We start from the raw sequence: 57,671 nt of genomic DNA, 5'->3' as shown, positions 1-57,671 counted from the left end.
GGTCGCGGCCGCCACCGTCTCGGCGCTCCCCGCGGCACCCGCCCTGGCCGAACCCCTCCCCGACTACTGCGCGCCCGAGGGGTGCCACGACATCCTCCCGCCGGGCCAGAACGGCAGCGCGACCCTCGTCGAGATCCTCGGGCACCAGGCCTTCGGGACCCGGCCCCGGTTCTCCTCCAGCCAGCTGGACATGTACGACGACCTCGTCCACTACTACGACGGCCTCACCGAGGAGAGCCTGGACGACTTCTTCCTCGACGCCACCTTCGGTGTGGCCGAGGGCGACGTGGGCCGCAGGTACCAGCCGCGGTCCGACGTCACGATCACCCGCGACCGGCACCACGGCATCCCCCACATCGAGGGGAGCACCCGTGAGGGCACGATGTTCGGCGCCGGGTACGCGGCCGCCGAGGACCGGCTCTTCCTCATGGACGTGCTGCGCCGCGTCGGCCGCGGCGAGCTCACCTCCTTCGCCGGCGGCGCCGAGGGCAACCGCGGCCTGGAACAGGACCTGTGGCGCAACGCCCCCTACACCGAGGAGGACAAGCAGGCCCAGGTCGACCGGGTCGCCGCCAGCGGTGAGCACGGGGAGCAGGCCCTGGCCGACGTCGGGGACTACCTCGACGGCGTCAACACCTACATCGAGCAGGCCGACGAGGGCCGCTACTTCCCCGGCGAGTACGTGCTGACCGGGCACAAGAACGCCATCACCAACGCCGGCGAGATCGAGCCCTTCACCGTCACCGACGTCGTCGGCATCGCCTCCATGGTCGGCGGCATCTTCGGCGGCGGCGGTGGCGGCGAGGTCCAGGCCGCCATCGTCCTGGCCAACTTCCAGGACCGCTACGGCGCCGAGGAGGGCCTGGCCCTGTGGCAGGACTGGCGCATGGAGAACGATCCCGAGGCCGTGGTCAGCGTCCCGGGCGAGTTCCCCTACAGCGGGACCCCGGAGGACCCCGTCGGCGAGGTCCGGCCCGACCCGGGCTCGGTGGAGTACTACGACATCGTCCACGACGAGCACGGCTCCGCGGCCTCCGGGCAGGCGGCGGAGTCCGCCGAACCCCTCGCCGCGGCCACGGAGGCGCCCGACGGGGGCGAGGAGGTCACCGTCGAGGACCTCAGCGAGGAGCAGCAGGACGAGCTCGACGCCATGGTGGAGGAGGGCGACCTCTCCGCCGCCGAGGGCGTGTTCAACGAGGGCGTGCTGCCCGAGGGCCTGCTCGACCCGCACGGCATGTCCAACGCCCTGCTGGTCTCCGGCGAGCACACCGAGAGCGGCAACCCGGTGGCCGTCATGGGTCCGCAGACCGCCTATTTCTCGCCCCAGCTGCTCCTGCTTCAGGAACTCCAGGGGCCGGGGATCAGCGCCCGCGGCGCCTCCTTCGCCGGGGTGAGCTTCTACGTCCAGATGGGCCGCGGCGTCGACTACGCCTGGAGCGCCACCTCGGCCGGCCAGGACCTCACCGACACCTTCGCCGTCCACCTGTGCGAGACCGACGGCTCCGAGCCCACCAAGGCCTCGCGCGCCTACATCGACTCCTCCGGGGACTGCACCCCCTTCGAGGAGCTGAGCGTCACCAACGAGTGGGCCCCCACCGTGGCCGACGGCACCCCGGCGGGCGGCTACACGCTCACCTCGCTGCGGTCCGAGTACGGGCTGGTGCAGTCGTTCGCGACGGTGGACGGCACCCCGGTCGCGTTCACCTCGCTGCGCTCCACCTACATGCACGAGGTGGACTCCATCATCGGGTTCCAGCGCTTCAACGACCCCGACGAGATCACCTCGGCGGAGACGTTCATCGACGCCGCAGAGGACATCGGATACGCCTTCAACTGGCACTACGTGGACGACGAGGACATCGCGTTCGTCAACTCCGGCGCCAACCCGGAACGGAACCCGGGCACCAACCCCAACCTGCCCATCGACGCCTACTCGGACGCGGGCTGGTCCGGCTGGGACCCGGACGGCAACACCGCCTCCTACATCCCCAAGAGCGAGCACCCGCAGGCGGTCGACCCCGACTACATCGTCAACTGGAACAACAAGCCCGCGCACGGGTACACCTCGGGCTGGGCCACCGGCTCGGTGCACCGCGGCGACCTGCTCGACACCCGCGTCTCCTCGCTGATCGACGGCGGGCACAGGTTCACCACCGCGAGCCTGACGCAGGTGATGATGGAGGCCGGCACCACCGACCTGCGCGCCCAGGAGGTGCTGCCGCTGCTGCTGGAGGTCATCGGCTCCGAGGAGGTCGACGACCCCGCCCTGGCGTCGGCGGTCGAGGGCCTGCGGCAGTGGAACGAGGCGGGGTCCCAGCGCCGCGAGCCCTTCCGGGACGCGGGCTACTACTCCTACGCCGACTCCATCCGGATCCTGGACGCCTGGTGGCCGCTCCTGGTCCGGGCCCAGTTCGAGCCCGAGCTGGGCGAGGACCTGTACACCGAGCTGACCAGGGCGGCGCAGATCGACGAGTCGCCCTCGGGCAACATCGGCGGCGGCACCCCCGGCAGCGTCAACCAGGGCCAGCCCCACCGCGGCTCCGCCTTCCAGTACGGGTGGTGGTCGTACGTGGACAAGGACCTGCGCACCGTGCTGGGCCAGGACGTCGAGGGACCGCTCGGCGACGGGGCCTACTGCGGCGACGGGGACCTGGCCGAGTGCCGCACGGTCCTGCTCGACACCCTCGCGGAGGCCGTGGCCACCCCGGCGGGCGAGGTCTACCCGGGTGACGGCCACTGCGCGGTCGGCGCCCAGGTGTGCGCGGACACGGTGATCCACCAGTCGGTGGGCGGCATCAACATGTGGCCGATCGCCTGGCAGAACCGGCCCACCTACCAGCTCGTCTACCAGTTCTCCGGCGGACGGTAGCGACGGGCGGCACGGCCCCCGGCGGCCCTGAGCGGGTGCCTCCGGGGGCCGTGCCGTGCCCGGGTGCACCTTGTACCCGAGCGGCGGACCGGTGCGCGGAAGGCCTCGCCGGGCCCCGCCGGGCTCCCGACCGGAACCCCGGCCGAAAGCCCCGCCGCCGGACCCCGGACACGGGGCGCCCGCCCCGGCGAGGGGCCCGCGGGACCCTCGCCGCGGGCCCCGCCGCCGGGACCGCCCGGTGCGGACCGGGGCCGCCCGGGGCCGACCGGAATCAGAGGACGAAATCCCCGTACTCGTAAGCGAATCGTGTGGTTCGTCGGCTCTGGGTGGGTAGCAAAGGAATACCCGGAACAAGAACGGGAGGGTGGTACATGGACGCCTGGTTGGTCTGGCTGGTCCTCGCCGTCGTCCTGGGGATCATCGAGATCGTCACCCTCACCTTCGTCCTGGGACTCCTCGGCGCGGCGGCCCTGGTCGCCGCCCTGCTCGGCGCCGTCGGACTCCCGGTCCCGGTGCAGATCATCGGGTTCGTCGGAGCCTCGGCCGCCGGGATCTACCTGCTGCGGCCGATCATGCGCCGCCAGCTCGCCCGCGGGCCCGTGGTGCGCTCGGGCGTCGAGGGGCTGGTGGGGCGCAGCGCCGTGGTGCTTCAGCCCGTGGACCGTGACAAGGGACTGATCAAGCTCTCCGGAGAAGAGTGGTCGGCGCGCAGCATCGACGAGGACCTGGTGATCCCCGTGGGAGCGCACGTCGACGTGATGGAGATCGACGGCGCCACCGCCGTGGTCTACCCGCGCGAGGCCCTTCCCTGAGCCGGCCGCCCGGCCGCCGGGGAGGGCGGGCGGGCCGGGGCCGCGCGCACCGCCGCAGACACGAACCGAAGTCAGGTGCCGAACATGTTGGATGCCCTACCGCTCATCATCCTCGCCGTCCTCTGCGTCGCCCTCGCCATGTCGGCGATCCGCATCGTTCCCCAGGCCAGGGCGTACAACATCGAACGCTTCGGCCGCTACACCAGGACGCTCGGGCCCGGCCTGAACTTCCTCATCCCGGGGGTCGACCGCGTCAACACCAGGTTCGACCTGCGCGAGCACGTGTTCACCTCGCGCCCCCAGCCGGTCATCACCGAGGACAACCTGGTCGTCAACATCGACACCGTCCTCTACTACCAGATCACCGAACCCAAGGCCGCCGCCTACGAGGTCGCCAACTACATCCAGGCCATCGACCAGCTCACGGTCACGACCCTGCGCAACGTGATCGGCTCGATGGACCTGGAGCGCACGCTCACCTCCCGCGAGGAGATCAACACCCGCCTGCGCGGCGTCCTGGACGACACCACCGGCAAGTGGGGCATCCGCGTCAACCGGGTGGAGATCAAGGCCATCGACCCGCCGCCCACCATCAAGGAGGCGATGGAGAAGCAGATGCGGGCCGACCGCGACAAGCGCGCGGCCATCCTGCACGCCGAAGGCGAGCGCCAGGCCCGCATCCTCAAGGCGGAGGGCGCCCGCCAGCAGGCGATCCTGGAGGCGCAGGGCGACCAGCAGGCGGCGATCCTGCGGGCCGACGGCGAGGCGCAGGCGGTGGAGCGGGTCTTCCAGGCGGTGCACGCCAACAACGCCGACGCCAAGCTGCTCGCCTACAAGTACCTGGAGACCCTGCCGCAGCTGGCCAACGGGGAGGGGAACACGTTCTGGGTCATCCCGGGCGAGTTCACCGAGGCGGTCAAGAACGTCAGCCACGCCTTCGCGGGGGAGGCGGTCCGCTCGCGCCCCTCCACGGAGAAGGACGAGGACGCCGGGGCGAACGGGCCGGCCCGGATCGCCGGGCCCGAGCCGAGCCAGCCGTCCGCGTCGGAGCGGGCCGCCGTGGACGCCGCGGAGGCGGCCAGGCAGGCGGTGGAGGACGCCCGCGACGACGTGCGCCGCGCCGGGGTGGCCGGTGTGCGCGGTCCCGAGGCGGCTCCGCGCCCGCGCGAGGAGGGGTAGCCCGGACGGGCCGGAACGGCCGCGGTCCCGTTCCCGGGACCGCGGCCGCGCCGCGCGGCCCGTCCGGGGCCGACCGGGGTCAGACCAGGACGAGCTTGCCGGTCGTCCGGCGCGAGGCCAGGTCGGCCTGGGCCCTGCCCGCGTCGGCCAGCGGGTACCGGCCGCCGATCCGCACGTCCAGGCGGCCCGCGCCCACCAGGGAGAACAGGTCCCCGGACCGCCACAGCAGCTCCGCGCGGTCGGCCACGAAGTGCGCCAGCGAGGGCCGGGTCAGGTACACCGAGCCGGCGGCGTTGAGCCGCTGCGGGTCCACCGGGTCCACCGCTCCCGAGGACTGCCCGAACAGCGCCAGCACACCGCGCGGGCGCAGCGACGCCAGGCTCGCGTCGAAGGTGTCGCGGCCCACGCCGTCGTAGACGGCCGCCACGCCCGCTCCGCCGGTGAGGTCGCGCACCGCCTCGGCCACCGGGACCTCGGTGTAGCGGACGACCTCGTCGGCGCCGGCCGCGCGGGCGATGCGCTCCTTCTCCTCGGAGGAGACGGTGCCGATCACGCGGGCGCCCCGCTCCTTGGCCAGCTGGGTGACGAGCAGGCCGGTGCCGCCCGCCGCGGCGTGCACCAGGACGGTCTCGTCCCCGGCCACCGGGTGCACCGAGTTCACCAGGTAATGGGCGGTCATGCCCTGGAGCAGCAGGGCCGCCGCCTGCTCCGGGGACACCTCCTCGGGCACCGGCACCACGAGGGACGCCTTGACCACGGCGCGGTCGGCGTAGGCGCCCGGCGCCATCGCCCACCCCACCCGCTGCCCGACGGACAGGTCCCCGACGCCCTCGCCGACGGCGGCCACCGTGCCGGCGGCCTCCATGCCCGGGACGAAGGGCAGCGGGACGTCGTACTGGCCGCTGCGCTGGTAGATGTCGATGAAGTTGACCCCGCGGGCCTCCACGTCGATGAGGACCTCACCGGGGCCGGGTACGGGGTCGACGACCTCGGAGACGCGCAGGACCTCGGGTCCGCCGGTCTCCTCCAGGACGATGGCGCGCATGCTTCCACTCCTTGCCGAATGCGAATGCCCGGCATCATGCCAGGCCGTCCGGGGCGGCGCCACGGCGGCACCCGCCCCGGGGCGCGCTCACTCCTGCGCGAGGATCTCGTGCACCGAGAAATCGGTGTAGAGCACCGCCATCGGCTGGTGGCCGGGGCCCGACCGGGTCATCATCCCGATCCGCCGGCGGTCCTCGACATCCTCGGCCTCCGCGGGCAGCGGGTCGGAGTCGACGGCGCTCACCGCGTGCTCGCCGTTCACCCACAGGGCCAGCTCCATGCGCGCCTCGCCGCCCTCGTCCTCGACGTACTCGCAGGCGAAGGCGAGCGTGTTGACCACGACCTCGTCCCGGTCGAACTCGTACGGGGACCCGGGGTCGTACCCGTCCGTCCTGGCGCTCTCCTCGAACAGCGGGTAGGGCTCGAACCCCTGGACCTCGTTGGTGCGTTCGAGGACCTGGTCGCCCTCCTCCTCGCTCATCCGCCGGATCTCGGCCTGCTGCCCGTCGTAGCGCACCGCGGCCTCGTACTGGGTGCGGTACTCCTCACCGGAGGTGTCCCAGCAGCGGACGCCGAAGGTCGCCTGCTCGGGCCCCTCGATCACGTAGGCACTGGCGGTGACCAGCACCCGGTCGGGCATGTCGTCCTCGCGGTCCAACGGCACGACCAGGCCCCGGCTCGGGTCGTCGCCCGAGGGCTCGGGGTGCCGGAGGAGCATGCCGCGGCGCTCCTCCCAGTACAGGGCGCCGTCCTCGACCTCCTCGGCGTCGTAGAAATAGGTGTTCCACGCGGGGTTGAAGGCGAAGTCGGTGTTGTAGATCGAGACGATCTCGTTGTCCTCCTCCGAGGGGGGCCGGGGCTCCAGGTTGGACAGGACCACCGGGCCGATCCCGGCGATCAGCACGAGAGCGCCCGCACCCGCCCCGAGGGCGAGCAGCAGTCGGCGCCTGCGCCGTGCGCCGTCGCCCGCGCCGCCGCCGTCGGCCCCGCCGTTCACACCGGCGTTCGGCGGCACCGGGGCGCCGGGGCCGCCCGGACCCGACGGGAAGCCCTGGGCGGGCTGCCCGTGCGGCGGCGGGGCGTATCCGGCGGGCATCCGGTGGGTGGCGGGGGGCTGGGGCCCGGAGGGCCCGTGGTGCGCCCGCTCGTGGAGGGTGGGCGGCACCTGGCCGCCGGGGCCCTGGTGGGCGGTGGAGGGGGGCAGTTCGCGGCCCGGGTGGTAGGGCAGGGTCGGGTTCGCGCCGGTGCCGCCCCCGTAGTGGACCTGCCCCTGCGGGAAGGGGGTGGTGGCCCCCTCGGGCGGGGTCTGCCCGTGCGGCGGGGTGGCCGGTGCGGGCGGGGCCCCCGGGACGGGGGCGCCGGTCGGCACCTCCCAGGAGTCGCTGATGCTGCGCCGCACCTCGGCCTCGGCCGGTGCGTCCTGGCCGGTCAGGCGGGCCAGGATCTGCTGTGAGGTGGGCCGCCGGGACGGGTCCTTGTCCAGGGCGGCGGCCACCAGGTCGTACAGGCCCGGGTCCAGGCCCTCCAGCCGGGGCGGGGCCGACGTGATGTTGTGCAGCACGGCGGGCACGGAGACGGCGTCGAACGGCGCCTCCCCGATCCCCGCGAAGGCCACCAGGCAGCCCCAGGCGAAGATGTCGGCCGCGGCCGTGGGCCGCTCGCCCATCAGCAGTTCCGGGGCCATGTACGAGGGGGTGCCCATCAGCTGGCTGGACCGGGTGACCCCGCCGGAGTCCTCCAGGGCGCGGGCGATCCCGAAGTCGATCACCTTGGGGCCCACCGGGGACAGCAGCACGTTGCCGGGCTTGAGATCGCGGTGGATCACCCCCGACCCGTGGATGGCGGTGAGCGCGGCGGCCACGCCCATGGCCAGGCCGTCCAGGGTGCCCCCGGTCATCGGGCCGCCCTGGCGGACCGCCTCGTCCAGGTTCGGTCCCGGGACGTACTCGGAGACGATGAACAGGGTGTCTCCCTCCAGGCGGGCGTCGATGACCCCCGCCGTGGAGAACCGGGCCACCCGGCGGGCCGACTCCACCTCTCGGGCGAACCGCAGCCTGAACGACTCGTCGTCGGCGAGGTCGGGGTGGATGAGCTTGACGGCGACGGGCCGGCCGGAGGCGTCCTCCGCCAGGTAGACGGTGCCCATGCCGCCACGGCCCAGGCGCGCGGTGATCCGGTAGCCACCGAGTTCACGGGGGTCGCCCGCGCGCAGGGGTTTGCCGCTCTGGTGGCCGTTCGACGTCACGTGGAGGGTCCTCGCATGGATCGGGGATGGGGTGGTGCAAGCGTATCGACGGCGACACGCCGTGCGGTTCCGAACGGGGGGAGCCCGCGTCCGGACGCGCACGCCGGAGGGGGTGCCGCACACCGGTCACATGAGGTGATGCCGACCTTCGCGAAACAGTTCCACGGGTCCGCCGATTTCGCTACTGTGGGAACACTTGTTCGAACATCTGTCCGTATCTTCCCCGCGGGCGGGCGCATCCGGGGCCGGAGGGGTCGATGCCGAGGGGAAGTGTCGTGGGAAGGTACTACGGGACAGAGGTGACGGTCGTGGAGGACGCGGGCCGGCCGGCCCGGTTCACCTGGAACGGCAGGGTCTACGGCGTGCGCCGGATCATGGAGCACTGGGTCACGCCCCAGGACGGGTGGCGGGCCTCGCGCGGCCCTCTGACGCCCCGGAGCGAGCACTGGCGGCTGGAGGCCGGCGCCGCCGGATCCGAGGGGGTGTACGAACTGCGCCACGACACCGCCACCGGGACCTGGTCGCTGTCCCGGGTGTGGGGGTGAGGCGGGGCGTGCGCCGTGCCGGGGCTCAGGGTGCCGGGGGCCGGTCCCGGAGGTCGGCGGGGAGCAGCCCGTACACGACCAGGTCGGCGCGGCGGCCCCCGTGCAGGGGCATGGCGCCGCGCTCCACGCCCTCCAGGGTGAACCCGGCCTTCTCGGCCACCCGGCGCGAGGCGGTGTTCCGTGTCGCCGCCTTGATCTCCAGCCGCTGGAACCCCTGGTCCAGGGCCCAGCGGGACACCGCCACCACCGCCTCGGTGATGTGGCCCCGGCCGCGCTCGCCGGGGGCCGCCCAGTAGCCGATCTCGCTGTTCATCGCCTGCCACATCACGCGGACCAGCCCCACCGCGCCCACCAGCCGGCCGCCGTCCCTCAGCGTGACCGCCCACTGCTGGCCCTCGCCGCCGGTGCGCATCCCCGGGGCGATCTCCCGGCACCACTGCTCGGCGTCCGCGCGCGTGTAGGGGGCGTCGGGGCGGGGGAGCGGGAGCCATGCCTGCAGGCCCGGGTCGCTGCAGGAGGCGTACACGTCGTCGATGTCGTCCTCGATGAAGGCGCGCAGGCGCAGGCGCTCGGTCTCCAGGACGACGGAGGGCAGGACCGGGCGCGGTGGGCGCAGGGCGGTCATGGGGAACTCCCGGGTTCGCAGGACTCGGTCCCACAAGCGTAGACACGCCTCGCGACCGGCCCCGCCGACCCCGACGGACCCGTGCGGTCGGCGCCGGAGCGCCGACCGCGGCGGATCAGACCGGGCCGCGTGCGACGCGGTCGCGGATCGCGGTGTCGAACACCTCGGCGAAGGCGTTGCCCGGGCACTCGGTGGACAGCCAGTCGCGGTGCCGGCCCAGTGCCGGGCCGGGGGTGACGGCCCCGGTGGCGGGGTTGGTGTAGTCGATCCGGGCGCGGGGGTCCACCCCGGTCACCGCGCACAGCAGGCGCAGTACGCGGACCAGCGAGTCCTGGGCGGCCGGGGTGGGCAGGGCGTCGGTGAAGTCCCCGAGCAGGCACACGCCGATGTTGCCGTGGTTGACGCCGAAGGCGTGCCCGGCGGTGACCGAACGCGCCCGGCCGGGCAGCGGGAGACCGGAGAAGACGGGGACGCCGTCCTCGCCGGAGTGGCGCCCCTCGTACACCCCGCCCTCGGGGTCGATGAGCAGGTGGTAGCCGATGTCGCCCCAGGCCTGCTCCACCGCGTGCAGGTAGTACACGGCGCGCACGTCGGCGGAGTGGTCGCCGGTGGTCGCCATGGCGGTGTGGTGCACGGTGATCGCCTGCACCGGGTGGAAGACCGCGGGCCACAGGTCGTTCCCCTCGCCGTCGAACCTCCAGGACTCGTCGGCGCCCCACCCGGCGCGCGTGCGCAGGCGCAGGGCGGGCGGGCCCGCGGGTCGGCCGTCCCCGGCGGACAGGGTGGTCCGCTCGGGCCCGCCGACGCGCAGGCCCTCGCCGTCGAACAGGTTCACGGCGGCGGTGTCCCCCTCGATGTCGGCCTCGTACCCGGTGGCGCCCTCGGGGGCGCGGACCAGGGCCGAGCCGACCGGGGCGTCGTCGTCGCGCCCCTCGGCGTGCAGGTGGAGGGGCTCCCAGGCGCCGGTGCCGGAGGGGGTGTGGAAGCGGATGGCGCCGCGGGCGCCGGGGCGGCCGGTCACCGTGACCACGTCGAACGGCCGCCCGGTGCGGACGGGGGTGCCCGCGGGGGCGGTCTCGGCCAGGACGCGGGGGACGGTACCGTCCCCGGCGGCCAGAGCGGCTCGCGGTGCCGCGACACCGCCCAGCGCGGCCAGTCCGGCCGCGGCGGTGGCACCGGTGAGGAACGTGCGTCGTCGCATACGGGTCGTCTCCTTGGGGTGAGCGATGGGGACCCGGGGGCAGGGAGCCCTGACACTCTCGCACATGACCGACCACGGTGGGTGACGGACGGCGGACGGAGGCGGGGGAGCCTGGCCGGATCCGGCCGCGCCGCTCCGCGGCTCCGGGCGCCGGCGGCCGGCCCCGCGTTCCGCCGATCCGGCCCCGGCCGGTCGCGCGCCCCCTTCCGGAACCCGCCTCCACCTGGGAGGACAGGGGGATATGCGGACACCGTCCGCGCGCCTTCAGGGTGACTCTGGCACAGTTGACGGTGATGTGCGGGGCTTGGGGAGAGGGGGTCGAGAGGCGATCCGCCCAAGGCCCGGGGGACCCGTGCGAGCGGTACGCCGCCGCAGACTACGCTTACCGGTCGAACACCGGGACGAGCAGTGGGAACGGGCAGTCGACACACCTTCACGGGGGGCGATCATGACCGAGGACGACCGAGAGGACTCCCGCCGCGGCGGCGCGGGCGGCGAGGACCCCCGCGGCCGGACCGCCGGGGCGCCCGGCTTCGGGCCGCTCGGCGGCCTGCTCGACGGCCTGCCCGAGAGCGGCCGCGGCACCAGGCCCCGGCGGCCGGCGGCGGCCAACCCGTTCCGGCGGCCCGACCCGGCTCCCGCCGCCCGCCCCGAGCGGTCCCCGGCGGCCCCACCGCCCCCGGCCCCCGCCGCGCCGCCGCCCGAGCCGGAGGACCGGGCCGAGCCCGCCGCCCGGGCACCCGAACCCGAACCGCCCGCCGACCCCGCCCCGACCCCGCCGGCCCGGCCCAACGTGATCCCCTTCCGGAACACGCCCGAGCCCGACCCCCGGGCCGAGCACCCGCCACAGGACCGGACCGGGGCCGCCGCGCCGCCGGAACGCGCCGACCACCCGGCGGCCACCGCCGCCGGGACACCAGCGGACACCACCCCCGCGACCACCGAAGCAGAACAGAGCATGCACGCACACGAAGCGGCCGCCCCCCACGCCGAGCCGCACCCGGCACAGCCGCCGCGCCCCGCCGCGGTCCGACCCGCACCGGCGCCGGCCTCCCCGGCACCGGCCCCCGCGGAGCCGGCCGCCCCGGCGGAACGCACCGACCACGCCTACGACGAGGCCGCGCGCGCCGCCGTCTACCGGGCCATCCACGACCGGCGCGACGTGCGCACCGGGTTCCTCCCCGACCCCGTCGACCACGAGGTGCTCACCCGCGTCCTGGAGGCCGCCCACCGGGCGCCCAGCATCGGCCACTCCCAGCCCTGGGACTTCGTGGTCATCGAGGACCCCGGCCTGCGCGGCCGCGTCCTGGACCTGGCCCGGCGCGAACGCGACGAGTACGCCCACGCCCTTCCCAGCACCCGCGCCCGCGCCTTCTCCGGGCTCAAGGTCGAGGCCGTGGCCGAGGCCCCGCTCAACATCGCGGTCACCGTCGACCCCGCCCGCGGCCTGCGGCACACCCCCGGCCGCCACGCCCGGCCCATGAGCGCCTCCTACGCCGCCGCCCTGGCCGTGGAGAACCTGTGGCTGGCCGCCCGCGCCGAAGGCCTCGGCGTGGGCTGGGTCGGCTTCGCCGACGAACGCGACGTCGCCCGCGCCCTCGACCTCCCCTCCCACCTCGAAGTCGTCGCCTACCTCTGCCTGGGCCACGTCGAGGAGTTCCCCACCGAACCCGAGCTCGGCCTCTCCGGCTGGGCGAAGGGACGCCCCCTGTCCTGGGCGGTGCACCACGACCGCTACGGTCGCCGCGGTCTGCCCGGCCAGGAGCCCACGACCCTGCTGGAGGAGACCATCGCCGCCATCGGAGTCCTGAACACCCGCGCGGTGGAGGAGGCCCGGGACCGGCAGGACAGGATGACCAAGCCGCCGGGCTCCCTCGGGATCCTGGAAGAGGTGTCCGTCCGCCTGGCCGGGCTCGCCGGGGAGTGCCCCCCGCCCATCCCCGAGCCCGCGGCCGTCGCCGTGTTCGCCGGGGACCACGGCGTCCACGCCCAGGGGGTGACCGCCTGGCCGCAGGAGGTCACCGAGCAGATGGTGCACAACTTCCTCAACGGCGGGGCCGTCGTCAACGCGTTCGCCGCACAGGTCGGGGCGGAGGTCACCGTGGTCGACGTCGGCGTGGTCGGCGACCTGCCGCACGCCGCCGGGCTGCTGTCGCGCAAGGTCGCCCGCGGCACCGCCGACATCACCCAGGGCCCCGCCATGACCCGCGACCAGGCCATGCAGGCCCTGGAGAGCGGCATCGAGGTGGCCCGCGACCTGGTCACCGCGGGCAACCGCTGCCTGGTCACCGGCGACATGGGCATCGCCAACACCACCCCCTCGGCCGCCCTCATCTGCGCCTTCACCGGCGCCGCCGCGGAGGAGGCCACCGGCCGCGGCACCGGGGTGGACGACGCGATGTTCGAGAACAAGGTCGACGTGGTCCGCCGCGCCCTGGCGGCCAACCCCGTGGACCCGGCCGACCCCATCGGCACCCTGGCCGCCCTGGGCGGGTTCGAGCACGCGGCGCTGGCCGGGTTCATCCTCGGCGGCGCGGCCATGCGCGTCCCGGTGCTGCTCGACGGCGTCATCGCCGGATCGGCCGCCCTGGCCGCCGCGGCGATCTCCGGCGACTCCACCGGCGCGTACTTCGCCGGCCACCGCTCCAGCGAGCCCGGCCACGCCCTGGTGCTGGAGCACCTGGGGCTGCGCCCGCTGGTTGACCTGGAGATGCGCCTGGGCGAGGGGTCGGGCGCGCTGCTGGCCCTGCCGCTCCTCCAGGGGGCGGCCCGGGCCCTGCGCGACGTCGCCACCTTCGACGACGCCGGGGTCTCCTCCGCGCACTGACCCGCCGCGCGCCGCGCGCCGAGCCCTCCCGGCCGCCACGGCCGCCCGCACCCTTTCCGGGTGCGGGCGGTCTCACATTCTCCACAGGGCCTGCTTCATCTCCCTGTAATACCGTTTTGACAAGGTAATTTGGAGCAATCGCCGACCATACCCGGCGGGCGCCCGGGCCCCGTGCCCGGTGACGGCCCCCGCCGGTGCCCCGCCGCCGTCGCCGGGGTCCGCCGGAACCGACGACCGAAGGGGTGCGCCCCGTGACCTATCTCCTCGGCCTGCGCCTGCACGACCGTGACGTCCTCGTCATCGGCGGCGGCCGCGTCGCCCAACGCCGTGTCCCCGTCCTGCTCCAGGCGGGCGCCCGGGTCACCGTGGTGTCCCCGGCCGTCTCCGCCGCGCTGGAGGACCTCGCCGCCGCCGGGCGCATCACCTGGACCGCCCGCGCCTACGAGCCCGGCGACGTCGCCGGGCCCGGCGCGCCCGCCCACTGGCTGGTCCACGCCGCCACCGACGACCCGCGGGTCAACGCCGCGGTCGCGGCCGAGGCCGAGGCCGCCCGCATCTGGTGCGTGCGCGCCGACGACCGGCACGCCTCCGCGGCCTGGACCCCGGCCAGCGGCCAGGAGGGCGGCATCACCGTCGGCGTCGTCGCCTCCGGCGACCCGCGGCGCTCCGCCGGACTGCGCGACGCCATCGTCGACGGCCTGGCCGACGGGACCCTGGACGCCCGCCGCGGGCGCGAGCGCCTCACCGGCGTCGCCCTGGTCGGCGGCGGTCCCGGTGATCCCGGTCTGATCACGGTTCGGGGCCGGCAGCTGCTCTCCCAGGCCGACGTCGTGGTGGTGGACCGGCTCGCCCCCACCTCGCTGCTGGACCGGCTCCCCGCCGACGTGGAGATCGTCGACGCCGCCAAGATCCCCTACGGCCGCTCCATGCTCCAGGAGGAGATCAACCGGATCCTCGTCGACCGCGCCCGGCAGGGGAAGTTCGTGGTCCGCCTCAAGGGCGGCGACTCCTTCCTCTTCGGCCGCGGGGGAGAGGAGGCCGCGGCCTGCGCCGCCGCCGGGATCCCCGTCATCGCCGTCCCCGGCGTCACGAGCGCGCTCGCCGCCCCCGCCGCCGCCGGGATCCCCGCCACCCACCGCGGCGTCTCCCAGGACCTCCACATCGTCTCCGCCCACGTCGCCCCCGGCGACCCCCGGTCCACCGTGGACTGGGCCGCGCTGGCGCGCTCGACCGGTACCGTCGTCGCCCTCATGGGGGTGGAGCGCCTGGCCGCGATCACCGACGCGCTCGTCTCCCACGGGCGCTCCCCGCACACACCGGCCGCCGTCGTCCAGGAGGCGACCCTGCCCGGGCAGAGGACGGTCACGGGTACGCTGGCCACCATCGCCGATTCGGCCGCCAGGGCCGGAGTGCGGCCCCCCGCGGTGGTGATCATCGGGGAAGTGGTCCAAACAGCGCGGGAACTTGACATACTGCACACGGGGAACCAGTTCGAGACCCATCGACTGGCGGCCGGGCGCGATCTCCCATGACACCCCCCGATGGCGTCGCCCGCCCGGTGGGACGCCAGCACCGTTGAGGAGGGCATACCGATCATGACCCGGCCGTCGGCCGCGCCGGACACCACCGGTTCCGGTCCCGCGGGCCGGTTCGGTACCGGACCGGCCGCCACCTCCGACCAGCCCGCCCAGGGCTCCGGACCGCTGCCCGGGGAGGACCCCCGGGCCATCAACGAGGCCCGGCGGGGGCCCACCGTCCCCGTTGCGGCCGGACCCGCCAAACACCGAGCCCCCGTCCCGGAGGACGACCGCTTCGAACAGGTCCTGGAGTCCCTGCGCAGGCAGATCCGGGACCTGAGGTTCGCCGACGACCTCCCCGGGGCCGAGGAGGGGCGCGTCCTGCAGGCCGACGTGCTCGCCCAGCTCTCCGACTACGTGCTGCCCCGGGTGCGCCGCCCCGACATCCCGCTGCTCATCGCGGTCGCGGGATCCACCGGCGCGGGCAAGTCCACCCTGGTCAACAGCCTGGTCGGCGAGCAGGTCACCACCACCGGCGTACGCAGGCCCACCACCAACAGCCCGGTCCTGGCGTGCAACCCCGCCGACGTGGACTGGTTCAGCGAGGCCTCCTTCATCCCGTCCCTGCCGCGCGTGCGCCAGCAGGGCCTGGCGATGCCCGGCAAGGACGGCATGCTCGTCCTGGCCGCCACCGAGGCCATGCCCCCCGGTGTGGCCCTGCTCGACACCCCCGACGTCGACTCCGCGGTGGCCGCTCACCACGAGTTCGCGGCCAAGTTCCTCGACGCCGCCGACCTGTGGGTGTTCGTCACCACCAGCAGCCGCTACGCCGACGCCCGCGTGTGGGAGTTCCTCCAGGTCGCCCGCGACCGCGACACCTCCATGGCGGTCGTGCTGTCCCGGGTGCCGCGCAAGGGGCGCCGCAGGCTCCTGGACCACTTCGGCGCCATGCTGGAGGCCAACGGGCTGGGCTCGGCGGCCCGGTTCGCCATCCCCGAGACCGACCAGATCCGGGGCGAGCGCTTCACCTCCAACGTCGCCGACCACATCCGCGACTTCCTCGCCGACGTGGCGGGCGAGGCCGAGCAGCGCGACCGCGTGTCCCGGCGCACCTTCATCGGGGTCATCGACAGCTTCCGCACCCGGGTGCCCGAGCTGGCCCGCCAGGTGGAGACCCAGATCGAGGCCGGCCGTGTCATGGCCACCGCCGTGGACACCGCCTACGCCGACTCCCGGGCGCGCATCGGCAGCGGGCTCGGCGACGGCTCCCTGCTGCGCGGCTCGCTGATCGCCCGCTGGCAGGAGGTCGCCGCCAGCGGCGAGCTCGCCCGCAGCCTGCGCCCGCGCGGCCGGCGCACCCGCAGGGCGGGCCGGGCCGAGCAGGCCGAGCGCGGACAGCGGGTGGCCGCCCTGGAGCGCGCCGTCCGCGACGCCGTCGAGGCCCTCGTCGTGTCCTCCTGCGAACGCGCCTCCGAGGAGGTCGAAAGCGTCTGGCGGGGGGTCCCCGGCGGCGCCGACCTGGCCGCCCGGGCCCTCGACCAGCCCGGCACCGGCCTGCTGGTCCAGCAGATCCGCCACGAGATCGGCGAGTGGCAGCGCGACATCGCCGAGATGACGGGGGAGGCCGGGGCCACCAAGCGCTCCGTCGCCCGCCTGGTCACCTTCGACCGGGACATCGTCACCCTGATCCTCATCATCGACCTGCTCGGCTACGAGCGGTCCAGCTCCGGGGGCGGCGCGCACGCCGCGGAACCCCCCGGCCCGTCACCGCAACGCCTGCTCAAGGGGTTGTTCGGCGCGCAGTCGCTGCGCAGCATCGGCGCGAAGGCGCGGGAGAACCTCATCGCCCGCATCAACGGCCTGCTCGACCGCGAACGGGTCCCGTTCGACACCGCACTGGCGTCGGCGGGGATCCCCTCCGAGGACGCCGCCGTCCAGCTCTACCAGGCCACGTACAACCTTGAGATAGCACGATGACGACTCAGTGGAACCCCGCGCAGGCGCACGGGGACACCGACGCCGCCCCCGACGGGGACGCACCGGCACCCGCGGACAACGGGCCCTGGCGCGGCTACACCGTGCCGGTACCCGAGCACCCGGACCACGCCCGCCACGGAGGGGAGGCGGAGGAGCCCGCGCACGACGGGATCTCCGCCTACCCCGACGACGTGCCGGCCGCCCCGGGCGAGCCCGCCGGAGAGGCGCCCCGGGCCCCCGGGGACGCCGGTGACACCGCGCCGGGGGGCGAGGGGGCACGGACCCAGCGCCGCAGCGGCCGCCACGCGCGCCACGCGGCCCCGCGCCCCGAGGCCGACCGGCCGGAGAAGGCCGACGACACGGGTCGCGGGCCGCAGGCGCAGGCCGCCGACGAGGACCCCGACGGCCTGGCCGGATGGGTCGGCAGCCTCGCCGAGGCCGCCGACGACACGCGCATCGCCGGACGCAGCGCCGGCACCGGGGCCTTCGCCGCCGTTCCCGCCACGGGCCGCCGCGCCCGGGTGGAACGCGCCGCCCGGGGCGCTTCGGAGGAGGACGCGACCGGGGACGGGGGGACCGCCCCCGAGGCGGCCCCGGACCGGGCCGCCCCGCGGACGGGTCCCGCCGCACCGGCCGCCGACGACGGCCCCTGGGTGCCCGAACCCTCCGCCCGCCCGGACCGGGACGCGGAACCCGCCGCGGCCGGTGCCGGCGACGAGGAGCCGGAGCCGCTGCCCCGCCGCGTGCCCGGGCCCTCCGCGGTCTCCGGGTCCTTCCGGGCCGTGGACCCCGACGCGGCCGAGCCCGTGGGCGCCGACCCCGACGAGGAGTACCGGCCCACCACCCACGACTCCTGGCAGCACACCAGGAACACCACCCGCGCCGAGCTGGTCGAGCGGCTCGACGCCCTGTCCACCCTCGCCGAACTCGGCCAGGGCGACCTCCCGCAGGAGATCACCGCCCGCTCCGCGCAGCTGCTCGACCACGCCGGGGCCCGCCTGCGGCTGTCCGCCGAGCACACCGTCGTCGCCCTCGCGGGCGGCACCGGGAGCGGAAAGTCGTCCCTGTTCAACGCCCTGTGCGGGCTGGAGCTGTCGCAGACCGGCATCACCCGGCCCACCACCTCGCAGGCGCACGCCTGCGTGTGGGGCCACGAGGGCGCCGACGCACTGCTGAGCTGGCTCGGGGTGCCCACGCGCCTGCGCCACTCGCGCAGCAGCGTCCTGGACTCGGGCAGCTCCGAGCTGACCGGGCTGGTCCTGCTCGACCTGCCCGACCACGACTCGGTGCGCAGCATGCACACCGCCGAGGCCGACCGGCTCATCGGCTCCGTCGACCTGCTCGTGTGGGTGCTCGACCCGCAGAAGTACGCCGACGCCGCCGTCCACCACCGCTACCTGGCCAAGATGGCCGGGCACGGCGCGGTCACCGTCGCGGTGCTCAACCAGGTGGACAAGGTCGAACCCGACGAGCTCAAGGAGCTCCTCACCGACCTGCGCCGCCTGCTGGAGTCGGAGTCCGGCGTGCACCCCCGGGTGCTGACCACCTCCACCCTCACCGGGCAGGGGATCCGGGACCTGCGCGAGTTCCTCGCCGAGACGGTGCGCGAGCGGCGCGCCCTCGTCGACCGGCTCGTCGCCGACCTGGACCAGGTCGTGGCCCCCTACGCCGAGTACATCGGCGAGGCGGAGGTCCCCGAGAACGTCCCCGCCGAGGTGCGCTCGCGCGTCCAGGAGGGGCTGGCCCGGGCGGCCGCCGTCACGGCCGTCGCCGACGCGGTCGAGGCCAACGACGTCCGCCGCGGGCGGCGCCGGGTGGGCTGGCCGGTCGCCCGCAGGGCGGCCCGCCTGCGCAAGGACCCGCTGGCCGCGGTCCAGCTCGACTTCCTGCGCAAGGACGGCGGCCAGGTGCTGGGCGGCCCGGTGGACGCCCATGAGGCCGAACTGGAGACGGTCCTCTCCGACGCGGCCGACACCGTCTCCGAGGACATGCCCGCGCCGTGGCGGCGCCGGATGCGCGCCGCCGCCCGGTCGGCGGTGACCGAGCTGTCCGCCGAGCTGGGCGGGGCCGTGGCGTCAGCCGTGGGCGACCCCGACCAGAGCCCGTCGTGGTGGCGGATGGCGCGGTCGGTGCAGTTCGCGCTGCTGGCCGTGGCCGGGGTCGGGCTCGCCTGGGCGCTCGTGGCGCTGGTGAGCCGGCTGGGCGGAGGGCTCACCGGGATCGCGATGTTCGACGACGTGGTGTTCGTGGCCTACGCGTCGGCCCTGGTCGTCGCCGCCCTCGCGGTGGGGTGGCTGACCGGCGTCGGCTGCGGGAACCTCGTGGAGGTGGCCGCGGTGCAGCGCCGGGAGGACGTGGAACGGGCGGCCCAGGCCAGGGTGCGGGAGATCGCCGCGGCGCGTGTGGTGGAGCCGATGGAGGCCGAACTCGCGCGCTACCGGGCGTTCCGCGCCGCGTACGAGGTCGCGGCACCGGCCGAGGAGTGAGAACGGCGGCGGCCTCCCCGGGAGGCCGCCGCCGCAGGCGGTGAGGCCCGGACGCGGATGAATCTGACACCATCCGCGCCCGGGCCTCGTGCTGGGAAGTTCAGACCCAGGAGTAGCCACTGTCGGCCATTTGTCCTAACTCCTTCTGCGTGGGCTCACGCGCATGCCCGAGGCGGTAGAGCATCGAGTGCGTGGCTCTCTCGAATCCGGGACGGTCTTCGGATCCTAGAGCAGAATGCCCTATTTTTCGTGTTCTATCCACCCTCTCTGGTACTCGATCTCAGTGGCCCGCGCGCGAGAGATCACGTACACTGAGCAATTAATTTATTACTCAAAGTAATGTAAAGTGTTGGGGTGCCGACTTGTGCGGGGCGGAGGGTCACCACTTGGGAACACATCTATCCAGAAGTGGTGGCCGGGTGGCACGGTAGGGGAACGCCGCGTGAGGTTCCACCGTCCTACGAGGGTCCCCGGGAGTCGACGGGGCGTAATGGACGCCGTGATGAAAGGGGTGGCCGTGGTCAGGGGCGAGGGGAGGACACAGGAGTGAACGTCTCGGAGAGGCGCAAGGTGCCGCCCGGCCGTCCCGTTCCGTACCAGGCGCGTTGGCCGTTCCTCCAAGAACCCGTCGGGCTCATCGTCTACATGTCCCTGGTGATGCTGGCCGCGCTCTTCCTGTGCGGACTGGCCTTCGCGGTGACCGTCTTCTCCGTATCCGACCTCATCGTCCTCGTCGTCTTCGCGATCGGCGCGGCCGTCTGCGTCGAAGGCAGTAGAAGGCTGGAGACACAGCAGCACGCGGGGGGCAACCGCGACCTGCTGGGCGCGTGGTGGTTCCCCATCGTGCTGCTGCTGCCCCCCGTCTACTCGTTCCTCATCCCGATCCCGATCTACCTCCTGGTCCAGAGGCGCATACGGCAGACGCTGATGTACCGGCGGATCTTCAACATGGTGACCGTTGGCCTGTTCGGTTTCCTCGTCTCGGTCGCGTGGCACTGGCTGGTCAGCGGCGACCTGATGGAAGGGCTGCGCGGCTCCGGTGACGTGTCCCGGTGGCTGGCGACCGTTCCCGGTCTCGCGGCGGCCCTGGTGGGCTGTGCCATGTTCACGGTCCTCAACACGCTGATCGTCGCCCTGGCCATCCGGATCAGCATGCGGGGCAAGAGGAAACTGCCGCCCCTGTGGGACCGGGAGGCGGTCATGATCGACGCCGTCGAGATCAGCATGGGCATCGTCGTCGCGATCCTGTGCAACATCTCCCTGTTCCTGGTGCCCATCGCGCTGCCGCCGATCCTGCTGCTCCAGCGGAGCCTGCTCTACCAGCAGTTGCAGAACGCGGCGCGGACCGACCCCAAGACCGGGCTGCTCAACGCGCCCACCTGGGAGCAGGAGGCCTCGATCGAGATTGCCAGGGCCCGTGCCGCCCGCCACCGGTCGGCGGTCCTGATCATCGACATCGACCACTTCAAGCGGGTCAACGACACCCACGGGCACCTCTTCGGGGACCAGGTGCTCATGGGGGTGGCGACCACGATCTCCCACCACCTGCGCCAGTCCGACCTGCTCGGGCGGTTCGGCGGCGAGGAGTTCGTGGTGCTCCTTCCGGGCTCCGACGTCAACGAGGCCTGGCACGCCGCCGAACGGCTGCGCGTGGAGGTGGGCTGCATGGAGATCGAGGTGGACAAGGTCAAGGTCGCCGTCACCGTGTCGGTCGGCCTGGCCGTGGTCGGGGAGCACGGGAACGACCTGGTGGAGCTGCTCACCGCCGCCGACCTGGCGCTGTACCGGGCCAAGGAGACCGGGCGCAACCGGGTGTGCCTGCCGGACGGCCGGGAGGACGGCCGGGGCCCCGAGCCGCACGGGGGCGTCGGGACACAGGCGGTCCCGGAGAGCCCGCAGGGCATCGCGGACGCCTGACGGGCGGCGGGCTCCCGCGCGGTCGGGGTTTTCCACAGGCGGCCGAAGGCCATTGCGCGCGGCCTCCCGGTCACGCACCGTGAATATATGCACTTCGACCAGGATCGTTCCGCCCAGCACCCCGCGTCCGACGACCCCCGGCCCCCGCTGCCGCGCCGCCGCATCCCCGATCCCCGACCGCCCGCCGACGACCTCCCGACCGCGTCCGCCCCGAATCCCGGGCACGAGGGTCTTTTCCCGCCCGCATTCCCGCCCGCGCCGAAACCGTCCCGCCCCGGCCTGGCCGCTGATGGCTCGGCTTTGAACCCGTGGCGTGATGACCTTTTCCCGCCTGCACGGAAGCAGCCTCGCCCGGGTCTGTCCGCCGATGGCTCCGCTCTGAACCCGCGTCGCGAAGGTCTCCTCCCGCCTGTACGGAAGCAGCCCCGCCCCGGCCTGTCCGCCGATGGCTCGGCTCTGAGCCCGTGGCCCGAAGGTCTCTTTCCGTTCGGGCCGAAAGCGTTCCCTGCCGTGCCCGGTGACGCATCGCCTCCGGCCTCGGATGTGTGGCGGGACGGCCCCTTCCCGTTCGGGGCGAAGCCGCCGCGCTCCGGGCCGGACGCCGGCCGCGGGGCGGGGACGCGGCCCGGCGGCGCCGACCGGCCGACCGGGCCGGAGCGCGGCGGCGACCGCCCGCCGCCGTCCGTCCGGCAGGGCGACGCGGATCCGCCGGGGGAGGAACGGGAGGACGGGGCCCCGGGGGATCCCCCGCCCCCGGATCCCGAGGGCGGCCCGCCCCCGAACCCGGGCGCGCGGGGGGAGCGGCCGCCGGGCGCCGTCCGGCGGGGGAGCGCGGTGGAGGGGGTGCCGGTGGGCGGGCGCTTGGCGTTGCGCAACCCCCTGGACATCATCGCCGGGATGCCCTACCTGGTGGGGGAGCCGCCCGACCCCGGGATCGTGGTGCTGGCGGCCAAGGGGGTCGGCGTGTACGCCGCGTTCTGCGGGGCGCTGGACGGGGCGCACGGGCACCTGTCGCCCATGGAGCGGGCGAGGCCGCCGGTCGACCTGGCCCTCGCCGAGGGCTGCAGCGGGCTGCTCATCGTGGCCTACGGCGCGGCCGAGAGGGTCACGCCCTACGTCGACGCCCTGATGCTCACGGCGCGTGAACGCGGGGTGAACATCATCGACGCCCTGCGCGTCACCGGCGGGCGCTACTGGTCCTACACCTGCGCGTCCCCCACCTGCTGTCCGCCCGAGGGCATCGTCGTCGACGTCGACGGCTCGCCGGTGCCCGCCGGGGCCGTCCTGCGCGGCATCGCCCCCGTCCGGCCGCCCCGCGTCCCGCCCGCCGAGCTCCGGCGCGTCCGTGCCCTGCTGGCCCCCGTCGGCGGGCCCGAACGGGCGGCGGTGGGAGCCGCCGCGGAGGCGTTCGCCCTCCGGGTGCGGGCGCTGCCGGAGGACACCCGGATCGCCCGGGGCACGGCGGCGGTCCGGGCGGCCGCCGACGCAGAGGGGCTCCCCGGACGCGAGGACACCGCCCGGCTGGGCGTCCACCTCGGGCACCTCCGGGTCCGGGACCGGGCCTGGTCGGCCATCACCGCGGACACCGCCCCGCGCCACCGCGACCTGTGGGCCCACCTGGTCCGGCACCTGCCCGACCGGTGGCGGGCCGCCCCCGCCGCGCTCACCGCGGTCGCCGCCTGGCAGCAGGGGGACGACGTGCTCGCCATGGCCGCCGTGGAGACCGCACTGGCGGCCGACCCCGGCTACTCCATGGCGGTGCTCATGGGGCGGGCCCTGGCCTGGGGGCTCCCGGTGGAGCGGTGGCGCGATTCCACGGGGGAGTGACGACCGCTCGGACGGCCCCCGCGATGGCGGGGGCACGACCCGCGACGCCCTAGGCTTGGAGGCATGCCGGAGTACATCTACACCATGAACAACGTGCGCAAGGCGCACGGCGACAAGGTCGTCCTGGACAACGTTTCGGGGTCGTTCCTGCCCGGAGCCAAGATCGGCGTCGTGGGCCCCAACGGTGCGGGTAAGTCGACGCTTCTGAAGATCATGGCCGGCATCGAGCAGCCGTCCAACGGCGAGGCGCGCCTCATGCCCGGGTTCACGGTCGGCCTGCTCGCCCAGGAGCCCCACCTCGACGCGAGCAAGACCGTCCTGGAGAACGTCGAGGACGGCGTCGCCGAGACCAAGGCGATGCTGACCCGCTTCAACGAGATCGCCGAGCAGATGGCGACGGACTACTCCGACGACCTGCTCGAAGAGATGGGCAAGCTGCAGGAGCAGCTCGACCACCGCAACGCCTGGGACCTGGACAGCCAGCTGGCCCAGGCGATGGACGCGCTGCGCTGCCCGCCCGGGGACGCCGACGTCAGCCGGCTCTCCGGTGGCGAGAAGCGCCGCGTCGCCCTGTGCAAGCTGCTGCTCGAGCAGCCCGACCTGCTGCTCCTCGACGAGCCCACCAACCACCTCGACGCCGAGAGCGTGAACTGGCTGGAGCAGCACCTGGCCAAGTACCCGGGCACGATCATCGCGATCACCCACGACCGGTACTTCCTCGACCACGTGGCCACCTGGATCCTGGAGCTGGACCGCGGCCAGTTCTACCCCTACGAGGGCAACTACTCCACCTACCTGGAGACCAAGCAGAGCCGCCTGAAGGTCGAGGGCCAGAAGGACGCCAAGCGCGCCAAGCGCCTCAAGGACGAGCTGGAGTGGGTCCGCTCCAACGCCAAGGCCCGCCAGACCAAGAGCAAGGCCCGCCTCCAGCGCTACGAGGAGATGGCGGCCGAGGCGGACAAGACCCGCAAGCTGGACTTCGAGGAGATCCAGATCCCGCCGGGTCCGCGCCTGGGCACCACCGTGGTCGAGGTCAAGAACCTCACCAAGGGCTTCGGCGACCGCGTCCTCATCGAGGACCTCAGCTTCTCGCTGCCGCCCAACGGCATCGTCGGTGTCATCGGTCCCAACGGTGTCGGCAAGACCACCCTGTTCAAGATGATCGTCGGTGAGGAGACCCCGGACCAGGGCTCCATCAACGTCGGCGACACCGTCGAGATCTCCTACGTCGACCAGTACCGGGGCCGCATCGACGACTCCAAGAACGTCTGGGAGACCATCTCCGACGGGGAGACCTTCATCCAGGTCGGCAAGGTCGAGATCCCCAGCCGCGCGTACGTCGCCGCGTTCGGCTTCAAGGGCTCCGACCAGCAGAAGAAGTCCGGCGTCCTGTCCGGCGGTGAGCGCAACCGCGTCAACCTGGCGCTCACCCTCAAGCAGGGCGGCAACCTGCTGCTCCTGGACGAGCCCACCAACGACCTCGACGTCGAGACCCTCGGCTCGCTGGAGAACGCCCTCCTGGACTTCCCCGGCTGCGCCGTGATCACCTCCCACGACCGCTGGTTCCTGGACCGCGTCGCCACGCACATCCTGGCCTGGGAGGGCGACGCGAACTGGTTCTGGTTCGAGGGCAACTTCGAGTCCTACGAGAAGAACAAGATCGAGCGCCTGGGCCCGGACGCCGCGCGTCCGCACGCGGTCACCCACCGCAAGCTCACCCGCGACTAGCCCGCGGGCGGAGCCCTCGAGCCGGGGTCGCCGGACCGGTGACGGTCCGGCGGCCCCGGCCTTTATTCCGGGGCCGTACGGCCCTCGGAACGGGGGCGGAACGTGGCATACCCTAGGGGCGATGACTTCCGCGCGCGATGACCACAGGAGCCCGGGCGAGGAGCCCGTGCACATGACGTTCTACGAGGCCGTGGGCGGTGAGGAGACCTTCACCCGCCTGGTCCGCCGCTTCTACGAGGGCGTGGCCGACGACCCCGTCCTGCGGCCCATGTACCCCGAGGAGGACCTGGGGCCCGCCGAGGAGCGGCTGCGGCTGTTCCTCATCCAGTACTGGGGCGGCCCGCGCACCTACAACGAGCAGCGCGGCCACCCGCGGCTGCGCATGCGCCACGTCCCCTTCCGGATCGGGGCAGCCGAACGCGACCTGTGGCTCCGGCACATGCGTGCCGCCGTCGACTCCCTGGACCTGCACGAGGTGCTGGAGCGGCAGCTGTGGGAGTACATGGTCATGGCGGCGCACAGCATGGTGAACGTTCCGGAGGAGGCGCCCCGCCCGGCGGTCGCCGACCCCACCCGGGTCTCCGTGTCCTCCGAGGGCGGCGACGAGGACGACGACGGCGAGACCGTCACCATCTCCCTGAAGTAGCACCGGGGGCCCCGGGGCGCCACCGGCCGATTCCGGACACCGCCCGCGCGGACGCCCGGCGGCCGGTCTATCTTCTGGGGATGCACAACGACTCCTCCGGACGTCCGCCCGCGGGCGGGCCCCCCATCACCGGCGCCCCCGGGGCGGGCGGGCCGCCCCGTCCCGGCGCGGCCCCCGTCCGCCCCGTGCCGCCGTACCCCCCGCGGCGCTCCCGGGTCGGTTTGATCCTGCTCGCGATCGGCGGGGTGCTGCTGCTCCTGGTGGCGGGCGGCGGCGTGGGCGCCGCCTACGCCCTGGGGTGGCTCGCACCCGAGCCCCCCTACACGTCCGCGCCGCAGGCCTGCGAACTGGTCGACCCCGGCGTCCAGGAGCGGATCGCCCCGGGCCGGGGGCTGGAGCAGCAGGACGACGACCTCTTCACGATGCCCACCAGCCACTGCCTGGTGGCGGACACGGCCGCGGGGGACGGTTCCCTCGACTTCACCCTGGCCGCGCAGGTGTTCACCAACGACCCCGACGGCCTGGTCCGCGACACCGGACAGGAGCGCGCGGCCGAGGAGTTCGGGATCAACTACGTCGACCGGCTGGGCCTGGTCCCGACCACCGACGGCAACGGCCTCCCGGCGTACACCGTCTTCCAGGAGGACGCGTACGGCCGGACGGCGCACGCGGCCGCGCACGTGGAGAACCTGATCGTCCACGTCACCGTGTTCGGCGGCGACCCCGAGGACGCGTCGGCGGACCACGAGGCGCTGGCCCTGGAACTGCTCACCCGCGCCCTCGAACAGGCGGGTCCGCCCGCAGCCTGACCGCGTCCCCGCGGGGGCGCGGACGGCGGCCGGACGCCCCGGTCAGATGTACCGGGCCAGGAAGGCGCGCTCGACGCCGTTGAGGCGTCGGGCGCGCTGCGTGGGCACGTCGAAGCCCACGAGCACGGTCCGGGCGCGCAGGTACACGCGCTCGTCGTCGAGGATCTCGTAGGCCAGCGAGAAGCTGGCGTTGCGCACCTCGGTCACCCACAGCTCCACCCGCACCGGCTCCGAGCGCGGCAGCAGCGGCGCCACGTAGTCGGCCTCCTGGCGGGCCACCACCATGGCGCCGAACACCTCCTCGCCCTCGACCGCTCCGCTGAAGCGCAGGAACGAGATGCGGGCGTCCTCCAGGTAGGTCAGCATCCGGACGTTGTTGACGTGGTGCTGCGGGTCGAGGTCGGCGTAGCGGACCTGCGCCAGGTGTACGTGGCGGCGCGGCCCGGTCTCCGTTCCGGTGCCCGCGGCCTCCTCGGTCTGTGTCACGTCCGTGTCCTCTCGTGGCTCTGCGCGGGTGGGCCCGGTACCGATTCTCCCAGCAGGGGGCGCGCGGGCACACGGCCGGGCGCCCGGGAGGCCTGTGTCCTTGCTCTCCCGACGACGAGAGCGGTCCCACCCCGGAGCACGGCCGGGCGGCGTGCCCCGCGGCCGGGCCGCGGGGCACGCCGGGCCGGGGTCAGCCCGCGTCCAGGCCCAGGTGGTGGGCGAGGAACCCCAGCTGGTCGGCGTTCAGCTCCACGCTGCGGCTCACCGAGCGGGTGCTGTGCCCCACCTCCGCCTCCCGGCGCAGCAGCACCGGGCGCTCGTCGACCGGGGCCGAGGTCGCCCACTGCAGCTGCGCGCACAGCTTGCGGGCGTGCAGCGGGTCCACCCGCGTGTCGTTGTCGAACACCGTGAAGAGGACGGCCGGGTACCGGGTGCCCTCCCGCACGTTGTGGTACGGGGAGTAGCCCAGCAGCCACCCCAGCTGCTCGGGGTCGTCGGCGCTGCCGTACTCCACGCTCCACAGCCGGCCCAGCCCGAACCGCTCGTAGCGGACCATGTCCAGCAGCGGGGCCGAGCACACCGCGGCCGCGAACAGGTCCGGCCGCTGGGTGACCATCGCCCCGACCAGCAGGCCGCCGTTGCTGCCGCCCATGACCGCCAGGTGGTCGGTGTCGGTGACCCCGGTGGCGATGAGGTGCTCGGCCGCGGCGGCGCAGTCGTCGAACACGTTCTGCTTGTCGGCGAGCATGCCGCCGCGGTGCCACTCCTCGCCCTCCTCCAGGCCGCCGCGCAGCCCGGCCACGGCGTACACGCCGCCGGCGCGCACCCAGGACAGGGCGGTGGCCGAGTAGCCGGGGGTGAGGGAGATCCGGAAGCCGCCGTACCCGTACAGGATGGTCGGCCGCGGGCCCTCGGCCGGGGCGGCGGGCGCCATCACCAGCATCCGGACGGTCGTGCCGTCCTTCGAGGTGTAGGCGACCTGCTCCACCCGCACGTCGGGCACGGTGACGGTGCCGGGGGCGCTCTCCCACAGGTCCACCGCGCCGGTGCCGGCGTCGTAGCGGTACACCGCGGACGGGGTGGTGCTGTCGGTGTAGCCGAACCAGGCCTCGTGGCCGCCCTCGGGGCGTTCCAGCAGGCCGCCGATGCTCCCCAGCCCGGGCAGCGGTAGCGCGCCCAGCAGCTCGCCGGTGGCCAGGTCGTGCCGGGTCACCTCGCCGACCGCGTGCCGGGACCAGGAGACCAGCAGCTCGGGGCGCTCCAGCCCGGGGCCGTCCAGGATCGCGTAGTCCTCCAGCACGGCGTCGTCGGCCTCGGCCACGAGCGTGCGCCAGTTCTCGTACCCGGGCGCCCCGGGGTCGGCCACGCACAGGCGCCCGCGCGGGGCGTCCCGGTCGGTGAACAGGTACAGCAGGCCGTCCCGGCCCACTCGCGCGGACAGCGACGCGGCGGCGTCCTCCTGGACGCTCACCCAGGCGGGCGCCTCGTGCGGGCTCCGGGTCAGGTCGGCCAGCCACAGGTCGGTGTGCGAGGAGGTGCCCTTGGCGGCGTCGAGCACCAGCCAGCGGCCGTCCCGGCTCACCCATACGCCGAAGTACTCGGTCTTGTCGCGGCCCTCGCCGAAGATCAGCACGTCCTCGTCGGCGGGGGTGCCCAGCCGGTGCAGGTAGACGCGCCGGTGGTAGTCCTGCTCCCCGTCGGGGACCTGCTCGGGGGGCAGCTTGCGCACGTAGTAGAAGGCCGACGAGTCCGGCAGCCACGCGACGGGCGTGTACCGGGCCCGGTCGATGGGCCCGTCGACGATCTCGCCGGTGTCCACGTCCATGACCCGCAGGACGGACTCCTCGTTCCCGCCCTCGGACAGCTGGTAGGCGAGCAGCCGCCCGGACGGGTCCGCCTTCCACGCGTCCAGCGTGGTCAGACCGGTGGGGTCGAGCGCACCGGGGTCCAGCAGGACCCGCTCGGGGCCGTCGCCGTCCCGCACGTACAGGACGGGGTGCTCCTGGTCGGCGGTCCGGCGCCCGGAGAAGCGGCGCTCCCCGCGCCACACAGGGGCGCCCACACTGCCGGCGCCCATCAGTTCGCGGACGTGCGCGGCGAACAGGTCCCGGCCGGGCAGGTGCGCGCCGAGTTCGGAGAACAGGGTGTCCTGGGCGGCCGCCCATTCCTTGGCCGGGGCGGATTCGGGGTCTTCGAGCCACCGGTAGGGATCGGCGACGGGACGGCCGTGCAGGGTTTCGACGAGGTCGAGGCGCTCGGCCGTGGGATAGCGGTGTTCAGGCATGCTTCGCACTCTATCCACCGCTATCTCACTCGCGATCGGTATGGGAAGGGAACATGGAACGTGGTTTCGGTGACTCGCATTATGACCAGGAATAGCGATAACAGCGGGTTCACGACTCGGGCGGGGGAAATTGGGGTGGCGCCGGAGCCTCCCCACCACGCACACTGAATGCGGGACGCAACTCGGCGGGACCACCGGGAGGTCCGTGTGGCAAGGCGTACAGAGCCACCGATCACGGGATCGGTGCACAGGGAGGTCTCCTGGCTGGCCGAACGGCTGGCCGGGGAAGAGACACGGTCGTCGCACGCGACGGCCGAGGTGTCGCGATGAGCGGCGCGCGCAGCAGGGAGGGCGGTCCAACCGCCCGCCGGCACGTGCTGCTTCTCAACGCGAGTTTCGAACCACTCACGACATTGCCGCTGCGCAGGGCGATCCTGCTCGTGCTGCGGGAGAAGGCGGAGGTCGTCCACCGCGACGACGCAGGGGCGGTGCTCCACTCGGCGACGCACTCGTACGAGGTGCCGTCGGTGATCCGGCTCAGGCGCTACATCAGCGTCCCCTACAGCCGCAGGGTCCCCCTCACCCGGGTGGCGCTGATGCGCCGCGACCGGCACACCTGCGGCTACTGCGGCAAGAAGGCGGAGACCATCGACCACGTCATCCCGCGCAGCCGCGGCGGCGCGCACGTGTGGGAGAACGTGGTGGCGGCCTGCAAGCCGTGCAACCACCGCAAGGCCGACAAGTTCCTGGACGAACTCGGCTGGGAGCTGCACGTCACCCCCAAGGTGCCCAAGGGTCCGCACTGGCGGCTGATCAACGGGGACCTGCACGGCGACCCGCAGTGGGAGCCCTACATGGCTCACCTGGCCGCCTGACGGCCCTGAACGCCCCGGCCGCGGGGACAGCGCGTCCCGCCCCCGCGCCGCACCGCCGCCCCCGGCGCGCCCTCCACGGGCCGCCGGGGGCGGCTCTTCGCGCCCGCCCCGTCCCGGCGGGGCGCCGGCCGTATTCTGGGGGCATGCCCAGATACGACTTCCGGTGCCGCGAGTGCGGCGACACCTTCGAACTCTCCCGTCCGATGGCCGAGTCCGGGGACCCGGCCGCCTGCCCGCAGGGGCACGGGGACACGGTGCGGCTGCTGTCCACGGTGGCCGTCGGCGGGCTGGCCCCGGCGCCCGCCTCCAACGGCGGCGGTGGCTGCTGCGGGGGCGGCTGCTGCGGCTGACCGCGTGCGGTCCACGACCGGAGGGGCGGCCCGCCAGGGCCGCCCCTCCGGCCGTTCCGGGAGCGGGCCGGGCCGGTGTCGACGGCCGGAAACCGCCGGTCCGGGAGGTACGGACTCTGCTGCAATGGGGCCCGCATCCCAGTGGACCCCTAGCGGACGGAACCCGTGTCGATGACGACCCCTCTCGCCCCCGGCCCTCCCGCGGCGCCGGAGCGCCCGCCCCTGCTCTCCTGGCTCGCCGTGCTCTCGGTGACGCTGGGGATCTTCGCGATCGTCACCACCGAGATCCTGCCGATCGGGCTGCTGACCTCGATCGGCGCGGACTTCACCGTCTCCGACGGGGTGGCCGGGCTGATGATGACCATGCCCGGCCTGCTGGCCGCGGTCTCGGCGCCCCTGGTCACCACGCTCACCGGGGGCGTGGACCGCCGGGCCATGCTGGCGGTGTTCGTCCTCCTGCTGGCGGCGGCCAACATCATGACCGCGCTCGCGTCGAGTTACTGGCCGGTGCTGCTCGCGCGGGTGATGGTCGGCGTCACCATCGGCGGCTTCTGGTCCATCGGGGCGGGGCTGGCCGGCCGCCTGGTCCCCGCCGCCCGGACGGCCCGGGCGACCGCGGTGATCTTCTCGGCGGTGCCCCTGGGGTCCGTGCTCGGGGTCCCCCTGGGGACCCTGGTCGGCGACGCGGCGGGGTGGCGGACCGCTTTCGCGGCCCTGGCGGTCCTGAGCCTGGGGGTCCTCGTCCTGCTGCTCGCGGTGGTCCCGCCGCTGCCGGCCGAGGAGCCGACCCGCGCGGGGGCGCTGGCCGACGCGCTCGGCGGGAGCGGCACCCGGGCCGCCCTGGTGCTGACGTTCCTCGTGGTCTTCGCCCACTTCGCCGCCTACACCTACATCACGCCGTTCCTGGAGCAGGTGACCGGGGCGGGGCCCGGGCTCGTCACGGTCCACCTGCTCGCCTACGGTGCGGCGGGGGTCGCCGGGAACTTCCTGGGCGGCGCGGCCGCGGCGCGGCGCCCCGGTGCCGCCTTCGCGGGGGCGGCCCTGCTGATCGCCGCCGCCACCCTCCTGCTCCCGGTCCTGGGCGGGGGCGCGGCGGGCTCGCTGGCCCTGCTGGTGCTGTGGGGCGCCGCCTACGGAGCCGTGCCGGTCTGCTCCCAGACCCTCTTCGCCCGGGCCGTGCCCGGCTCGCCCGAGGTCTCCGCGGTACTCTTCACCGCCTCGTTCCAGGCGACGCTCTCCCTGGGCGCGCTGGCCGGGGGAGCGGTGGTGGACCGGTCCTCGCCCCCGGCGGTCATGGTGCTCGCCGGCGCGGTCGCGCTCCTGGCGGTGGCGGCCGTCCTCCTGGGCCGCCTCGGGCGGGCCGGGAGGACGTGAGCGCGGCGAGGGGCCGGACCCGCACCGGGTCCGGCCCCTCGCTCCGCGGTCAGCGCTCGATCTGGGACACGTCGCGGGCCGCGCCGGTGGAGGCCGAGGTGGCCATCGCGGCGTAGGCGCGCAGGGCGGCGGTCACCGGCCGCTGCCGGTCGCGGGGCTGGAACCGGCCCAGCTCCTTGAGCAGGCGCTCGCGGCGGGTGTTCAGCTCCTCCTCGGACACCTCCAGCACGAGGCCCCGGTTGGGGATGTCGATGCTGATGATGTCGCCGTCCTCGACCAGGGCGATGTCACCGCCCGCGGCCGCCTCCGGGGAGGCGTGGCCGATGGACAGCCCCGAGGTGCCGCCGGAGAAGCGCCCGTCGGTGATGAGCGCGCAGGCCTTGCCCAGGCCGCGCCCCTTGAGGAAGCTCGTCGGGTACAGCATCTCCTGCATGCCCGGGCCGCCCTTGGGGCCCTCGTAGCGGATGACCACCACGTCGCCCGGCTCGACCCGCTTGCCGAGGATGCCGTCCACGGCGTCCTCCTGCGACTCGAACACCTTGGCCGGGCCGGAGAAGGTCCACAGCTCCTCCTCCACGCCCGCGGTCTTGACGATCGCGCCGTCCGGGGCGAGGTTGCCGAACAGCACGGCCAGGCCGCCGTCCTTGGTGTAGGCGTGCTCCACGGAGCGGATGCAGCCCTTCTCCCGGTCGGTGTCCAGGCTGTCCCAGCGGGTGCTCTGCGAGTACGCCCGGGTGCTGCGCACCCCGCCGGGGGCGGCGTGGAACAGCTCCACGGCCTCGGGCAGGACGCCGTCGGAGGTGATGTCCCACTCGGCGAGGTACTCGCCGACGGTCTTGCCGTGCACGGTGGGCAGCGAGGTGTCCAGCAGCCCGCCGCGGGCCAGCTCGCCCAGGATGGCGGGGATGCCGCCCGCCCGGTGGACGTCCTCGATGTGGTACTTCTCGGTGTTCGGCGCGACCTTGCACAGGCACGGAACCCGGCGCGAGACCGCGTCGATGTCGGTGAGGCCGAAGTCCACGCCCGCCTCGGTGGCGGCGGCCAGCAGGTGCAGGATCGTGTTGGTGGACCCGCCCATGGCCACGTCCAGGGCCATGGCGTTGCCGAACGCGGCCGGGGTGGCGATGGACAGCGGCAGCACCGAGTCGTCGTCCTGCTCGTAGTACCGCCGGGCGGCCTCCACGACCAGGCGGCCGGCGTCCTCGTACAGGGCCCGGCGCGCGGTGTGGGTGGCCAGGACGGTGCCGTTGCCGGGCAGCGCCAGGCCGATGGCCTCGGTGAGGCAGTTCATCGAGTTGGCGGTGAACATGCCCGAGCACGAACCGCAGGTCGGGCAGGCGTTCTCCTCCAGCTCGTCCAGCTCGGCCTGGGACACGCTCTCGTCGGCCGCGGCGATCATGGGGTTGATCAGGTCGAGCTTCTTGACGGTGGTGGCGGTGCCGTTCACCACGGTCACCTTGCCCGCCTCCATCGGCCCGCCGGAGACGAACACGGTGGGGATGTTCAGGCGCAGCGCGGCCAGCAGCATGCCCGGGGTGATCTTGTCGCAGTTGGACACGCACACCAGGGCGTCGGCGCAGTGCGCGTTGACCATGTACTCCACGGCGTCGGCGATCAGCTCGCGGCTGGGCAGCGAGTACAGCATCCCGCCGTGGCCCATGGCGATGCCGTCGTCGACGGCGATGGTGTTGAACTCGCGGGGGACGCCGCCGGCGGCGCGCACGGAGTCGGCGACGACGTCGGCGACCTCGCGCAGGTGCACGTGCCCGGGGACGAACTGGGTGAAGCTGTTGGCCACGGCCACGATGGGCTTGCCGAAGTCCTCGCTCTGTACGCCGGTGGCGCGCATGAGGGCGCGCGCTCCCGCCATGTTCCGGCCGTGGGTGACGGTGCGTGAGCGTAGGGGTGGCATGGCGCGGACTCCCATCGATACGGGTGTTTCCCCACGATGGTAGTCCCCTTTCGGCGCGCTCGCGGTCTCAGGGGGAAAGACGTGCGGTCCGCATGCCGAGACGGGCGGTGGATCGCCCCTGTTCCCGTCCGGGGCTCCGGCCGGCCCCGGGCGTACGTGAGGCCCGGCGACCACGGCGTTGTGGTCCGGCCGGGCCTGTGGGTCCGTACGTCACGGGCGCGGCGGCAGAGCCCGCTCGGCCGCCCTGTAGATGTCCTCGATCTCCTGCTCGGTCAGGCGGTCCCGGCCGGTGCGCAGCCACTTGCGGACCTTGGTGCCGGAGATGATGTCCACGCCCCGCAGCCGGTGGCTGTCCCAGGGCATGCCGGGCCCGTAGATGGCCAGGGAGGCGCGCACCTTGATCTCGCGGCCGAGCTCCTTGCTGATGAGCTCCTCCGCGCGCTTGGCCTCCTCCAGCGCCTCGTCGATGCGCTGGTTCTTGTTGAAGCGCCCGTGGTAGAGCTGTTCGAGCTTGTTGCGCAGCGGCAACCGCTTGTCCCAGGACTCGGAGTCGATGGCGAACGCACCGCGCCGGCCCACGATGAAGTGGTCGATCTGGCCGTTGCCGCCGGGCACCGAGCGGGCGTGCAGGACCTTGTACCCGAGCTGCTTCATGACCTTGAGCTGGACCTCGGTCTTGCGCTGCGCGGCCGAGGGCTTGCGCCAGCGGGGGATCTCGGACTCGCGCCGGGACTGGTACAGCGAGATGCCGACCATGGCGCCGATCCCCAGAGTCGCGCCGATGCGCCAGTCGGAGGTGATGAGACCGCAGGCGATCCCGACGACGACGGCCACGGCTCCGCGCACGGCCCATTTGCGGGCCGCGCCCTTCTCGCGAAGGGCGCTGTAAAGCACCCTTGTGGTCGAAATGCTCTTCTGCTTCTTTTGGTTGGGGAAGAAGAGGCTTTCGGGCCCTTCCGGCTCCGGCCTCTGGGACGACGGGTTCACTCTGGTTGCCGATTCCACGTCGGACAGGTTAGTTCCACTCATATCCGAGTCCTAGTGCATTACTTCTCACACTTTCCCTCCTTGTTCTGTGGCTCACAGGAGGGTTCGGGTCGCAGGGGGCGGGGAATGATTGGTTTTCTGTCGACCTCTCCAGAGAACTTGGGTTCCACCTCTCGTGGTGCCCGTTGGCGTGCCCGCTAATCTGGGTCGGTATGACCCAGATGCATGACCTTCCGGCCCGCCGCCTCGCCGCGATGGTCCGCAGTCGTGAACTGTCCCCTCGTGAGATCACAGAGCACGTTCTGGCCCGGACCGAGCGCCATGACCCCGGCTATGGGGCCTACATTACGGTCATAGCGGAAAAAGCTTTGGAACAGGCCCAATATGCCGAGAAACGTGTGATGAGCGACACGCCGGAGAGCCTGCCCCCACTGCTCGGGGTCCCCGTCCCCATCAAGGACCTCGACCTCCTCGCCGGGGTCCGGGCCACCTACGGCTCCCGTGTCCTGGCCGACAACACCGCCCCCATCGACTCCGACACCGTCGCCCGGCTGCGCGCCGCCGGGGCCGTCTTCCCCGGCAAGACCAACACCCCCGAGTTCGGGTCCAGCTGCTACACCGAGAACGACGTCGCCCCGCCCGCCCGCAACCCCTGGAACCCGGAGCTGTCCCCGGGCGGCTCCAGCGGCGGCGCCGCGGTGGCCGTGGCCGCCGGGCTGGCCCCGGTCGCGCACGCGAGCGACGGCGGCGGGTCCATCCGCATCCCGGCCTCGGTCTGCGGGCTCTTCGGCCTCAAGCCCACGCGGGGCCGCATCTCCGGCGCCCCGGTCAAGCCCGACCTCGCCGGCCTGTCCACCAGCGGCCCCCTCACCCGCCACGTCGCCGACGCCGCGCTGATGCTCGACACCATGTCCGGGAACCGCCCCGGCGACTACTACACGGCCCCGCCGCTGCCGCCCGGCGAGACGTTCGCCGACCACGTCCGGCGCGAGCCGGGACGGCTGCGCATCGGCCACTACGCCCACACCGGCTCGGCCGGGCTGCCCGTCCACCCCGACGTGCTGGCCGCCCACGAGTCCACCCTGCGCCTGCTCGCCGACCTGGGCCACGAGGTCGAGGAGATCCCCGAGCCCGGCGACGCCCACTTCGGCGGCACCTTCAGCGACGACTTCGCCGTCATCTGGGCCGCCATGGCCTCGGCCACGCCGGTCCCGGCCGAGCGCGAGCCCGAACTCGGGGAGCTCAACCGCTGGCTGCGCGAACGCGCCCGGGCCCTCCCGGTCCCCGAGTACATCGCCGCCTGCGCCCGCCTCCAGCGCGGCGTCCGCTCGTGGATGGCCGCCACCGAGCCCTACGACGCGGTGGTCACCCCGGTGCTGGCGCAGCCCCCGGTGCCCGTCGGGTACTTCGCCGGGGACGGCCCGGAGGAGGAGTTCCGGCGGATGACCGCGTTCACCCCGTTCACGTCGGTCTTCAACGTCACCGGTCAGCCGTCCATGAGCGTGCCCCTGCACCACGCCCCCGACGGCGCGCCCATCGGCTCCATGGTCACCGGCCGGATGGGCGGCGAACCGCTGCTGCTCTCCCTGGCGGCGCAGCTGGAGCGGGCACGGCCCTGGGCCGACCGGGTCCCCCCGGTCTGGCACGACTGAGCGCGGACGGCCGACCCCCGGCCGCGGGTCAGTCCGCCGGCCGCCCGGCCGGGGACCCGGGGGCCGCGCCCGGGCCCGACTCCGCCACGGGGGCGACCAGTCCGGCCGCGCCCGCCGGCGGCGCGGCCTCGGCGATCCCGGAGACCTCCGCCGGGACCGTGTCCGCGGCCCCGCCGTCGGACGCCTCGTCCGGGGCCTGGGGGACGAACGCGCTCAGCAGCGCCGCCACCGTCACCAGCACGGTCGCTCCGAGCACTCCGCCCGTGATCCCCATGAGGTCGATCAGCGCGCCCGCCAGCGGACCGGCGACCGCGCCGCCCGTGCCCAGGGCCGTGGCCATCCACCCGAACGCCTCGGCCCGCCGGTCGGCGGGGGCCAAGTCGCCCAGCCGCCCCATCGTGGCGGCCAGCGTCGGCGCGATCGCCAGGCCCGACAGGAACAGCAGCGGTGTGACCCACAGCGGGGTGGACAGCTCCACCAGCGGCGGCGTGAACGGGAGCAGCACCGCCACGCCCGCCGCAGAGGCGAACGAGCGCCGCACCAGCCGGGGCCTGCCCCGCAGGCCGCCCGCGATCGCGCCGCCCACCAGCGAGCCCAGCGCCCACACCGACGCCAGCACCATCACCAGGTGCGGAGCGTCCAGTTCGTTGGCCCAGGCCACGATGGCCATGTCCACGCCCATGATCCCGCTGACCATCAGCAGGCACATCACGAACAGCACCACCAGGGCGGGCCGGCGCAGCAGGCTGCGCCGCGGCCCGGTCGGCTCCGGCGCCGTCCCGGCCTCCACGGGGGCCGGTCCGGTCACCCCGGCCCGGCGCAGCGCCAGGGCGAAGCCCAGCGCGCCCAGCAGGCCCAGCACGGCGAGCATCACCAGCGCCCAGCGCGCTCCGGCGAAGGCCACGACACCGGCGGTCAGGATGGGGCAGAAGACGAACAGCAGCTCCTGCGTGGTGGCCTCGGCCGCGTAGATCGCCTGCCGCTCCGGGCCGCGGGTGAGCCGCGGCCACAGGGCCCGCACGATCTGGTTCGCGGGGGTGCCGAACAGGCCGGTCCCGAGCGCCAGCGGGATGGACACCCACCACAGCGATCCCGGCAGCCACGTCAGCGCCAGCAGGCCCACCGTGAACACCACACCGCACACCAGCACCAGCCGGTCGGTGCCGCCCTTGTCCGCCATCCGCCCGCGCACCGGCCCCACCAGCGCCATCCCCAGCGTGAACGCGCCCGCCACCAGGCCCGCCAGCGAGTAGGAGCCGGTCCAGTCGACCACCAGGAAGGTGACCGCGATCATCAGACCCGGGGTGTAGAAGCGCGCGGTCAGGGACCAGGCCAGCAGGGACAGCACATGGGGGACGGCGAAGAGCCGGCGATAGTTGGCGAGCACACTCCAAGATTATGCAGAGAGTGCAGGTCGGGGGCCATCCGATTATCGATACGACCGGTGTCATGGCCCTGCGCTCGACGGCGTGTCACCCCCGCCCGCCGGGCCGGGGCCCGCGACGCGCCCGGCCGCGCCCGGAATGATCGCCGCTTTCCCCCACGGGACGGCTGTTACCGGGCGTCCACCGGCCGGTACCGGCCCGTCCTTGCGGTGTACGGAGTCCCCGTTAGGGCATGATCGGTTTCTGTGAGGGACGTTCAGCTGGCCCGTGTGGCCGAGCAGTACGGTGTCGCGACGAGCTACGAGGACTGGCGGGGGCGCAGGGTCCCGGTCGACCCCGACGTCATCCGCCATGTCCTGGCCGCACTGGGCGCCGACCCGGACCGGGAGCCGCCGGACCGGGAGCCCGACCTGCTCCCTCCCGCGGTCGTCCTGCGCGAGGGCAAGGCGCCCGACCCGGTGCTCCCCGAGGGGGTGCACAGCACCGTCGAGACCGCCGACGGCTCCCTGCTGCCCTTCGACCAGGGCCTGCCCCTGGGCGTTCACACACTGCGCGTCACCCACCGCGGCACGGAGCACGACGCGCCCCTGCTGGTGGTCCCCGACCGGATCGACCCCACCGCCCTGCGCGAGAACCCGCGCCTGTGGGGGGTCATGACCCAGCTCTACAGCGTCCGCTCCCGGGCCTCCTGGGGCATCGGCGACCTGCGCGACCTCGCCGAGATCTCGGACTGGAGCGCCCGCGACCTGGGCGCCGACTTCGTCCTCATCAACCCGGTGCACGCCACCGAGCCCGTCGCCCCGGTGGAGCCCTCCCCGTACCTGCCGGTCAGCCGCCGCTACGCGAGCCCCCTGTACATCCGCATCGAGGACGTCCCGGAGTACTCCCGGCTGGACCCCGCCCAGCGCGAGGGCATCCAGCGCCTGGCCCGGCCGCTGCGCGAACGCGGCCGCACGGCGGACCTGCTCGACCGCGACGCCGTCTGGGAGGCCAAGCGGGCCGCCCTGGAGATCCTCTTCCAGGTGCCCCGGGCACCGGGCCGCGAGGCCGCGCTGCGCACCTACCTCGAACGCGAGGGCCGCCCCCTGGTGGAGTTCGCCACCTGGTCGGCGCTGGCGGAGGAGTACGGCCCTGACCACCGGACCTGGCCCGCGCACCTGCGCGACGTCACCGACGACGCCGTGGGCCGGGCCGCCCTGGACCGCTGGCCCCTGGTGGAGTTCCACCGCTGGCTCCAGTGGGTCCTGGACGAGCAGCTCGCCCAGGCCCAGACCACCGCACGCATGGGCGGCATGGGCACGGGCGTCGTGCACGACCTCGCCATCGGCGTGCAGGCGGGCGGCGCCGACGCCTGGATGTTCGGCGACGCCCTCGTCCAGGGACTGCACGTGGGCGCCCCGCCCGACGAGTTCAACAGCCTGGGCCAGGACTGGGGGCAGCCGCCCTGGCACCCGCGCCGCCTGGCCGAACGCGGCTACGGGCCGCTGCGCCAGATCCTGGGCCAGGCCCTGCGCCACTCCGGAGGGGTGCGCATCGACCACATCATGGGCCTGTTCCGCCTGTGGTGCGTGCCCGAGGGCGCCTCCGCCGACCAGGGCACCTACGTCTCCTTCGACCACGAGGGCACCGTCGGCGCCCTGCTGCTGGCCGCGCGCCGGGCCGACGCCGTCGTCATCGGCGAGGACCTGGGCACCGTCGAGCCCTGGGTGCGCGACCACCTGTCCGACCGCGGCATCCTGGGCACCTCGGTGCTCTGGTTCGAGCAGGGGGCCGACGGCTCCCCGCGCCCGCCCGGCGACTGGCGCACCGACTGCCTGGCCACGGTCGCCACCCACGACCTGCCCCCGGTGGCGTCGTTCCTGTCCGCCGAGCACGTCGAGCTGCGCGACCGGCTGGGGCTGCTGTCCCGGCCGGTGGAGGAGGAGCGGGCCGACGCCGAGGCCCGGGTGGAGCGCTGGCGGGCCCTGCTCGTGGAGCTGGGGCTGCTGGAGGAGGACGCCGACCCGCTGGCCGACCCGGCCGCCGTGGTCACCGCCATGCACGCCTACCTCATGGCGACCCCGGCCCGGATGGTGGGGGTGGCGCTCACCGACGTGGTGGGGGAACGGCGCATGCAGAACCAGCCGGGCACCAGCACCGAGTACCCGAACTGGCGGATCCCGCTGACCAACGGCGAGGGCGAGCCCGTCCTGGTGGACGAGCTGCTCGCGGACCCGCGCATGGTGTCGCGCATCCGCCGCACCCTGGGCCCGCTCGGCGACGGGCACGGCCGCACCCTGTAGCGCCCGGCCCGCGGGGTTCCGGACACGGGACGGGCCCGGGGAGGACGTCCCCGGGCCCGTCGCCTCCGTCGCGTCGACGCGGCTAGCGGGCCTCGCCGGCGGCGATGTCCACGGCGCGGGCCTTCAGCGCCCGCTCCACCCCGGCACGCCCCTCCACCAGCAGGCGCCGCAGGGCGGGGGCGGGGGAGTTCTCGGCGATGTAGGCGTCGGTGCGCTCGATCGTCGCCTCCTCCACGAGGCCGCCCGGGTACATGAACTCGGCGAAGGTCTGCGCGAACTCGCCGGTCCACTTCTCCCAGGCCGGGGCCAGCTGCGCGAAGTACTTCTCCACGTAGGGCCGGTACAGGTCGGCCTGGCCCGGCTCCACGAAGCCCAGCAGCACCGACCGGAACTCGGCGTTGGCCAGCTCCTCGCCCACGATGCGGTCCCAGGCCGCGGCCTTGGCCGCCGCGGTCGGGATCGCCGCCCGCGCGCCGGCGGCGTGCCGCTGCCCGGCGGCCGTCGCGTCGTTCTTCAGCTCGGCGTCGATCTCCTCCTCGCCCGCCTTGCCGGTGGCCACCAGGCGGCGCAGCAGGGTCCACCGCAGCTCGGTGTCCACCACCAGGCCGTCCACGGTGATCGCGCCGTCCAGCAGCCCCCGGAGCAGGGACAGGTGGGCGTCGCCGACCGCGCTGGAGGCCAGCGCGTTGACGTAGGCCAGCTGCAGGTCGCCGCCGGGCTCGGCGGTCGTCAGCAGCTCGCGCAGGCGCTCCGACAGCTTCTCGAAGCCGAACGGGCGCCACGCCGGGTCGGCGTAGTTGTGCAGGGCGGAGACGGCCTGGCGCAGCAGCGTCTGGGCGACCATGACGTCGTCCACGCCGTCGATGCCGGAGATGACCAGGTCCACGTAGTCGCGGGCGGGCATCTCGCCGTCGCGGGTCATGTCCCAGGCGGCGCCGAAGGCCAGCGCGCGGGGCAGGGACTCCCGGATGCCCCCGATGCCGTCCACGACCGTGGCCAGGGACCGCTCGTCCAGCCGGATCTTGGTGAAGGTCAGGTCGTCGTCGTTGATGAGGACCAGGTCGGGGCGGGCCTTGCCGACCAGCTCCGGCACCTCGGTGCGGGCGCCGCTGACGTCCAGCTCCACCCGGTCGCGGCGCACGATGCCGTCCCCGGTGCGGTCGTACAGGCCGATCGCCAGCCGGTGCGAGCGCAGCGTCGGGTGCTCGGGGGCCGCCTCCTGGATCACCGCGAACGAGGTGAAGTCCCCGTTCGCGTCCACCTCGAAGTCCGGGCGCATCGTGTTGACGCCGGTGGTCTCCAGCCACTCGCGCGACCAGCCCGACAGGTCCCGGCCGGAGGCCGCCTCCAGGTGCTTGAGCAGGTCCTTCAGCTCGGTGTTGCCGAAGGCGAACTCCTGGAAGTAGGCGCGCACGCCCGCGAAGAACGCGTCCACGCCCACGTACGCCGCCAGCTGCTTGAGCACCGAGGCGCCCTTGGCGTAGGTGATGCCGTCGAAGTTCACCTCGACCGCCTGGATGTCGACCATGTCGGCGGCGATCGGGTGGGTGGAGGGCAGCTGGTCCTGGCGCAGCGCCCAGGACTTCTCCACGTTCGCGAACGTGGTCCAGGCGTCCGTCCACTTGGTGGCGTTGGCCTGGCAGTACACGCTGGCGTAGGTGGCGAAGGACTCGTTCAGCCACAGGTCGTCCCACCAGCGCATGGTGACCAGGTCGCCGAACCACATGTGCGCCATCTCGTGCAGGATCGTCTCGGCGCGCCGCTCGTAGCGGGCGTCGGTCACCCGGGAGCGGAAGACGTAGTCCTCCAGGAACGTGACGGCGCCCGCGTTCTCCATGGCGCCCGCGTTGAACTCCGGCACGAACAGCTGGTCGTACTTGCCGAAGGCGTAGCGGACCCCGAACAGGCCGTGGAAGAAGTCGAAGCCCTGCCTGGTGACCTCGAACAGGGCCTCGGAGTCCAGGTGCTCGGCCAGCGAGGCCCGGCAGAAGAGGCCCAGGTCGATGCCGTCGTGGGTGTCGCGCACCTCGTGGTACGGGCCGGCGACCAGCGCCGTGATGTAGGTGGACATGCGCTTCGTGGCGGGGAAGTGCCAGCGCACCCGCTCCTCGCCGGCCGCCTCGCGCGTCACGTCGGGCGCGCTGTTGGAGACCACGGTCCACGACGGCGGCGCGAACACGGTCAGCTCGAACGTCGCCTTCAGGTCCGGCTGGTCGAAGCACGCGAACATGCGGTGCGCGTCGGCGGTCTCGAACTGGGTGTACAGGTACACCGAGTCGTCCACCGGGTCCACGAACCGGTGCAGGCCCTCGCCGGTGCGCATGTAGGCGGCGTCGGCCACCACGGTCAGCTCGTTGTCGGCGGCCACCTCCGGCAGCGTCAGGCGCTCGCCGTCGAACAGCCCGGCCGGGTCGAGCTCCGCCCCGTTCAGCGTCGCCGACAGCACCCGGGGCGCCGCCAGCTCCACGAACGTCCGCGCACCCGGCTCCGAAGAGGAGAAGCGGACCACGGTGGTGGACCGGAAGGTCTCGTCCCCGGTGGTGAGGTCGAGTGTCACCTCGTAGGAGTCGACGCTCAGAATGCGCGCCCGCTCCCGAGCCTCGTCCCGGGTCAGGTTCCCTGCCACGCCACGCTCCCTCCACGGCCGCCGTCGTCGCCGGCCGGATCGCTTCACCGGGGACGACGGCGCGGGCCGGGGGAACTCCTCTGGGCGGGGCGTCGTCGGGGCCGGTGGATCGGTTGTCGATTCGGCTCCGATCCTGCCACGCACGGGGTCGGAATGCGCAACCGAAATCGAAGGTTGTAGCGCTACGTCGACCCCTGCGGGGCGCCGCCCCGACTCTTTGCGAGGAGCACTCCATGACGCAGACCGCCGCGGACGCGGGCGAGCAGGACATCGCCTACGCGGACATGTGGTTCGATCCGGCCTGCCCCTGGGCCTGGATCACCTCCCGTTGGCTGCTGGAGGTCGAGAAGGTCCGGCCGGTGCGGGTGCGCTGGCACGTGATGAGCCTGGGCGTCCTCAACGAGGGCCGTGACCTCCCCGAGGACTACCGCGAGCTGCTGGACCGGTCCTGGTCCGCGGTGCGCGTGTGCATCGCCGCCGAGCAGCGCTTCGGGGCCGAGGTCCTGGGCGCCCTGTACACCGCTCTGGGCACCCGCTTCCACAACAACGACGAGCCCCGCACCGACGAGACGATCCGCGCCGCCCTGGCCGACGCGGGCCTGCCCGGGGACCTGGCGGAGGCCGGCGGGTCCACCGAGTACGACGAGGCCCTGCGCGCCTCCCACGCCGAGGCCATGAAGCTGGTCGGCGAGGACGTGGGCACACCCGTCGTCCAGGTCGAGGACGTCGCGTTCTTCGGCCCGGTCATCACCCCCATCCCCCGTGGGGAGGAGGCGGGGAGGCTCTGGGACGGCGTCCGCCTGGTCGCCGGCACCGAGGGCTTCTTCGAGCTCAAGCGCACCCGCACCCGCGGCCCGGTCTTCGACTGACGCGGGAGCGCGGCGGAACGGCACGTCGGCGCGCCGCGCCCGGTCCCCGGGCGCGGCGCGATCCGGGGTGCGCGCGGGTGCACACTGGAGGGGGCCGCGGCGGCGGCCGCCCACGACGACGGAAGGACCGGCCGTGCCCGAACCCGACGACGAACGCAGGGTCGAGTTCCTCGACGACCTCGACGTCCTGCCCGACACCACCTCCGACGAGGGCGCGCTGGGCTGGGACGACGACGTCTCCGACGACTCCACCGACCGCCTGATCGCCGAGCGCCCCCCGCACTGGGACTGAGGGCCCCGCGGCCGGGGGCTCCGCGCCGGCGCCGGGGGACCGGGCCCGGCCCGGCCGTCATCGGCGGGTCCACCGGTCGTGCCTCCCGCACTGGCCGACCGAATCCGGTTCTGCGACAGTGGGGGCATGCGATCCCTCTACATCGACGGCGCCTGGCGCGACTCCGCCTCCGACGAGGCCCTGGACGTGATCGACCCGGCGACCGAGCAGGTCATCGACACCGTTCCGGCCGGGGACCCCAAGGACGTCGACGCCGCGGTCGCGGCCGCGGCGGCCGCCCTCCCGGCCTGGTCGGCCCTGGCCCCCGGCCGCCGCGTCACCCACCTCGCCCACGCGCTGGACCTCTTCAACGAGCGCATCGACGACATCGCCGCCCTGCTCACCCGCGACATGGGCGCGCCGGTCAAGTTCTCCCGCAGCGTGCAGGCGGGCCTGCCCGCGCTCATGTTCCGGACCTACATCGACCTGGTCGAGGAGACCGGCGAGCGCTACTTCGAAGGCGAGAAGCTGGGCAACTCGCTCATCGTCCGCGAGCCGGTCGGCGTGGTGGGCGCCATCACGCCGTGGAACTACCCGCTGCACCAGATCGTGCTCAAGGTCGTGCCCGCCCTGCTGGCGGGCAACACGGTCGTCCTCAAGCCCAGCGAGGTCGCCCCGCTGAGCGCCTACGCCCTGGCCGAGGTGTTCCACGACGCGGGCCTGCCCGCGGGCGTGTTCAACCTGGTCTCGGGCACCGGCCCGGTCGTCGGCGAGGCCATCGCCGCCCACCCGGGCGTCGACATGGTCTCGTTCACCGGCTCCACCCGCGCGGGCGTGCGCGTCTCCCAGGTGGCCGCCGAGACCGTCAAGCGGGTCGCCCTGGAGCTGGGCGGCAAGTCGCCCAACGTGATCCTGCCCGACGCCGACCTCACCGCCGCCGTCAAGCGCGGCGTCGCCGACGTCATGCGCAACACCGGCCAGAGCTGCAACGCCCTCACCCGCATGCTCGTCCACCGCGACTCCTACGAGGAGGCCGTCGCCCTGGCCGCGCAGGCCGCCGCCAAATACGTCCCGGGCGACCCCAAGGAGGAGTCCACCCGGCTGGGCCCGCTGGTCTCCGCGGCCCAGCTCGACAAGGTCCGCTCCTACATCGAGCTCGGCGTCCGGGAGGGCGCCCGCCTGGTCGCCGGCGGCCCCGAGCCCGTCGAGGGGCCGGGCTACCACGTGCGCCCCACGGTCTTCGCCGACGTCGGCAACGACATGCGCATCGCCCGGGAGGAGATCTTCGGGCCGGTCCTGGTCCTCATCCCCTACGACACCGAGGAGGAGGCCGTGGCCATCGCCAACGACACCGACTACGGCCTCAGCGCCGCGGTGTGGTCGGGCGACCCCGAACGCGGCCTGGCGGTCGCCCGCCGCCTGCGGGCCGGGCAGGTGGAGCTCAACGGCGGCGCGCTCAACCCCCGCGCCCCCTTCGGCGGCTACAAGCGCTCCGGCAACGGGCGCGAGTGGGGACTCCCCGGCCTGGAGGAGTTCTGCGAGATCAAGGCCGTGCAGATGTGACCGGCCGGTGTGTCAGGACTCACGGGCCGGAACGGTTCATACCAGGAATCGGCCCCGGTGAGAATCGCGTTGAGGGGTGTGGAAAAATTCCGACTGGTCATCCCTGGTCGAACCCAATCGAGGTGTGAGTTGAGCAACAAGCCCGCGGTCTCCAAGGCAGGACCCCTCGGCAAGGACATCAAGATGATCGTGATCAGCAACGTGATCGCGATCGCCTCCATGGCCCTCTTCGCCGTGCTGGGTCTGAGCGTCGCGGCCGCCGCAGGCGCCGCCTGACCCTCGGTCACAGACGCGTCCGACGCCCCGCCCGTCCCCTCGACGGGCGGGGCGTCGTGCATCCCCGCCCCGGCGACCTGCGACACTGTGTCCGTGCGTGTTTACCTTGGATCAGATCATGCGGGCTACGAGCTCAAAGAACACCTCGTCTCCTGGCTGAAGGAGCGCGGCCACGAGGTCGTCGACGCCGGGCCCTTCGCCTACGACGCGGTGGACGACTACCCGCCCTTCGTCCTGCGCGCCGCCGAGGGCGTCGCCGCCGACCCCGGTGCGCTGGGCATCGTCATCGGCGGCTCAGGCAACGGCGAGCAGATCGCCGCGAACAAGGTCGCGGGCGTCCGCGCCGCCCTGGCCTGGAGCGAGGACACCGCCCGGCTGGCGCGCGAGCACAACGACGCCAACGTGCTCGGCATCGGCGGCCGGATGCACACCCTGGACGAGGCCACGCGCTTCGTCGAGGTCTTCCTGGCCACGCCCTACAGCGACGAGGAGCGGCACACCCGCCGCATCGCGATGCTGAGCGCCTACGAGGAGACCGGCGAGCTCCCACCCCTGCCCTGAGGACCCCTCCCGGCCCCGCCGGGAACCGAGCGCCCCCGCCCGTGAACCCGGGCGGGGGCGTCCGCGTACGGGGCCCCGGGAACGGGTTTGGGCTGATCCCAAACCCTCGATTATGGGGGAGAACACCGACGGATGCACGTGCCAGTCGGACATCCCCCGCGCTACAGTTCGTGCACAGCGGCTCGGTTCCGTCCCGGCCGCCGCCCGGCGGTGCCCTCGGCCCGCCGCCACGACCGCGGGCGGGTCCCCACACCGCCCTCAGCCCGTCGCACGTCCCGAGCCGGGGACGGCGCCGGAGCCCCGCCGGACCGCCACGGTCGCGGCACGGGCCACCCGAGCCGACCGAGACCGAACCCCCACGGGCGGGCGCGCCCGCACAGAGGATTGATGAAGCCCACACCGAACGCCAAGGCCGCCCGACTGCTGCGCACCACCGCGCAGCGGATCGTCGCGGTCCTCCGGCGCAAGGTGCTCTTCCGCTACCGGCTCGTCCTGATCACCCTGGTCACCCTGGCCGTCGGCATCGGCGTCGGCGCCGTCTGGGGCCCGGCCGGGTGGTTCCCGCCCAGCTCCACCATCCTCACCGTCCTGGCCGGCGGCCTGCTGCTCAAGCGCAAGAGCCTGGCGGCCCTGCTCGCCGTGGTCGCGGCCGTCCTGGTCTTCGTCGCCTTCATGCTCGACTTCGGGCAGGTCGGCCCCGGGCTGCTGGTCACCATCGGCGTCACCGCGGTGCTGTCCTACCTGCTGTCGGGCGTGCGCGAACGCCTGGGCGTGCAGGGCCTGAGCGGCGAGATGATGCTCCTCGACCTGCGCGACCGGCTGCGCCAGCAGGGCCGGCTGCCCGGGCTGCCGTCCGGCTGGGGCCGCACCGCCGTCCTGCGCCAGGCCGGGGGCTCCTCCTTCGGCGGCGACTTCGTCGTCTCCGACCGCGACGGCGACCGGCTGGACATCGCCGTGGTCGACGTCTCCGGCAAGGGCGTCGACGCCGGGACCCGCGCCCTGATGCTCTCGGGCGCCTTCAGCGGGCTTATCGGCGCGGTGCCCACCAAGGACTTCCTCGCCCACTGCAACGACTACCTCATGCGCACCGGCGGCGGTGAGGGATTCGTCACCGCCGTCCACCTCAGTGTGGACCTGTCCACCGGCGAGTACAGCATCGCCTCCGCCGGGCACCCGCCCGCGGTCCACTACGACGCCGGTACCGGCTCCTGGACCACCACCGAGGCCAAGGGCGTGGTCCTGGGCGTCATCCCGGAGATGACCTACACCTCGGTCCGCGGCCGCCTGCGGCCCGGCGACGCCCTCATGCTCTACACGGACGGCCTCATCGAGACCCCCGGCGAGGACCTCGACGCCGGCATCGACCGCCTGCTCGGCGCGGCCGAGACCCTGGTGACCAGGGGTTTCTCGACCGGTGCCGGGAAGATGGTCGACGCCCTCAGCAAGGACAAGAACGACGACTGCGCCCTGGTCGTCCTCTGGCGCGACTGACCCCCGGCGACACCCCCGGACGGGGCGGCGGACCCGTGCGCGGCCCCCGGACGGGTAAGGTTCGGGGTGCTCCCCGTCCCGCGTACGGCGGCCGTCCCCGTACACGTCCCCGGATACCCGTGCGCGCCCTCCCCATCCCCGGCGCCGACTCCGCGCGGTCCACCACACCAGTGACGACGGGACCCGGAGCCGTCATACGCAACCGGTGTCGCCCGCGGCCGTGCCCTGCGGGCGGAGGAGAACGCGAGGGGGTGCTTCGCATGTCAGAAGGCGAGCGCGCTGAAGAACTCACCGAACTGGTCGAGAACAACGACCTGACGGGAATCCGGCTCTGGTTGGCCGAACATAGGCCCTACGAGATCGCCGACGAGCTCGCCCGCATGGCGGGCAGGCAGGCGATCATCCCCTTCCGGCTCCTGGACAAGGACCGCGAGCTGGAGGTCTTCGAGGAACTCGACCCCGGCCAGCAGCAGGCCATCCTCCTGGGCCTGCGCGACAGCGCCTTCCACGAGCTCCTGGAGGAGATGGACCCCGACGACCGGGCCCGCCTCATCGGGGAGGCCCCGGCCAAGATCGCCACCCGCGCCCTGGCCGGCCTCAGCCCCGCGGAGCGCCGGATGACGGCGGCGCTGCTGGGCTACCCCGAGGACGCCGTCGGCCGGTTCATGACGCCCGAGACGGTCGTCCTGCACCGCGACCTCACCGTGGGCCGCGCCCTGGAGATCGTCCGTGCCAAAGGAGCCGACGCCGAGACCATCTACACGCTCCCCGTGGTCACCGACGGCCGCCGCCTGGTCGGCACCGTAACCCTGGGCGACCTGGTCGTCAACGACGACGCCCGGCTGCTCAAGGACATCGTGGACGTCCTGGCCCCGCAGGTGCGGGCCACCCACCCGGCCGAGGACGCCGCCCGCCTGATGCAGGAGGCCAACCTGGTCTCCCTGCCGGTGGTCGACTCCGAGGACCGGTTCGTGGGCCTGCTGACCTTCGACGACGCCCTGGAGCTCATCGAGGCGGCGGACTCCGAGGACATGGCCCGCCAGTCCGGTGCCAGCCCCGTCGGCGACCACTACGTCAGCGTCGGGGTGCTGCGCCTGGTCGGCGCCCGCTCGGTGTGGCTCATGCTGCTCATCGTGGCCGCCACCCTCACCGTCAACGTGATGCAGGTCTTCGAGGCCACCCTGGAGGAGGTCACGGCGCTGGCGGTGTTCGTGCCGATGCTCATCGGCACCGGCGGCAACGTCGGCGCCCAGTCCGCCACCGCGATCGTGCGCGCCCTGGCCGTCGGCGAGGTGCGGGTCCGAGACCTGCCCCAGGTCATCTGGAAGGAGGCCCGGGTCGGGCTGCTGCTCGGCGTGATGCTGGCCGGCCTGGCGCTGGCCATCGGCGCCCTGCTGGTCGGGTTCCAGGTCGCCGTGGTGGTGGCCTGCTCGGTCATCGCCATCTGCACCTGGGCGGCGATCATCGGCTCGTCGATGCCGCTGCTGGCCCGCAAGGTGGGCGTGGACCCGGCCGTGGTGTCCTCGCCGATGGTGGCGACCCTGGTGGACGCCACCGGCCTGATCATCTACTTCTCGGTCGCTCGGCTCATCCTGCACATATGACACGGGGGCATAACCGGCGTGACACCGGGTATCGCCTTGGGTGCAGGACGGACCTGAGGGGGGAATCCATGTCCGGTGCCGGAGATGCGTTCGACAAACTGAGGAAGGCCGTCGACGACAACGCCGACAAGGTCGAGGGGCTGGTCGGCAAGGCCGCGAACGCCGCCAAGAAGGCGACCGGCGGCGCCCATGACGACAAGATCGACAAGGGGGCCGACGCCGCCACCGACTACCTGCGCAAGCGTGCCCGGGAGAACAGGGAGCGGTAACACGGTTCGGCGGGGCGGGACCGGGCGTCCACAATATGGAGATGCCCGATCCCGCCCCGACCCGTTTCCAGGTCGCCCTGGCCCGAGTCCGCGTCCCCCTCATGTGGGCCGCGGGCGCCGCTCTGCTCGCCGGGTACGCCGGCCTGTCGTGGTGGGCGGGCTGGTCCCTGTTCGCCGTCGCGCTGGCCGTGTACCTGCGCCTGGGCACCGTCCGCTGCGCCCCGCGGGTGCTGCGGCCCCCGGTGCGGGGGCGCTGGATGGCGCTGACGAGCCCGGTGGACGCGGTCCCCAGCCAGGGGGCCCACGCCTACGGGCAGACCCACGCCCTGGGGCTGGTCGCCGAGGACGGGACCCGGCCCGACATCGGGTGGCGGCCGCTGAGCCGCCCCCCGGAGGACTTCCCCGCGTTCGGGAGGCCCGTCTACGCGCCCGCCGACGGGGTCGTGGTCGCCGTGCACGACCGGAGCCGCGACCACCGCAGCCGCAACTCCTGGCCGTGGCTGCTGGGCTCGGTCCTGGAGAACACGCTGCGCGAGCTGCGCGGCCCGGCGGGCCTGCTGGGCAACCACGTGGTCATCGACGTCGGCGGCGCGTACGTGCTGCTGGGCCACCTGCGGAAGGGCTCCGTCGGGGTCCGCCGAGGGGACCGGGTGGCGGCGGGCGCCCTGATCGCCCGCTGCGGCAACTCGGGGGCGTGCACCGAGCCGCAGCTTCGGATGCAGCTGATGGACCACCGGTGGCCGCTGGTGGCGGCGGGGCTGCCGTTCCTGTGGGAGGCGGGCTGGGACGGGGGGTCCGAGACCGCAGGGCTTCCCGAGACCTGGCGGCCGTTCGACGTCCCCGCTGGTCAGAGCGGTCCGGAGGCGGGTTACCCTGAGGCTGATGAGGTAAGGCGAACCTAAGGTTCGGGTGAGGAGGACGGTGTGGGCGAGATCGACGGGCGGCCCTGCCGGCTCACGGTCTGCCGCGGCTGCTGCTGCGGGACGAAGAAGAAGGTCCCGGGCGTCGACCACAAGGCCCAGCTCGCCCGCCTGTCCGCCATCGACGACCACGCCGGCCGCACCGTCCCGGTCCGCACCAGCAAGTGCCTGGGCATCTGCTTCCAGGCCAACGTGGTGGTCGTGCAGCCCTCCCAGAAGGGCCACGCCGCCGGGGGGCGGCCCGTGTGGCTCGGGGAGATGACCGAGGAGGGGCTCCTCGACGCCCTCGACGACTGGATCTTCGAGGGCGGCCCGGGCCTGGCCCCGCTCCCCGACGTCCTGGCCGACCACGTCACCTCCAAGGACGCCAAGAAGCCCAAGAAGCGCAAGCGGCCCAAGAAGGCCAAGGCCATGGAGAAGGAGCGCAGGAAGGCGAAGGAGCGCAAGGCCGAGAAGGCCTCCCGCCGGCCCGGGAAGAAGGGCAAGGGGGAGAAGGACGGGAAGAAGAAGGGCCGGAAGAAGGACGAGCGCCGCAAGAAGAAGTAGCGCGGCGCCCGCCCCCGGGTCCCGTCAGTGGTCCTGCGGCGCGAACTGGGTCCGGTACAGCGCCGTGTACAGGCCGCCCCGGCCCAGCAGCTCCTCGTGGGTGCCCCGCTCCAGGATCCGCCCGTCCTCCAGGACCAGGATCTGGTCGGCCTCGCGCACCGTCGCCAGCCGGTGCGCGATCACCAGGGAGGTGCGCCCGGACAGGGCCTCGGCCAGCGCCTCCTGCACCGCCGCCTCCGACTCCGAGTCCAGGTGCGCGGTGGCCTCGTCCAGCACCACCACCGACGGCGAGCGCAGCAGCAGCCGGGCGATCGCCAGACGCTGCTTCTCGCCGCCCGACAGCCGGTAGCCGCGGTCGCCCACCATCGTGTCCAGCCCGTCGGGCAGCTGCTCCAGCAGCGGGCCCAGCCGCGCCATCCGCAGCGCCGCCTCCATCTCCTCGTCGGTGGCGTCGGGCTTGGCATAGCGCAGGTTCGCGCCCACCGTGTCGTGGAACAGCTGGGCGTCCTGGGTGACCACTCCCACGGCCTCGCGCAGCGAGTCGGAGGTGGCCTCGCGCAGGTCCAGCCCGCCGACGCGCACCGCACCCTCGGTCGGGTCGTACAGCCGCGACACCAGGTGCGTCAGCGTCGTCTTGCCCGCGCCGGAGGGGCCCACCAGGGCCACCATCGTCCCGGGCTCGGCCCGCAGCGACACCCCGCTCAGCACCTGGGTGTCGTCGGAGCCGCGCCCCTGCGGGTTCAGTTCCAGCGACGCCACCGAGGTCTCCTCGGCGCCCGGGTAGCGGAACGACACGTTGTCGAACTCCACCCCCACCGGGCCCCGCGGGATCGGCCTGGCGTCCGGGGACTCCTTGATCGCGGGGTCCAGGTCCAGGATCTCGAAGACCCGGTCGAACGACACCAGCGCGGTCATGATCTCCACGTGCACGTTGGACAGGCTCGTCACCGGCCCGTACAGGCGCACCATCAGCGTGGTCAGCGCCACCAGGGTGCCGACCTCGAACGCGCCGTCCACGGCCAGCAGGCCCCCGACGCCGTAGACCATCGCGGTGGCCAGCGCGGTGACGGTGCCCAGCATCGTGAACAGCAGGCCGCCGAACACGGCCTGGCGCACGCCCAGGTCGCGCACCCGGCCGGCCCGGCGGGCGAACCCGTCGGCCTCGTCCCGCGGGCGGCCGTACAGCTTGACCAGCATGGCGCCGCCGACGTTGAACCGCTCCGTCATCAGGGAGCTCATGTCGGCGTTGGTGTCCATGGCGTCCCGCGAGATGTGCGCCAGCCTGCGGCCGATCAGCTTGGCGGGGATGAGGAACAGCGGTACCAGCGCCAGCGCCAGCAGGGTCACCTGCCAGGACAGCGCCAGCATGGTGATGATCACGGCGGTGGCGCTCACCAGGTTGGACACCACCGACTGCAGGACCGAGGTGATCGCCCGCTGGGCGCCGACCACGTCGGTGTTCAGCCGGCTGATCAGCGAGCCGGTCTGGGTGCGGGTGAAGAACGCCAGCGGCATCTTCTGCACGTGGGTGAAGACCTGCGTGCGCAGCAGGTAGATGACGCCCTCGCCGATGCGGGCGGACAGCCACCGGCCGGTCAGCGCGAGCGCGCCCTCCAGCAGGGCCAGGCCGCCCGCGGCGGCGGCCAGGCCGATCACCAGGGGGCGGTTCCCCGCGACGATGCCCCGGTCGATGATCGCCTTGAGCAGCAGCGGGTTGGCCACCACGATGGCGGCGCCGACCGACGTCACGAGCAGGAACAGAAGTATCGCCCGCCAGTGGGGGCGGGCGTAGGAGATGATGCGACGGGTGATGCCGGGGGGCAGTGCCTGCCCCCGGGCGCTTCCGTCGTTGACCAGGGCCCTGTAGGAGGGCCGACCGGACATCATGGTCATACGGGCCTCGATTCGCGTTACGCGTGGGTCAACAACCGTCCGCGCCCACCGCTTCCCGAGGCGTCCGGGGTGCTCAGAGGGCTCGGGCGAGCCTGCCCAGCGCCGCGGTGGTGGAGCGGCCGGGGGTGAAGGGCAGCTCCCAGGCGAGGGCGTCCAGCGCCTCGGCGCCCAGGATCTTGGCGCGGGTGTAGCGGTCTCCGGCGGTGAAGGCCAGGGCCGCCGGGGCCAGCGGCCGCAGGACCTCGGCGTAGGCCGACCAGTCGGCCACCCCGGGGGGGCCGTCGATGATGAAGGAGCCGGCCACGCAGCCCAGGGCGGCGATGGTCTCGGCGCGCTCCTCGGCCGGGTTGACCGGGCGTCCGGGCCCCTTCCAGGCGCGGACGCGCTCGTCGCACTCGATGCCGACGACCAGGGGCAGGCCGCGGTCGGCGATGGCTTGGAGGAAGCGGATGTGGCCGACGTGCAGGACGTCGAAGACCCCGGTGACGACGGCGGGGCGCTCCAGCCCCTCCGGCCGCTCGAACCAGCGTGTGCTCAGCGCAGTACCCGTGCCCGTGTCCGCCATCCAGTCACCCGATCCTCACAGGGGTGCCCGTGTCCGGTCTCGTCGGCGACCCCGCCCGAAAGGTCAACGTACCCGGTCGGGCCGGGTATTCCGCCTCCGGGCCCGAACGGTGTTCGGCCCTGTGGGGGAGTTCACCCGGACCGGTCCGCTGGGGCCGCGCACGACGGCGGGGGCCGGTGCTCGCGCACCGGCCCCCGCAGTGTGAAGAGCGGGCGACGAGAATCGAACTCGCATGACCAGCTTGGAAGGCTGGGGTTCTACCATTGAACTACGCCCGCGTGGCGCCGGAGCCTTCGAGTTTCCTCTAGACTCGTTGAGCCGACGGGGACAAGACTACAGTCTCCGCAGCGTTGGTCGCACACCCCTTTCCCGGGTCCGTGCGGGCGGCGTGTTCGGTCCGTGCCGGGAACCCGGAGCCGAACACGGTGTTCGGGGAGCAGGCGCACGGGGTGTGGCGCAGCTTGGTTAGCGCGCATGCTTTGGGAGCATGAGGCCGCGGGTTCGAATCCCGCCACCCCGACGAAACCGGCCACGGCGGCGGCTCCGGCCGTGCGCGGTGGCCCCCTGCGCATCTGCCCTAGACTTGGTGCGATCAGCAGGAAACTGTAAGTCCCAGCCCGTCGCAGGGCACCCCGTCGCCGGAGATCGTCAGATCGGGCGGGGGTGCACGCGTGCATTCGCCGTTGTGTGGTGCGCCTGCGGGCCGACGCGGACACCAGCCGGCAAACCTAGGAGTACCGCCCCGTGAAGACCGTTGTCGAGGAGCTGAGCCCGACCCGGGTCAAGCTGACCATCGAGGTGCCCTTCGAGGAGCTCGATCACGCTTTCGACGTGACCTACAAGTCGCTCGCGAAGCAGGTTCGGATCAAGGGCTTCCGCCCGGGCAAGGCGCCGGCGCGACTGATCGACCGTTACGTCGGTCGCGGCGCTGTGATCAGCGAAGCGGTCAACCACGCCGTTCCCGAGCTCTACAACGAGGCCATCCAGAAGGAGGAGATCTTCGCGCTCGGCCAGCCCGACGTGGAGGTCACCAAGCTGGAGGACAACGACGAGCTCGCCTTCACGGCCGAGGTCGACGTCCGCCCCAAGTTCGAGGTCGCCGACTACAAGGGGATCGAGGTGACCGTCGACAGCGCCGAGGTCACCGAGGAGCAGATCGACGAGCAGCTCGGCTTCCTGCGCGAGCGCTTCTCGACCCTGGTCGGCGCCGAGCGCCCGGTCGAGGACGGGGACCACGTCTCCATCGACCTGTCCGCCGCCATCGACGGTGAGAAGCTCGAGGACGTCGCCGTGAGCGGCTACTCCTACGAGGTCGGCACCAACACCATGCTGGAGGGCCTCGACGAGACCCTGCGCGGCATGGAGGCCGGTGCCGAGGCCACCTTCACCACCACCCTGGTGGGCGGCGAGCACGAGGGCAAGGAGGCGGACGTCACCGTCACCGTGCACAGCGTCAAGGTGAAGGAGCTGCCCGAGCTGGACGACGAGTTCGCCCAGCTGGCCAGCGAGTTCGACACCATCGACGAGCTGCGCGGGGACGTGCGCAAGCGCATGACCGAGGTGCGCCGCCTCCAGCAGCTGTCCTCCGCCCGTGACAAGGCCCTGGAGAAGCTGATCGAGTCGATCGAGCTGCCGCTGCCCGACGCGGTCGTCGACGAGGAGATCCAGCGCCGCCGCGAGAGCCTGGAGCAGCAGCTCGCGCAGAGCGGCCTCACCAAGGAGGCCTACCTCGAGTCGCAGGAGAAGACCGAGGAGGAGTTCGAGGAGGAGCTGACCACCGGCGCCCGCTCCGCGGTCAAGGCCGGGTTCATCCTCGACCAGCTGGCCATCCAGGAGGACCTGAGCGCCGACCAGGGCGAGCTCAGCCAGTACGTGTTCGAGCAGGCCCAGCGCATGGGCGTCAGCCCGGACCAGCTGGCCCAGCACCTGGTGCAGTCCAACCAGATCCGCGTCGCCTTCACCGAGGTCGTCCGCGGCAAGGCCATGGACCTGGTGCTGTCCTCCGCGAAGGTCACCGACGAGGACGGCAACGTCATCGAGCAGGAGACCGCCGAGGAGAAGTCGGCCAAGGCCGCCGCCGAGGCCGCTGCCGCGGCCGAGGGCCTGGAGGTCCTGGAGGACGCCGAGGAGGCCCCCGCGGCCGAGGCGACCGAGGACGCCAAGGACACCGAGGCCAAGGCCGACGAGGCCAAGTAGCCCCGGCCGCCGCGCCGAGCGCTCACGGGCCCCGCACGACCCTCCCGGGTCGGGCGGGGCCCGCCGCTTTCCCCGGGCCGCGCCGACCGGGCTCCGAGGGGGTTCGGGCGGTGCGGTGCGGCACCGGAGCGCCCGTTATTCCCGCTCCCGACCGCGTTCTTGTTCGCCTTCGGGAGAACAGGGCCTGCCGGGCTTGCGTCACCCTGCGCTCAAAGCGAACAGGCACGGTATCCGTGCAACCCCGGTGTCGGTCGGCGTTAGTGTCGCTGTATCGCAACCGTTTCGATTCCGGAGCAGGTGACGAGAGTGCCGCCGATCTTTGATGAGTCCTCGCGATTCGACGCTCGTACGTCGGAGCCGCAGTTTTCCCCTTTTCTTGAGCAGACGCCTCAGCGCCTGTTGCGCCAGCGAATCGTTTTCCTCGGCCAGCAGGTCGACGACGAGATCGCCAACCGCCTGGTGGGCGAGCTCCTGCTGCTGTCCGCGGAGGACCGCCAGCGGGACATCACCCTGTACATCAACTCGCCCGGCGGTTCCGTGACCGCGGGCATGGCGATCTACGACGTGATGCAGTACATCCCCAACGACGTCCGCACCGTGGGCATCGGCATGGCCGCCTCGATGGGCCAGATGCTCCTGTGCGCCGGTGCCCCCGGCAAGCGCTACGCGCTGCCGCACACCCGGGTCATGATGCACCAGCCGTCCGGCGGCATCGGGGGCACCGCCTCCGACATCCGCATCCTCGCGGACCAGCTGCTGTACGTGAAGAAGATGTTCATCGAGAAGATCTCCGAGCACACCGGTCAGACGGTCGAGCAGATCGAGAAGGACGCCGACCGCGACCGCTGGTTCACCGCGCAGGAGGCCAAGGACTACGGCTTCATCGACGAGGTCCTGGAGGGCACGCTCGACGTGGCCCAGGATCGCGGCTAGCGATCGGTCGGTGATCGGAACCGTCGGGTCCCGGAGCACCCGGGACCGGCACGGTGACCCCGCCCGACCCGGCGGTGCCGGGATCGGCGTAGTGCGTGGAAGCGTGGAAGGCGTGAAATGACCGAGTTCAATCCCTTTATCGGCGGCACGGCCCCGATGTCTCCCCAGGGCCGCTACGTCCTGCCGTCCTACGTGGAGCGGACGTCCTACGGCGTCAAGGAGATGAATCCGTACAACAAGCTCTTCGAGGAGCGGATCATCTTCGTCGGCGTGCAGATCGACGACACGTCGGCCAACGACCTGATGGCGCAGCTCATCACGCTGGAGCAGCTCGACTCCGAGCGCGACATCCAGATGTACATCAACTCGCCCGGCGGGTCGTTCACCTCGCTCATGGCGATCTACGACACCATGCAGTTCGTCCGCCCGGACATCCAGACGGTGTGCATCGGCCAGGCCGCCTCCGCCGCGGCGATCCTGCTGGCCGGCGGGACCAAGGGCAAGCGGGGCGCGCTGCCCAACGCCCGCATCCTGATCCACCAGCCCGCCACCGAGGGCATGCACGGCCAGGCCAGCGACATCGAGATCCAGGCCAACGAGATCACCCGGATCCGCACCCAGCTGGAGACCACCCTGGCGCGGCACACGGGCCGCACGCCCGAGCAGGTGTCCAAGGACATCGAGCGCGACAAGATCCTCACGGCCGAGGAGGCCAAGGATTACGGCATCATCGACTTCGTGCTCCCTTACCGCAAGGCCTCCCTGAACAAGTAGACCCTGCGGGCACAGGTCGAGAAGGCGTCGACCGGACCGGCCGCCAACCCGCCCGGAAGGGCCCGGTGGTGAAGCCGGTCCGGTTTTTCGCTTAGTCTGGCGAAAGAGCGACACACGGATCGCCCGTCCGTGAACGGACGGGTGCGGGGTATCGGACCCCGCACCGCCGCGGTACGCGGCATCGGCGGCCTTAGTTTCGAGGAGTGGCTGGGTGGCACGCATCGGCGACGGCGGGGACCTGCTGAAGTGCTCGTTCTGCGGCAAGAGCCAGAAGCAGGTGAAGAAGCTCATCGCCGGCCCCGGCGTCTACATCTGCGATGAGTGCATCGACCTCTGCAACGAGATCATCGAGGAGGAGCTCGCCGACTCCACCGAGCTCTCCTGGGATGCGTTGCCCAAGCCGCGGGAGATCTACGAGTTCCTGGATTCGTATGTGATCGGGCAGGAGCAGGCGAAGAAGGCGTTGTCGGTGG

44 protein-coding genes and 2 tRNA genes (1 of these 46 running past the window's edge) are annotated in these 57,671 nt (G+C 73.2%); 33 read left to right on the top strand and 13 right to left on the bottom strand.

Annotated elements, in window-relative coordinates:
* From ACFVNO_RS20580 to ACFVNO_RS20570, 3 genes are all read left to right on the top strand, one after another.
* Positions 1–2,869 carry the 3' portion of a penicillin acylase family protein gene (locus tag ACFVNO_RS20580; RefSeq protein ID WP_378894772.1) on the top strand. The gene continues 65 nt to the left of window position 1, outside the view, so only the last 2,869 of its 2,934 coding nucleotides appear in the window; its start codon lies off the left edge, out of view; it ends in the stop codon at positions 2,867–2,869.
* A 371-nt stretch (positions 2,870–3,240) separates the two neighbouring features.
* Entirely contained in the window at positions 3,241–3,681 is a 441-nt protein-coding gene (locus ACFVNO_RS20575; protein ID WP_355261954.1) for an NfeD family protein, read from the top strand.
* Between the two features lie 84 nt (positions 3,682–3,765).
* Positions 3,766–4,860, top strand: coding sequence for an SPFH domain-containing protein (locus tag ACFVNO_RS20570; RefSeq protein ID WP_378894768.1), 1,095 nt, complete (start codon positions 3,766–3,768; stop codon positions 4,858–4,860).
* Between the two features lie 79 nt (positions 4,861–4,939).
* Here the strand turns inward: ACFVNO_RS20570 and ACFVNO_RS20565 are convergent, their stop codons facing one another.
* Together ACFVNO_RS20565 and ACFVNO_RS20560 are read right to left on the bottom strand one after the other, a co-directional pair.
* A complete protein-coding gene (locus tag ACFVNO_RS20565) occupies positions 4,940–5,905 on the bottom strand; it encodes a quinone oxidoreductase family protein (protein WP_378894765.1) in 966 nt (321 codons plus the stop codon).
* 87 nt (positions 5,906–5,992) lie between these two features.
* On the bottom strand, positions 5,993–8,149 hold the full coding sequence (locus tag ACFVNO_RS20560) for a serine/threonine-protein kinase (RefSeq protein WP_378894762.1): 2,157 nt from the start codon (positions 8,147–8,149) through the stop codon (positions 5,993–5,995).
* A gap of 257 nt (positions 8,150–8,406) precedes the next feature.
* On the opposite strand from ACFVNO_RS20560, the gene ACFVNO_RS20555 reads away from it, so the two are divergent.
* Entirely contained in the window at positions 8,407–8,694 is a 288-nt protein-coding gene (locus ACFVNO_RS20555; RefSeq protein WP_220559582.1) for a DUF6504 family protein, read from the top strand.
* A gap of 25 nt (positions 8,695–8,719) precedes the next feature.
* Here the strand turns inward: ACFVNO_RS20555 and ACFVNO_RS20550 are convergent, their stop codons facing one another.
* Positions 8,720–9,319: a GNAT family N-acetyltransferase gene (locus tag ACFVNO_RS20550; protein WP_378894758.1), complete on the bottom strand. Its 600-nt coding sequence runs from the start codon at positions 9,317–9,319 to the stop codon at positions 8,720–8,722.
* Between the two features lie 115 nt (positions 9,320–9,434).
* On the bottom strand, positions 9,435–10,520 hold the full coding sequence (locus ACFVNO_RS20545) for a peptidoglycan recognition family protein (RefSeq protein ID WP_355261939.1): 1,086 nt from the start codon (positions 10,518–10,520) through the stop codon (positions 9,435–9,437).
* Positions 10,521–10,968: 448 nt separating this feature from the next.
* Here ACFVNO_RS20545 and cobT point away from each other — a divergent pair, with 448 nt between their 5' ends.
* The 9 genes from cobT to ACFVNO_RS20500 all read left to right on the top strand — a co-directional run bounded on the left by cobT (position 10,969) and on the right by ACFVNO_RS20500 (position 26,254).
* Entirely contained in the window at positions 10,969–13,347 is a 2,379-nt protein-coding gene (gene cobT / locus ACFVNO_RS20540; protein ID WP_378894754.1) for a nicotinate-nucleotide--dimethylbenzimidazole phosphoribosyltransferase, read from the top strand.
* A gap of 251 nt (positions 13,348–13,598) precedes the next feature.
* Positions 13,599–14,879, top strand: coding sequence for a uroporphyrinogen-III C-methyltransferase (cobA, locus tag ACFVNO_RS20535; RefSeq protein ID WP_378894751.1), 1,281 nt, complete (start codon positions 13,599–13,601; stop codon positions 14,877–14,879).
* Between the two features lie 63 nt (positions 14,880–14,942).
* Positions 14,943–16,841: a dynamin family protein gene (locus ACFVNO_RS20530; RefSeq protein WP_355261930.1), complete on the top strand. Its 1,899-nt coding sequence runs from the start codon at positions 14,943–14,945 to the stop codon at positions 16,839–16,841.
* Positions 16,838–19,327 carry a GTPase gene (locus tag ACFVNO_RS20525; protein ID WP_378894746.1) on the top strand — a complete coding sequence of 830 codons (2,490 nt, stop codon included), beginning with the start codon at positions 16,838–16,840 and terminating at the stop codon, positions 19,325–19,327. Before ACFVNO_RS20530 ends, ACFVNO_RS20525 begins: the two co-directional genes overlap by 4 nt.
* 546 nt (positions 19,328–19,873) lie before the next feature.
* Positions 19,874–21,244 carry a GGDEF domain-containing protein gene (locus ACFVNO_RS20520; RefSeq protein WP_355261924.1) on the top strand — a complete coding sequence of 457 codons (1,371 nt, stop codon included), beginning with the start codon at positions 19,874–19,876 and terminating at the stop codon, positions 21,242–21,244.
* 849 nt (positions 21,245–22,093) lie between these two features.
* A complete protein-coding gene (locus tag ACFVNO_RS20515; RefSeq protein WP_378894742.1) occupies positions 22,094–23,071 on the top strand; it encodes a DUF4192 domain-containing protein in 978 nt (325 codons plus the stop codon).
* A 63-nt stretch (positions 23,072–23,134) separates the two neighbouring features.
* The gene (ettA, locus tag ACFVNO_RS20510; RefSeq protein WP_355261918.1) at positions 23,135–24,799 is read left to right on the top strand and encodes an energy-dependent translational throttle protein EttA; all 1,665 of its coding nucleotides are present in this window, start codon (positions 23,135–23,137) and stop codon (positions 24,797–24,799) included.
* A 121-nt stretch (positions 24,800–24,920) separates the two neighbouring features.
* Complete coding sequence (locus tag ACFVNO_RS20505) at positions 24,921–25,445, top strand: globin (protein WP_255646390.1); 525 nt, start codon at positions 24,921–24,923, stop codon at positions 25,443–25,445.
* An 80-nt stretch (positions 25,446–25,525) separates the two neighbouring features.
* On the top strand, positions 25,526–26,254 hold the full coding sequence (locus tag ACFVNO_RS20500; protein WP_378894738.1) for a hypothetical protein: 729 nt from the start codon (positions 25,526–25,528) through the stop codon (positions 26,252–26,254).
* Between the two features lie 42 nt (positions 26,255–26,296).
* Here ACFVNO_RS20500 and ACFVNO_RS20495 read toward each other — a convergent pair whose 3' ends face one another.
* The gene (locus ACFVNO_RS20495; protein ID WP_355261912.1) at positions 26,297–26,740 is read right to left on the bottom strand and encodes a thioesterase family protein; all 444 of its coding nucleotides are present in this window, start codon (positions 26,738–26,740) and stop codon (positions 26,297–26,299) included.
* A 190-nt stretch (positions 26,741–26,930) separates the two neighbouring features.
* Positions 26,931–29,024, bottom strand: a complete 2,094-nt coding sequence (locus ACFVNO_RS20490; RefSeq protein ID WP_355261909.1) for a prolyl oligopeptidase family serine peptidase — start codon at positions 29,022–29,024, stop codon at positions 26,931–26,933.
* Between the two features lie 374 nt (positions 29,025–29,398).
* Between ACFVNO_RS20490 and ACFVNO_RS20485 the strand changes: the two genes are divergently transcribed.
* The 3 genes from ACFVNO_RS20485 (at position 29,399) to ACFVNO_RS20475 (ending at position 31,623) form a co-directional block, all read left to right on the top strand.
* Complete coding sequence (locus tag ACFVNO_RS20485; RefSeq protein WP_220559594.1) at positions 29,399–29,899, top strand: HNH endonuclease; 501 nt, start codon at positions 29,399–29,401, stop codon at positions 29,897–29,899.
* Positions 29,900–30,042: 143 nt separating this feature from the next.
* Entirely contained in the window at positions 30,043–30,249 is a 207-nt protein-coding gene (locus ACFVNO_RS20480; protein WP_220559595.1) for a zinc ribbon domain-containing protein, read from the top strand.
* 171 nt (positions 30,250–30,420) lie between these two features.
* Entirely contained in the window at positions 30,421–31,623 is a 1,203-nt protein-coding gene (locus ACFVNO_RS20475; protein ID WP_378894731.1) for an MFS transporter, read from the top strand.
* A 49-nt stretch (positions 31,624–31,672) separates the two neighbouring features.
* On the opposite strand, the gene ilvD is transcribed toward ACFVNO_RS20475, so the two are convergent.
* A complete protein-coding gene (ilvD, locus tag ACFVNO_RS20470) occupies positions 31,673–33,535 on the bottom strand; it encodes a dihydroxy-acid dehydratase (protein ID WP_355261903.1) in 1,863 nt (620 codons plus the stop codon).
* 210 nt (positions 33,536–33,745) lie between these two features.
* Positions 33,746–34,564, bottom strand: a complete 819-nt coding sequence (locus ACFVNO_RS20465) for a nuclease-related domain-containing protein (RefSeq protein WP_220559598.1) — start codon at positions 34,562–34,564, stop codon at positions 33,746–33,748.
* Positions 34,565–34,734: 170 nt separating this feature from the next.
* Between ACFVNO_RS20465 and ACFVNO_RS20460 the strand changes: the two genes are divergently transcribed.
* Positions 34,735–36,174 carry an amidase gene (locus ACFVNO_RS20460; RefSeq protein ID WP_378894727.1) on the top strand — a complete coding sequence of 480 codons (1,440 nt, stop codon included), beginning with the start codon at positions 34,735–34,737 and terminating at the stop codon, positions 36,172–36,174.
* Positions 36,175–36,202: 28 nt separating this feature from the next.
* Here the strand turns inward: ACFVNO_RS20460 and ACFVNO_RS20455 are convergent, their stop codons facing one another.
* Positions 36,203–37,561 (bottom strand): MFS transporter, encoded by a 1,359-nt coding sequence (locus ACFVNO_RS20455; RefSeq protein WP_378894724.1) that lies wholly within the window; start codon positions 37,559–37,561, stop codon positions 36,203–36,205.
* Positions 37,562–37,804: 243 nt separating this feature from the next.
* Here ACFVNO_RS20455 and malQ point away from each other — a divergent pair, with 243 nt between their 5' ends.
* Positions 37,805–39,841 (top strand): 4-alpha-glucanotransferase, encoded by a 2,037-nt coding sequence (malQ, locus tag ACFVNO_RS20450; protein ID WP_378894721.1) that lies wholly within the window; start codon positions 37,805–37,807, stop codon positions 39,839–39,841.
* Positions 39,842–39,923: 82 nt separating this feature from the next.
* Here the strand turns inward: malQ and pepN are convergent, their stop codons facing one another.
* Complete coding sequence (pepN, locus tag ACFVNO_RS20445) at positions 39,924–42,467, bottom strand: aminopeptidase N (protein WP_378894718.1); 2,544 nt, start codon at positions 42,465–42,467, stop codon at positions 39,924–39,926.
* 233 nt (positions 42,468–42,700) lie between these two features.
* Between pepN and ACFVNO_RS20440 the strand changes: the two genes are divergently transcribed.
* The 10 genes from ACFVNO_RS20440 to ACFVNO_RS20395 all read left to right on the top strand — a co-directional run bounded on the left by ACFVNO_RS20440 (position 42,701) and on the right by ACFVNO_RS20395 (position 50,837).
* Complete coding sequence (locus ACFVNO_RS20440; protein WP_378894715.1) at positions 42,701–43,336, top strand: DsbA family protein; 636 nt, start codon at positions 42,701–42,703, stop codon at positions 43,334–43,336.
* Positions 43,337–43,469: 133 nt separating this feature from the next.
* Complete coding sequence (locus tag ACFVNO_RS20435; RefSeq protein WP_378894712.1) at positions 43,470–43,628, top strand: hypothetical protein; 159 nt, start codon at positions 43,470–43,472, stop codon at positions 43,626–43,628.
* 126 nt (positions 43,629–43,754) lie between these two features.
* A complete protein-coding gene (locus ACFVNO_RS20430) occupies positions 43,755–45,170 on the top strand; it encodes an aldehyde dehydrogenase family protein (protein ID WP_220559606.1) in 1,416 nt (471 codons plus the stop codon).
* 129 nt (positions 45,171–45,299) lie between these two features.
* A complete protein-coding gene (locus tag ACFVNO_RS20425; protein ID WP_220559607.1) occupies positions 45,300–45,446 on the top strand; it encodes a hypothetical protein in 147 nt (48 codons plus the stop codon).
* A gap of 93 nt (positions 45,447–45,539) precedes the next feature.
* Positions 45,540–46,007 (top strand): ribose-5-phosphate isomerase, encoded by a 468-nt coding sequence (locus tag ACFVNO_RS20420; RefSeq protein WP_220559608.1) that lies wholly within the window; start codon positions 45,540–45,542, stop codon positions 46,005–46,007.
* Between the two features lie 387 nt (positions 46,008–46,394).
* The gene (locus ACFVNO_RS20415) at positions 46,395–47,498 is read left to right on the top strand and encodes a PP2C family protein-serine/threonine phosphatase (RefSeq protein WP_355261881.1); all 1,104 of its coding nucleotides are present in this window, start codon (positions 46,395–46,397) and stop codon (positions 47,496–47,498) included.
* 260 nt (positions 47,499–47,758) lie between these two features.
* Positions 47,759–49,102, top strand: coding sequence for a magnesium transporter (gene mgtE, locus ACFVNO_RS20410; protein ID WP_355261878.1), 1,344 nt, complete (start codon positions 47,759–47,761; stop codon positions 49,100–49,102).
* A gap of 68 nt (positions 49,103–49,170) precedes the next feature.
* On the top strand, positions 49,171–49,371 hold the full coding sequence (locus tag ACFVNO_RS20405) for an antitoxin (RefSeq protein WP_355261875.1): 201 nt from the start codon (positions 49,171–49,173) through the stop codon (positions 49,369–49,371).
* A gap of 41 nt (positions 49,372–49,412) precedes the next feature.
* Positions 49,413–50,273 (top strand): M23 family metallopeptidase, encoded by an 861-nt coding sequence (locus tag ACFVNO_RS20400; protein WP_378894705.1) that lies wholly within the window; start codon positions 49,413–49,415, stop codon positions 50,271–50,273.
* Positions 50,274–50,294: 21 nt separating this feature from the next.
* Entirely contained in the window at positions 50,295–50,837 is a 543-nt protein-coding gene (locus ACFVNO_RS20395; protein ID WP_378894702.1) for a (2Fe-2S) ferredoxin domain-containing protein, read from the top strand.
* Between the two features lie 24 nt (positions 50,838–50,861).
* On the opposite strand, the gene ACFVNO_RS20390 is transcribed toward ACFVNO_RS20395, so the two are convergent.
* From ACFVNO_RS20390 to ACFVNO_RS20380, 3 genes are all read right to left on the bottom strand, one after another.
* Complete coding sequence (locus ACFVNO_RS20390) at positions 50,862–52,724, bottom strand: ABC transporter ATP-binding protein (RefSeq protein ID WP_355262444.1); 1,863 nt, start codon at positions 52,722–52,724, stop codon at positions 50,862–50,864.
* Between the two features lie 79 nt (positions 52,725–52,803).
* Positions 52,804–53,295 (bottom strand): adenylyltransferase/cytidyltransferase family protein, encoded by a 492-nt coding sequence (locus ACFVNO_RS20385; protein ID WP_355261866.1) that lies wholly within the window; start codon positions 53,293–53,295, stop codon positions 52,804–52,806.
* A gap of 207 nt (positions 53,296–53,502) precedes the next feature.
* A tRNA-Gly gene (locus ACFVNO_RS20380) sits at positions 53,503–53,573 on the bottom strand.
* Positions 53,574–53,740: 167 nt separating this feature from the next.
* Here ACFVNO_RS20380 and ACFVNO_RS20375 point away from each other — a divergent pair.
* The 5 genes from ACFVNO_RS20375 to ACFVNO_RS20355 all read left to right on the top strand — a co-directional run.
* Positions 53,741–53,815, top strand: a tRNA-Pro gene (locus tag ACFVNO_RS20375).
* A gap of 224 nt (positions 53,816–54,039) precedes the next feature.
* Positions 54,040–55,491: a trigger factor gene (gene tig, locus ACFVNO_RS20370; RefSeq protein WP_355261863.1), complete on the top strand. Its 1,452-nt coding sequence runs from the start codon at positions 54,040–54,042 to the stop codon at positions 55,489–55,491.
* A gap of 306 nt (positions 55,492–55,797) precedes the next feature.
* The gene (locus ACFVNO_RS20365; RefSeq protein WP_220559617.1) at positions 55,798–56,424 is read left to right on the top strand and encodes a ClpP family protease; all 627 of its coding nucleotides are present in this window, start codon (positions 55,798–55,800) and stop codon (positions 56,422–56,424) included.
* Positions 56,425–56,541: 117 nt separating this feature from the next.
* Positions 56,542–57,198, top strand: coding sequence for an ATP-dependent Clp protease proteolytic subunit (locus ACFVNO_RS20360; protein WP_220559618.1), 657 nt, complete (start codon positions 56,542–56,544; stop codon positions 57,196–57,198).
* A 211-nt stretch (positions 57,199–57,409) separates the two neighbouring features.
* The coding region (locus tag ACFVNO_RS20355) for a ClpX C4-type zinc finger protein (protein WP_355261858.1) at positions 57,410–57,671 on the top strand (262 nt) is incomplete at its 3' end.

The sequence above is a fragment of the Nocardiopsis sp. NPDC057823 genome, from assembly GCF_042797335.1.
GTDB classification, from domain to species: Bacteria; Actinomycetota; Actinomycetes; order Streptosporangiales; family Streptosporangiaceae; genus Nocardiopsis; species Nocardiopsis changdeensis.
The sequence above is the reverse complement of the archived record's forward strand: the minus strand, read 5'-3'. Positions and strand labels throughout refer to the sequence as shown.

Coding starts and splice junctions, on each gene's coding strand:
- ACFVNO_RS20575 (WP_355261954.1), top strand. CDS start 3,241: ATGGACGCCTGGTTGGTCTGGCTGGTCCTCGCCGTCGTCCTGGGGATC.
- ACFVNO_RS20570 (WP_378894768.1), top strand. CDS start 3,766: ATGTTGGATGCCCTACCGCTCATCATCCTCGCCGTCCTCTGCGTCGCC.
- ACFVNO_RS20565 (WP_378894765.1), bottom strand. CDS start 5,905: ATGCGCGCCATCGTCCTGGAGGAGACCGGCGGACCCGAGGTCCTGCGC.
- ACFVNO_RS20555 (WP_220559582.1), top strand. CDS start 8,407: ATGCCGAGGGGAAGTGTCGTGGGAAGGTACTACGGGACAGAGGTGACG.
- ACFVNO_RS20550 (WP_378894758.1), bottom strand. CDS start 9,319: ATGACCGCCCTGCGCCCACCGCGCCCGGTCCTGCCCTCCGTCGTCCTG.
- ACFVNO_RS20545 (WP_355261939.1), bottom strand. CDS start 10,520: ATGCGACGACGCACGTTCCTCACCGGTGCCACCGCCGCGGCCGGACTG.
- cobT (WP_378894754.1), top strand. CDS start 10,969: ATGACCGAGGACGACCGAGAGGACTCCCGCCGCGGCGGCGCGGGCGGC.
- ACFVNO_RS20530 (WP_355261930.1), top strand. CDS start 14,943: ATGACCCGGCCGTCGGCCGCGCCGGACACCACCGGTTCCGGTCCCGCG.
- ACFVNO_RS20525 (WP_378894746.1), top strand. CDS start 16,838: ATGACGACTCAGTGGAACCCCGCGCAGGCGCACGGGGACACCGACGCC.
- ettA (WP_355261918.1), top strand. CDS start 23,135: ATGCCGGAGTACATCTACACCATGAACAACGTGCGCAAGGCGCACGGC.
- ACFVNO_RS20505 (WP_255646390.1), top strand. CDS start 24,921: ATGACTTCCGCGCGCGATGACCACAGGAGCCCGGGCGAGGAGCCCGTG.
- ACFVNO_RS20500 (WP_378894738.1), top strand. CDS start 25,526: ATGCACAACGACTCCTCCGGACGTCCGCCCGCGGGCGGGCCCCCCATC.
- ACFVNO_RS20490 (WP_355261909.1), bottom strand. CDS start 29,024: ATGCCTGAACACCGCTATCCCACGGCCGAGCGCCTCGACCTCGTCGAA.
- ACFVNO_RS20480 (WP_220559595.1), top strand. CDS start 30,043: ATGCCCAGATACGACTTCCGGTGCCGCGAGTGCGGCGACACCTTCGAA.
- ACFVNO_RS20475 (WP_378894731.1), top strand. CDS start 30,421: ATGACGACCCCTCTCGCCCCCGGCCCTCCCGCGGCGCCGGAGCGCCCG.
- ilvD (WP_355261903.1), bottom strand. CDS start 33,535: ATGCCACCCCTACGCTCACGCACCGTCACCCACGGCCGGAACATGGCG.
- ACFVNO_RS20465 (WP_220559598.1), bottom strand. CDS start 34,564: ATGAGTGGAACTAACCTGTCCGACGTGGAATCGGCAACCAGAGTGAAC.
- ACFVNO_RS20460 (WP_378894727.1), top strand. CDS start 34,735: ATGACCCAGATGCATGACCTTCCGGCCCGCCGCCTCGCCGCGATGGTC.
- ACFVNO_RS20440 (WP_378894715.1), top strand. CDS start 42,701: ATGACGCAGACCGCCGCGGACGCGGGCGAGCAGGACATCGCCTACGCG.
- ACFVNO_RS20430 (WP_220559606.1), top strand. CDS start 43,755: ATGCGATCCCTCTACATCGACGGCGCCTGGCGCGACTCCGCCTCCGAC.
- ACFVNO_RS20415 (WP_355261881.1), top strand. CDS start 46,395: ATGAAGCCCACACCGAACGCCAAGGCCGCCCGACTGCTGCGCACCACC.
- mgtE (WP_355261878.1), top strand. CDS start 47,759: ATGTCAGAAGGCGAGCGCGCTGAAGAACTCACCGAACTGGTCGAGAAC.
- ACFVNO_RS20405 (WP_355261875.1), top strand. CDS start 49,171: ATGTCCGGTGCCGGAGATGCGTTCGACAAACTGAGGAAGGCCGTCGAC.
- ACFVNO_RS20400 (WP_378894705.1), top strand. CDS start 49,413: ATGCCCGATCCCGCCCCGACCCGTTTCCAGGTCGCCCTGGCCCGAGTC.
- ACFVNO_RS20390 (WP_355262444.1), bottom strand. CDS start 52,724: ATGATGTCCGGTCGGCCCTCCTACAGGGCCCTGGTCAACGACGGAAGC.
- ACFVNO_RS20385 (WP_355261866.1), bottom strand. CDS start 53,295: ATGGCGGACACGGGCACGGGTACTGCGCTGAGCACACGCTGGTTCGAG.
- ACFVNO_RS20360 (WP_220559618.1), top strand. CDS start 56,542: ATGACCGAGTTCAATCCCTTTATCGGCGGCACGGCCCCGATGTCTCCC.